Source organism: Kribbella sp. NPDC043289 (assembly GCF_056436705.1).
The window spans coordinates 790,774-846,718 of sequence record NZ_JBWKCB010000003.1 but is presented as its reverse complement, the minus strand read 5'-3'; the positions used below and the strand labels follow the sequence as shown (position 1 = coordinate 846,718).

At 69.3% G+C, this 55,945-nt stretch carries 54 protein-coding genes and 1 tRNA gene (2 of these 55 running past the window's edge); 27 read left to right on the top strand and 28 right to left on the bottom strand.

The window, feature by feature from the left end; translation table 11 throughout:
* Positions 1-363, top strand: partial view of an FMN-binding negative transcriptional regulator gene (locus AC0662_RS22400; RefSeq protein ID WP_478302926.1) — the 3' portion only. It extends 249 nt beyond the left edge of the window; the window shows 363 of its 612 coding nt (coding positions 250-612); the start codon falls outside the window, past its left edge; its stop codon occupies positions 361-363.
* A 77-nt stretch (positions 364-440) separates the two neighbouring features.
* A complete protein-coding gene (locus AC0662_RS22395) occupies positions 441-1,079 on the top strand; it encodes an SDR family NAD(P)-dependent oxidoreductase (RefSeq protein ID WP_478302924.1) in 639 nt (212 codons plus the stop codon).
* Between the two features lie 86 nt (positions 1,080-1,165).
* On the opposite strand, the gene AC0662_RS22390 is transcribed toward AC0662_RS22395, so the two are convergent.
* Genes AC0662_RS22390 through AC0662_RS22380 form a run of 3 tightly spaced genes read right to left on the bottom strand, consistent with a single transcriptional unit; the run spans position 1,166 to position 3,421 of the window.
* Entirely contained in the window at positions 1,166-1,795 is a 630-nt protein-coding gene (locus AC0662_RS22390) for a response regulator (protein WP_452196378.1), read from the bottom strand.
* Positions 1,792-3,009 carry a sensor histidine kinase gene (locus tag AC0662_RS22385; protein WP_478302922.1) on the bottom strand — a complete coding sequence of 406 codons (1,218 nt, stop codon included), beginning with the start codon at positions 3,007-3,009 and terminating at the stop codon, positions 1,792-1,794. The genes AC0662_RS22390 and AC0662_RS22385 overlap by 4 nt, the downstream gene beginning before the upstream one ends.
* A gap of 1 nt (position 3,010) precedes the next feature.
* The gene (locus AC0662_RS22380; RefSeq protein WP_452196380.1) at positions 3,011-3,421 is read right to left on the bottom strand and encodes a hypothetical protein; all 411 of its coding nucleotides are present in this window, start codon (positions 3,419-3,421) and stop codon (positions 3,011-3,013) included.
* A gap of 331 nt (positions 3,422-3,752) precedes the next feature.
* On the opposite strand from AC0662_RS22380, the gene AC0662_RS22375 reads away from it, so the two are divergent.
* Positions 3,753-4,412: a VanZ family protein gene (locus tag AC0662_RS22375; protein ID WP_478302920.1), complete on the top strand. Its 660-nt coding sequence runs from the start codon at positions 3,753-3,755 to the stop codon at positions 4,410-4,412.
* Positions 4,413-4,474: 62 nt separating this feature from the next.
* Here AC0662_RS22375 and AC0662_RS22370 read toward each other — a convergent pair whose 3' ends face one another.
* Positions 4,475-5,074, bottom strand: coding sequence for a pentapeptide repeat-containing protein (locus tag AC0662_RS22370; RefSeq protein WP_452196382.1), 600 nt, complete (start codon positions 5,072-5,074; stop codon positions 4,475-4,477).
* 95 nt (positions 5,075-5,169) lie between these two features.
* Between AC0662_RS22370 and AC0662_RS22365 the strand changes: the two genes are divergently transcribed.
* Both AC0662_RS22365 and AC0662_RS22360 read left to right on the top strand, forming a co-directional pair.
* Positions 5,170-6,066: an NAD-dependent epimerase/dehydratase family protein gene (locus tag AC0662_RS22365; RefSeq protein ID WP_452196383.1), complete on the top strand. Its 897-nt coding sequence runs from the start codon at positions 5,170-5,172 to the stop codon at positions 6,064-6,066.
* Positions 6,067-6,070: 4 nt separating this feature from the next.
* On the top strand, positions 6,071-6,826 hold the full coding sequence (locus AC0662_RS22360; protein WP_478302917.1) for a protein phosphatase 2C domain-containing protein: 756 nt from the start codon (positions 6,071-6,073) through the stop codon (positions 6,824-6,826).
* Here the strand turns inward: AC0662_RS22360 and AC0662_RS22355 are convergent.
* The 3 genes from AC0662_RS22355 to AC0662_RS22345 are packed head-to-tail and all read right to left on the bottom strand — an operon-like array spanning position 6,814 to position 9,925.
* Complete coding sequence (locus AC0662_RS22355) at positions 6,814-7,734, bottom strand: DUF4328 domain-containing protein (protein WP_452196385.1); 921 nt, start codon at positions 7,732-7,734, stop codon at positions 6,814-6,816. The genes AC0662_RS22360 and AC0662_RS22355 overlap by 13 nt on opposite strands.
* Positions 7,735-7,775: 41 nt before the next feature.
* Complete coding sequence (locus AC0662_RS22350; RefSeq protein WP_478302914.1) at positions 7,776-9,308, bottom strand: glycerol-3-phosphate dehydrogenase/oxidase; 1,533 nt, start codon at positions 9,306-9,308, stop codon at positions 7,776-7,778.
* Entirely contained in the window at positions 9,305-9,925 is a 621-nt protein-coding gene (locus AC0662_RS22345; protein ID WP_452196387.1) for a TetR/AcrR family transcriptional regulator, read from the bottom strand. Before AC0662_RS22345 ends, AC0662_RS22350 begins: the two co-directional genes overlap by 4 nt.
* 139 nt (positions 9,926-10,064) lie before the next feature.
* Between AC0662_RS22345 and AC0662_RS22340 the strand changes: the two genes are divergently transcribed.
* Complete coding sequence (locus AC0662_RS22340) at positions 10,065-11,624, top strand: FAD-binding oxidoreductase (protein WP_478302912.1); 1,560 nt, start codon at positions 10,065-10,067, stop codon at positions 11,622-11,624.
* 18 nt (positions 11,625-11,642) lie between these two features.
* On the opposite strand, the gene AC0662_RS22335 is transcribed toward AC0662_RS22340, so the two are convergent.
* On the bottom strand, positions 11,643-11,888 hold the full coding sequence (locus AC0662_RS22335) for a hypothetical protein (RefSeq protein WP_452196389.1): 246 nt from the start codon (positions 11,886-11,888) through the stop codon (positions 11,643-11,645).
* A 124-nt stretch (positions 11,889-12,012) separates the two neighbouring features.
* Here AC0662_RS22335 and AC0662_RS22330 point away from each other — a divergent pair, with 124 nt between their 5' ends.
* Together AC0662_RS22330 and AC0662_RS22325 are read left to right on the top strand one after the other, a co-directional pair.
* Positions 12,013-12,732 carry an SDR family NAD(P)-dependent oxidoreductase gene (locus AC0662_RS22330; protein ID WP_478302909.1) on the top strand — a complete coding sequence of 240 codons (720 nt, stop codon included), beginning with the start codon at positions 12,013-12,015 and terminating at the stop codon, positions 12,730-12,732.
* 86 nt (positions 12,733-12,818) lie between these two features.
* On the top strand, positions 12,819-13,751 hold the full coding sequence (locus AC0662_RS22325; protein WP_478302907.1) for an S-adenosylmethionine:tRNA ribosyltransferase-isomerase: 933 nt from the start codon (positions 12,819-12,821) through the stop codon (positions 13,749-13,751).
* Here the strand turns inward: AC0662_RS22325 and AC0662_RS22320 are convergent.
* Positions 13,738-14,598 (bottom strand): SDR family NAD(P)-dependent oxidoreductase, encoded by an 861-nt coding sequence (locus AC0662_RS22320; protein WP_478302905.1) that lies wholly within the window; start codon positions 14,596-14,598, stop codon positions 13,738-13,740. The genes AC0662_RS22325 and AC0662_RS22320 overlap by 14 nt on opposite strands.
* 74 nt (positions 14,599-14,672) lie before the next feature.
* Here AC0662_RS22320 and AC0662_RS22315 point away from each other — a divergent pair, with 74 nt between their 5' ends.
* Positions 14,673-15,254: a TetR/AcrR family transcriptional regulator gene (locus AC0662_RS22315; RefSeq protein ID WP_478302902.1), complete on the top strand. Its 582-nt coding sequence runs from the start codon at positions 14,673-14,675 to the stop codon at positions 15,252-15,254.
* Positions 15,255-15,644: 390 nt separating this feature from the next.
* Here the strand turns inward: AC0662_RS22315 and AC0662_RS22310 are convergent, their stop codons facing one another.
* Entirely contained in the window at positions 15,645-16,388 is a 744-nt protein-coding gene (locus AC0662_RS22310; protein WP_478302900.1) for a rhomboid family intramembrane serine protease, read from the bottom strand.
* Positions 16,389-16,447: 59 nt separating this feature from the next.
* Positions 16,448-16,990: a peptidylprolyl isomerase gene (locus AC0662_RS22305; protein WP_452196395.1), complete on the bottom strand. Its 543-nt coding sequence runs from the start codon at positions 16,988-16,990 to the stop codon at positions 16,448-16,450.
* Between the two features lie 283 nt (positions 16,991-17,273).
* On the opposite strand from AC0662_RS22305, the gene AC0662_RS22300 reads away from it, so the two are divergent.
* Positions 17,274-18,158: a hypothetical protein gene (locus tag AC0662_RS22300; protein WP_452196396.1), complete on the top strand. Its 885-nt coding sequence runs from the start codon at positions 17,274-17,276 to the stop codon at positions 18,156-18,158.
* 99 nt (positions 18,159-18,257) lie between these two features.
* Here AC0662_RS22300 and AC0662_RS22295 read toward each other — a convergent pair whose 3' ends face one another.
* Both AC0662_RS22295 and AC0662_RS22290 read right to left on the bottom strand, forming a co-directional pair.
* Positions 18,258-18,560 (bottom strand): hypothetical protein, encoded by a 303-nt coding sequence (locus AC0662_RS22295; RefSeq protein ID WP_452196397.1) that lies wholly within the window; start codon positions 18,558-18,560, stop codon positions 18,258-18,260.
* Positions 18,561-18,744: 184 nt separating this feature from the next.
* Positions 18,745-19,218, bottom strand: coding sequence for a methylated-DNA--[protein]-cysteine S-methyltransferase (locus AC0662_RS22290; protein ID WP_478302897.1), 474 nt, complete (start codon positions 19,216-19,218; stop codon positions 18,745-18,747).
* A gap of 109 nt (positions 19,219-19,327) precedes the next feature.
* Between AC0662_RS22290 and AC0662_RS22285 the strand changes: the two genes are divergently transcribed.
* The 3 genes from AC0662_RS22285 (at position 19,328) to AC0662_RS22275 (ending at position 23,300) form a co-directional block, all read left to right on the top strand.
* A complete protein-coding gene (locus tag AC0662_RS22285; RefSeq protein WP_452196399.1) occupies positions 19,328-20,056 on the top strand; it encodes a DUF4328 domain-containing protein in 729 nt (242 codons plus the stop codon).
* Between the two features lie 229 nt (positions 20,057-20,285).
* Positions 20,286-22,505 carry a DUF4328 domain-containing protein gene (locus AC0662_RS22280; RefSeq protein ID WP_478302895.1) on the top strand — a complete coding sequence of 740 codons (2,220 nt, stop codon included), beginning with the start codon at positions 20,286-20,288 and terminating at the stop codon, positions 22,503-22,505.
* A 12-nt stretch (positions 22,506-22,517) separates the two neighbouring features.
* A complete protein-coding gene (locus tag AC0662_RS22275; protein ID WP_478302893.1) occupies positions 22,518-23,300 on the top strand; it encodes a sugar phosphate isomerase/epimerase family protein in 783 nt (260 codons plus the stop codon).
* On the opposite strand, the gene AC0662_RS22270 is transcribed toward AC0662_RS22275, so the two are convergent.
* Positions 23,267-23,827, bottom strand: a complete 561-nt coding sequence (locus AC0662_RS22270) for a TetR/AcrR family transcriptional regulator (protein ID WP_452196402.1) — start codon at positions 23,825-23,827, stop codon at positions 23,267-23,269. The two genes, AC0662_RS22275 and AC0662_RS22270, sit on opposite strands and share 34 nt — an antisense overlap.
* Before the next feature lie 97 nt (positions 23,828-23,924).
* Between AC0662_RS22270 and AC0662_RS22265 the strand changes: the two genes are divergently transcribed.
* Positions 23,925-25,067 (top strand): FAD-dependent oxidoreductase, encoded by a 1,143-nt coding sequence (locus AC0662_RS22265; protein WP_478302891.1) that lies wholly within the window; start codon positions 23,925-23,927, stop codon positions 25,065-25,067.
* On the opposite strand, the gene AC0662_RS22260 is transcribed toward AC0662_RS22265, so the two are convergent.
* Positions 25,064-26,062 carry a LacI family DNA-binding transcriptional regulator gene (locus AC0662_RS22260; protein WP_478302889.1) on the bottom strand — a complete coding sequence of 333 codons (999 nt, stop codon included), beginning with the start codon at positions 26,060-26,062 and terminating at the stop codon, positions 25,064-25,066. The two genes, AC0662_RS22265 and AC0662_RS22260, sit on opposite strands and share 4 nt — an antisense overlap.
* Positions 26,063-26,179: 117 nt before the next feature.
* On the opposite strand from AC0662_RS22260, the gene arfA reads away from it, so the two are divergent.
* Genes arfA through AC0662_RS22240 form a run of 4 tightly spaced genes read left to right on the top strand, consistent with a single transcriptional unit; the run spans position 26,180 to position 31,761 of the window.
* A complete protein-coding gene (arfA, locus tag AC0662_RS22255) occupies positions 26,180-27,667 on the top strand; it encodes an arabinosylfuranosidase ArfA (protein ID WP_478302887.1) in 1,488 nt (495 codons plus the stop codon).
* A gap of 19 nt (positions 27,668-27,686) precedes the next feature.
* Complete coding sequence (locus AC0662_RS22250) at positions 27,687-29,903, top strand: family 43 glycosylhydrolase (RefSeq protein ID WP_478302885.1); 2,217 nt, start codon at positions 27,687-27,689, stop codon at positions 29,901-29,903.
* A gap of 8 nt (positions 29,904-29,911) precedes the next feature.
* On the top strand, positions 29,912-30,802 hold the full coding sequence (locus tag AC0662_RS22245; protein WP_478302883.1) for a glycoside hydrolase family 43 protein: 891 nt from the start codon (positions 29,912-29,914) through the stop codon (positions 30,800-30,802).
* Between the two features lie 56 nt (positions 30,803-30,858).
* Positions 30,859-31,761 (top strand): hypothetical protein, encoded by a 903-nt coding sequence (locus tag AC0662_RS22240; RefSeq protein ID WP_478302881.1) that lies wholly within the window; start codon positions 30,859-30,861, stop codon positions 31,759-31,761.
* Here AC0662_RS22240 and pdxR read toward each other — a convergent pair.
* Positions 31,748-33,115: a MocR-like pyridoxine biosynthesis transcription factor PdxR gene (pdxR, locus tag AC0662_RS22235; RefSeq protein WP_478302879.1), complete on the bottom strand. Its 1,368-nt coding sequence runs from the start codon at positions 33,113-33,115 to the stop codon at positions 31,748-31,750. The two genes, AC0662_RS22240 and pdxR, sit on opposite strands and share 14 nt — an antisense overlap.
* 17 nt (positions 33,116-33,132) lie before the next feature.
* On the opposite strand from pdxR, the gene sigJ reads away from it, so the two are divergent.
* The 3 genes from sigJ to AC0662_RS22220 all read left to right on the top strand — a co-directional run bounded on the left by sigJ (position 33,133) and on the right by AC0662_RS22220 (position 36,076).
* Positions 33,133-34,077: an RNA polymerase sigma factor SigJ gene (gene sigJ, locus AC0662_RS22230; protein WP_452196410.1), complete on the top strand. Its 945-nt coding sequence runs from the start codon at positions 33,133-33,135 to the stop codon at positions 34,075-34,077.
* An 82-nt stretch (positions 34,078-34,159) separates the two neighbouring features.
* Positions 34,160-35,341: an NAD(P)/FAD-dependent oxidoreductase gene (locus AC0662_RS22225; protein ID WP_478302876.1), complete on the top strand. Its 1,182-nt coding sequence runs from the start codon at positions 34,160-34,162 to the stop codon at positions 35,339-35,341.
* A 54-nt stretch (positions 35,342-35,395) separates the two neighbouring features.
* Positions 35,396-36,076 (top strand): pyridoxamine 5'-phosphate oxidase family protein, encoded by a 681-nt coding sequence (locus tag AC0662_RS22220; protein WP_452196412.1) that lies wholly within the window; start codon positions 35,396-35,398, stop codon positions 36,074-36,076.
* Here AC0662_RS22220 and AC0662_RS22215 read toward each other — a convergent pair.
* From AC0662_RS22215 to AC0662_RS22195, 5 genes are all read right to left on the bottom strand, one after another.
* Positions 36,073-36,858, bottom strand: coding sequence for an ABC transporter permease (locus AC0662_RS22215; RefSeq protein ID WP_478302873.1), 786 nt, complete (start codon positions 36,856-36,858; stop codon positions 36,073-36,075). The genes AC0662_RS22220 and AC0662_RS22215 overlap by 4 nt on opposite strands.
* Positions 36,855-37,799: an ATP-binding cassette domain-containing protein gene (locus tag AC0662_RS22210; protein WP_452196414.1), complete on the bottom strand. Its 945-nt coding sequence runs from the start codon at positions 37,797-37,799 to the stop codon at positions 36,855-36,857. The genes AC0662_RS22215 and AC0662_RS22210 overlap by 4 nt, the downstream gene beginning before the upstream one ends.
* A 157-nt stretch (positions 37,800-37,956) precedes the next feature.
* Complete coding sequence (locus AC0662_RS22205; RefSeq protein WP_452196415.1) at positions 37,957-38,481, bottom strand: EXLDI protein; 525 nt, start codon at positions 38,479-38,481, stop codon at positions 37,957-37,959.
* Between the two features lie 136 nt (positions 38,482-38,617).
* A complete protein-coding gene (locus AC0662_RS22200) occupies positions 38,618-39,226 on the bottom strand; it encodes a hypothetical protein (protein ID WP_452196416.1) in 609 nt (202 codons plus the stop codon).
* Positions 39,227-39,458: 232 nt separating this feature from the next.
* Entirely contained in the window at positions 39,459-39,719 is a 261-nt protein-coding gene (locus AC0662_RS22195; protein ID WP_452196417.1) for a cell division protein CrgA, read from the bottom strand.
* A 99-nt stretch (positions 39,720-39,818) separates the two neighbouring features.
* Between AC0662_RS22195 and AC0662_RS22190 the strand changes: the two genes are divergently transcribed.
* Together AC0662_RS22190 and AC0662_RS22185 are read left to right on the top strand one after the other, a co-directional pair.
* Positions 39,819-40,589, top strand: a complete 771-nt coding sequence (locus tag AC0662_RS22190) for a DUF881 domain-containing protein (RefSeq protein WP_478302870.1) — start codon at positions 39,819-39,821, stop codon at positions 40,587-40,589.
* Positions 40,590-40,597: 8 nt separating this feature from the next.
* Positions 40,598-41,215: an aminodeoxychorismate/anthranilate synthase component II gene (locus AC0662_RS22185; protein ID WP_478302868.1), complete on the top strand. Its 618-nt coding sequence runs from the start codon at positions 40,598-40,600 to the stop codon at positions 41,213-41,215.
* Between the two features lie 74 nt (positions 41,216-41,289).
* Here AC0662_RS22185 and pknB read toward each other — a convergent pair whose 3' ends face one another.
* From pknB to AC0662_RS22155, 6 genes are all read right to left on the bottom strand, one after another.
* The gene (pknB, locus tag AC0662_RS22180; RefSeq protein ID WP_452196420.1) at positions 41,290-43,119 is read right to left on the bottom strand and encodes a Stk1 family PASTA domain-containing Ser/Thr kinase; all 1,830 of its coding nucleotides are present in this window, start codon (positions 43,117-43,119) and stop codon (positions 41,290-41,292) included.
* 109 nt (positions 43,120-43,228) lie between these two features.
* Complete coding sequence (locus AC0662_RS22175; protein ID WP_452196421.1) at positions 43,229-44,683, bottom strand: peptidoglycan D,D-transpeptidase FtsI family protein; 1,455 nt, start codon at positions 44,681-44,683, stop codon at positions 43,229-43,231.
* Positions 44,680-46,077 (bottom strand): FtsW/RodA/SpoVE family cell cycle protein, encoded by a 1,398-nt coding sequence (locus tag AC0662_RS22170; protein WP_452196422.1) that lies wholly within the window; start codon positions 46,075-46,077, stop codon positions 44,680-44,682. The genes AC0662_RS22175 and AC0662_RS22170 overlap by 4 nt, the downstream gene beginning before the upstream one ends.
* A 76-nt stretch (positions 46,078-46,153) precedes the next feature.
* Positions 46,154-47,560 carry a PP2C family protein-serine/threonine phosphatase gene (locus AC0662_RS22165; protein WP_478302867.1) on the bottom strand — a complete coding sequence of 469 codons (1,407 nt, stop codon included), beginning with the start codon at positions 47,558-47,560 and terminating at the stop codon, positions 46,154-46,156.
* A gap of 10 nt (positions 47,561-47,570) precedes the next feature.
* On the bottom strand, positions 47,571-48,053 hold the full coding sequence (locus AC0662_RS22160; protein WP_452196424.1) for an FHA domain-containing protein FhaB/FipA: 483 nt from the start codon (positions 48,051-48,053) through the stop codon (positions 47,571-47,573).
* 10 nt (positions 48,054-48,063) lie between these two features.
* Positions 48,064-48,927, bottom strand: coding sequence for an FhaA domain-containing protein (locus AC0662_RS22155; protein ID WP_452196425.1), 864 nt, complete (start codon positions 48,925-48,927; stop codon positions 48,064-48,066).
* A 170-nt stretch (positions 48,928-49,097) separates the two neighbouring features.
* Between AC0662_RS22155 and AC0662_RS22150 the strand changes: the two genes are divergently transcribed.
* From AC0662_RS22150 to AC0662_RS22135, 4 genes are all read left to right on the top strand, one after another.
* Positions 49,098-49,181 (top strand) — tRNA-Leu (locus AC0662_RS22150).
* Positions 49,182-49,408: 227 nt separating this feature from the next.
* Positions 49,409-50,164: an ABC transporter ATP-binding protein gene (locus tag AC0662_RS22145; RefSeq protein WP_478302863.1), complete on the top strand. Its 756-nt coding sequence runs from the start codon at positions 49,409-49,411 to the stop codon at positions 50,162-50,164.
* Positions 50,149-51,990 (top strand): hypothetical protein, encoded by a 1,842-nt coding sequence (locus tag AC0662_RS22140; protein WP_478302861.1) that lies wholly within the window; start codon positions 50,149-50,151, stop codon positions 51,988-51,990. Before AC0662_RS22145 ends, AC0662_RS22140 begins: the two co-directional genes overlap by 16 nt.
* Positions 51,991-52,293: 303 nt before the next feature.
* On the top strand, positions 52,294-53,268 hold the full coding sequence (locus AC0662_RS22135; protein WP_478302859.1) for a helix-turn-helix domain-containing protein: 975 nt from the start codon (positions 52,294-52,296) through the stop codon (positions 53,266-53,268).
* A 65-nt stretch (positions 53,269-53,333) separates the two neighbouring features.
* Here AC0662_RS22135 and AC0662_RS22130 read toward each other — a convergent pair whose 3' ends face one another.
* Positions 53,334-55,945, bottom strand: partial view of a S8 family peptidase gene (locus tag AC0662_RS22130; protein ID WP_478302857.1) — the 3' portion only. It continues 985 nt past the right edge of the window; the window shows 2,612 of its 3,597 coding nt (coding positions 986-3,597); its start codon lies beyond the right edge, outside the window; it ends in the stop codon at positions 53,334-53,336.

Genomic DNA, 55,945 nt, shown 5'->3' with positions numbered 1-55,945 from the left:
TGGTACGCGTCCAAGCAGGAGCACGGTCGCGTGGTGCCGACGTGGAACTACATCACCGCACACGTCCACGGCACCCTCAGCGTGCACGACGATCCCGCCTGGGTCGAGAACGTCGTACGGCGGCTCTCGGACCTGCACGAGGCGGGGCGGGCGGAACCGTGGTCGGTGGACGACGCGCCGGCGAAGTACGTGAGTGGGCAGCTCCGGGCGATCGTCGGGGTGGAGCTCGCGATCACGCGGATCGAGGCCAAGTTCAAGCTCAGCCAGAACCGGCCGGAGGCTGACATCGACGGCGTGATCGACGGCCTCCGCACCGCCGGCGAGGAGCAGGTCGCGCAGGCGGTCGCCGACTTCCGCCGCTGATCAGGCGTTCAGATGCGTATCTGGATCCCGGTGCTGACTTGACCTTGACCTTCGGGGCAAGGTTTATGCTCTGCGGCGTGTCTGGGGTCGTGGTGGTGGGAGTGGGGCCGGGTGTCGGCGTTGCGGTGGCACGGCGGTTCGTGCGGGAGGGGATGAGCGCTGGGCTGATCGCGCGCTCGTCGGCGACGGTGCAGGCCGCAGCCAAGGAGCTCGAGACCGCCGACGTACTGCCGGTGACCGCGGACGTGACCGACGAGGGTGGGCTCCGGTCCGCGCTCGATCGGGTGGTCGACGCGTACGGCGTACCTGATGCGGTCGTGTACAACGCCGCGGTCGTTCAGGCGGACCGGGTCGGTGAGCTCACCGCGCAGCGGCACCTCGATGCGTGGGCGGTGAACGTGGTCGGAGCGATCACCACGGCGGCCCACGTTGCGTCTGCGATGGCTGAGCGTGGCACAGGGTCGTTCCTCATCACCGGTGGGATGCCGCTGCCGAAGCCGGAGTACGTCAGCCTCTCGCTGGGCAAAGCCGGCGTACGCACGCTCGTGACGCTCTTGGACCAGCAGTACGGCGCGGCGGGGGTGCACGCCGCGAGCGTGACGATCAGCGGTGGAGTCGCCCCGGGAGGCGGCTGGGACCCGGACGAGATCGCCACCCACTACTGGCGACTGCACGCCCAGAGCCCCGCCGATTGGGTCCACGAACTCGTGATCTGAGCGGCTGACCCAGCGGCCGATCTGGGGAGGATTGCTACCCCGATTTCACAACCCCGATTTCCGTGCGAAATCCTCCCCAACCTGCATCAGGACGGCTTGAGCAGTCCACGTTTGAAGGCCTCGGCGACGGCGGACGCGCGGTCCGGGGCGTTGAGCTTGGCGTAGATGTTCAGGAGGTGGGTCTTCACCGTCGCCTCGCTGATGAACAGGTGCGCGGCGATCTCCCGGTTGGTGTTGCCGGCGGCGACCCACTCGATGACCTCGAGCTCGCGCGGACTCAGGATGTCCGGCGCGGGCGGCGTCCGGACATGGTTCATCAACGTGTTCGCCACCGACGGCGCGAGCACCGACTTCCCCTCGGCGGCCGCCCGGACCGCCCGCAGCAGCTCGTCCCGCGGCGCGTCCTTGAGCAGGTACCCCGTCGCGCCCGCCTCGATCGCGGGTACGACGTACCCGTCGGTGTCGTACGTCGTCAGCACGAGCACCCGCGAGGTCACGCCGCGATCGGTGAGTTCGCCGATCGCGGCGAGGCCGTTCGTCCCGGGCATCTGGAGGTCCATCAGGATCACGTCCGGCCGCAGCGCCTCGGCCAGCCGGATCGCCTCGGCGCCGTCGCTCGCCTGGCCGACCACCTCGAACTCGGGCTCGGACGCGAACATCCCGCTCAGCCCGTCCCGCACCACCGGGTGGTCGTCGGCGATCACCAGCCGGATCACGCGGACGCTCCCCGGGTCGGGACGGTCGCGGAGATCGCCGTACCGAGGCCGGGCTCGGACTCGACCTCGAGGATCCCGCTCAACGCCTCGACCCGCTGCCGCATCGCGACCAGCCCGAACCCGCCGGCCTCCGACGGCGCGGTCCGGGACGGGTCGAACCCGACACCGTCGTCACGTACGTCCACCGCGACCTCCTTCTCCATGTAGGACAGCGTCACGCCCACCCGGCTCGCCTGCGCGTACTTCGCCACGTTCGCCAGCGCCTCCTGGGTCGCTCGCAGCAGCGTCGACTCGGTCTCGGGAGTCATCACCCGCGGTGTGCCGGTCGTGGTCAGCCGCGCGTCGATCCCGTGCACCGCCGACCACCGCCGTACGACGTCGGCGATCGCCGCGCTCAGCGTGGCCGACTGGAGGGGCAACGGGCGGAGTGCGTGCACCGAGCGGCGCGCCTCGGTCAGGCTGTCGCGAGCCAGCCCGACCGCGGTCGTCACGTGCCGGCGCCAGTCCGCGGCGGTTTCGGCGGCCTGGAGCTGCGTGACGATCCCGGTCAGTCCTTGCGCGATGGTGTCGTGGATCTCGCGGGCCATCCGCTGCCGCTCGTCGATCACGCCCGCCTCACGGGCCTGGGTCAACAGCTGTTCGTGCAGTTCCGCGTTCTCGGCCAGGGTCGCCTCGAGCCGGCGGTTGGTCTCGGTCAGCGCGTCGACCGCTTCCTTCCGCTGCTCGCTGAGGACCTCGCCGCGGCGGCCGAGCCACGACGCGAGACACATCCCGACGACGTTCACTGCGATCACCGCGGTGCAGCCGAGCAGACCGAGCAAGTTCGTCTTCGGGATGTCGTACGACTGCGCGATGCCGGCGAGCACCGCGACGGCGCTGATGCCGACCAGCTCGCCCGGCCACTGCAGCAGGCCGAACGTGTAGAAGTAGCCGACCGGGGTGAGGAACCCGAACCACGGGTCCCGCACCACCAGGACGGCGAGCACCAGCACGAACCCGACGATGAAGATCGTGATCCAGCGGGTGTCGGTACGCCGGGCCGGGCGGAGGGTGAACATGCCGAGCATCCACAGCCCGAGCAGCGCGCAGAGCACCAGGTCGACGGTGAGCGACCGGGGCTCGTCGCGCTTGATCAGGACGGTGGTCGCGGTGACGGCGGCGAGCAGCACATACGGGACCACCGTCAGCCGTAGCGGCCAGACCTGCTCACTCATGTCACTTAGTGAACACCGAGCGGAGGTGCTTGCCGTTCACCAGCAGTGTGACCCCGAGCAGCAGCAGTCCACAGACGGCCTGCTCGCCCTTCAGCCAGAGCGGGAACGTGCCCGGCAGCGCGATGATCACCACGATCGCGATCAGCATCACCGCCGAGACGATCCGGAGCCGGAGGTACCCCCTCCGGGATCCGCGCGCCGAGCTCCGGGCGAACAGGAACGTCAGCGCGGAGCTGGCGACGACGATCGTGCCGCGGACCCAGACCGCGTCGGTGACGATCGCCGGGTGGTTGCGGAGGGCAATGATGGCGACCAGCGTCAGCACACTGATCGCGAGGTAGCCGGCCGCCAGCAGCTGCACGCTCCGCAACGCGGCGGCGCTCCGCGGGTGTCCGACGTCGACGGTGGCCATGGTGGAGGTCCTTTCAGAGGCGTTCTCGGTACTACGACTCTCGCGTTCGCACCCTGGTCGGCACATCGCCCGGCCGGCCCCACTCGCCTCCACCGATCGGTTGATCCGCCGCCTCCGCCACGCATACGAGCGTTGCCCCGAGCACCTTCCTTCCGTGTCAATTTGTGCACGGACTGTCACGAACTGTCACGGACTGTTTGCGGCTGCGTGCAGATGTCCGGACAGGCCTGGCGGCAGTGGGAGCGCGCGGTCGATCGTCATGTCAGGAAAAAGCGAGTCGAGAAAGAGTTCCGAGGCAAGCCGGTCGACCACACGGGAGGGTCCGGTACGCGTGCTCGAGACCTATCGCGGTATTCCACACCTGTTCGACACTTGGCTCGTGCTCACCGGCATGACGCTGCCGGTCGCGCTTTCGGCGCTGCGTCGCCCCGGTGACCTGATCCCGCGGTTCGCGGCGTTCTGCGTACCGGCGGCGTTCGCGCTGGTGATCGCGGCGACGCTCAGCCCGACCGCGCACCGCCTCGGCCAGATCGGCCAGTGCGGCACGCACCTGACCACCACCGGCGGACTGACCTCGCTCCAGGGTCTGCTGAACGTCCTGCTGTTCGTCCCGGCCGCGGGCATGCTCACGCTGGCCAGCGGCCGGCCGGGTGACGGCATCGCCGCCGGGATCGGGATGTCGGCCGCGGTCGAGGCGGTCCAGGCGCTGATTCCACAGCTCGGCCGCTCGTGCCAGCTGCACGACCTGATCGCGAACTCGCTCGGCACGTTCTGCGGCGTCGGCCTTGCCGCCGGTCTCCAGGCGCTGAACCGGAGCATGGCGCTGCGGCCGCGATACCTGGTGGTCACCCCGTCCGTCGTCGAGCACGCTGCGCTGCTCGTCGTACGGGTGCCGCGCCCTCCGGCTCGTCATCGGCGCGGGACGCTGGTGCCGCCGAGCCGGCCGGGAGCCGTCAGATATCACAGAACGAATACACAGTTATCCGGATAGTTATCCACAGGCTGTGGATAGAACCGTGGATGGCCGCGTGACTCCCTGGGGATATCCACAGGTCAGGGTCGGACGTCGAGTCCCAATGATGTTGCGACGACCATCGCCTGGGTCATGTCGATCCGGGCGTCCCGCAGTGTCACGGTCAGCGGGTCGAGGGTGGACAGGTCCGAGCCGCGCAGGTCGGCGCCGGTGAAGTCGGCTCGCTGGAGTGCCGCGCCCGACAGGTCGAGGTCCCGGAGCGTGGCCTTGGCGGCCCGGATCCCGGTCAGCTCGGCCTCCCGCAGCTTCACCCCGGTGAACTCGGTGCCCTTCAGGTCCGCGCCGGGCAGCGCGGTGAAAGACCAGTCCCCGCCGCTCACCTTGAGCAGGTTGAAGCTGCAGTCGTCGAAGAAGCTGCCGACGAACTTGCACCGGGTGAACGTCGTGTCGAACAGCGAGCAGCGGACGAACGTGCAGTTCACGAACGCGGCGTCGGTGTGGGTGGACGCGTTGAACCGGACCCCGCGGAACGTGCACTCCTCGAACACCCCGCCGCGGTTGTCCACCTCGGTCAGGTCGGAATCGACGAACAACACCCGCTGGTACGTCTGACCGGACGGGTCCGCGTCGTCCCAGTCCCGGATCGTCGACTCGGTCGGCACTCCCACACGGCTAGCCATGTCCCCACCTTGCCATCCCAGGCCGACAAACAGTTGTGATGGTGCCGCCGGAGAACGGTAGGGCGACCGACAACTACGGCCCCCACGATGGAGGAGTGACCGGAACCGAGAGGGTGATGGTGTTCGGCGCGGGAGGTTTCCTCGGCGCCAGGATCTGCGCGCTGCTCGCCGACCGCGGGATCGAGTACCGCGGCCTGAGCCGGACCCGCAGCGAGCCGTACCGGCGCTGCGACCTGACCGCGATGCATCCGTACGCGCTGGACACCCAGATCGGGATGTACAAACCCACCGTGATCATCAACGCGGTCGGCGCCACGCTCGGTGAGCCGGCCGAGCTGGTCCGGGCGAACGTGATCGCTGTCGAGGCGCTGCTCGCCTCGGTCCGCGACCACGCGAACCACGCCCGGTTCGTGCACCTCGGGTCCGCGGCGGAGTACGGCGGCGCGCCGCACGGCACCAGCCTCGACGAGGCGGCCCCGCCCCGGCCGATCGGTCCGTACGGACTCAGCAAACTGGCCGGCTCCGAGCTCGTCCTCCGGGCGCAGCGGGCCGGCGCGGATGCCGTCGTACTGCGGATCTTCGACGTGATCGGGCCGGGAGCTCCGGAGAGTACGTTGACCGGCCGGGTGATCCGGGACCTGCGGTCGCGGCAGCTGATCGAGGTCGGGTCCCTGGACGTGTGGCGCGACTTCGTCGACGTCCGGGACGTGGCCGAGGCGGTCCTCGCGGTCGCGCTCGCGGACGCCGTGGTGCCGCCGGTGCTGAACATCGGGACCGGCCGCGCGACGCTGGCGCGGGATGTCGCCGGGCAGCTGTTCGAGCTGAGCAGTCAGCCGGCGACGGTGGTGGACGACGCCGTGCAGGAGACCGCGCTCGGCGCGCCGTGGCAGCAGGCCGACATCACACTGATCGGCAAGCACCTCGGCTGGTCGCCCAAGATCGCCCTCGACCAGTCCCTCGCGGACAGTTGGGCCACGCCTTCGAGAGACTAGGTCCGTGGAGATCCGCTCGATCTGTCAGGCCGCGCCGGACCGGCGACCCCCTGCGGTGAACGAGGACCTGGTGCTGACCGGCCCCGATTTCGCCCTTTTGCTCGACGGAGCCAGCGCTCCGCGGGTCCACGTCGACTCCGGTTGCCGGCACACGGTCGCCTGGCTGGTCATGCAGTTGGCGACTCAGCTCGCGACCCCGCTGCTCACCCGCTCGTCCGCCCCGCTCACCGACCTGCTCGCCGACGCGATCACCGCGGTCCGCGCCTCGCACGCCGACACCTGCGACGTCACCAACCCCGACAGTCCCTCATCCACAGTCACGATGGTGCGCCTCCACCCGGACCACGTGGAGCACCTGGTCCTGGCCGACTCACCCATCGTGATGCGATCACCCGACGGCCGGATCACCGTCCACAGCGACGACCGCATCGACCTCCTTCCCGAGCGAAACCTCGAGTTCGTCCGCCGGTCGCGCAATCAGCCCGGCGGCTTCTGGGTGGCGAGCACCGAGCCCAAAGCGGCGTACGAGTCGGTGACCGGGACGACGGACCTCGACGACGTCGACGCGATCGCGCTCCTCAGCGACGGCGCTTCGCGCTACACCGAGCGCTACGGGCACTCGTGGGACGACCTGCTCGACGTCCTCACCACGGCAGGTCCACGCGAGCTGATCGACCGAGTCCGAGCCCACGACGCCACGTTCACCGGCGGCGGCAAGCAGTACGACGATGCGAGCGTCGTACTGCTTCAGCGTCCGTAAGTCGGGAAGCCCTGTCCCGGGTACCGCGGCGCGTACTGCGGAGGCTCCAGCGGCCGTACGACGTCCTGGACCGGCCTCGGCGTAGCGCGCGTGTGCTGCCAGTCGCTGACCTGCAGCATCATCAGCGACGCCCCGACCGCGGACACGATCAGCAGTACGGTCGCGACCGTGAACCCGATGTCGACACCCAGTGCGACCCGGACCATGAAGTCCTGCATGTCGTAGAGGTCGGCGTACGGCCTGTCCGTGTTGTCGGTCACCTGGATCAGGCGGACGAACCAGATGATGAAGCCGATCACCGCGAGCGACCCACCGCCGACGACGATCACCCAGAAGCCGATCCACGCCGACCACCACCCGTACAACAGGGTGCGCATCCGACCGGTCCGGGCCACTCCGGGCTGCTCCGGCGGCTCGCTGGCCCGGGCGACGTCCTCGACGATCTGGAGCGGGTACCAGAACTGCACGACCGGGCAGAACCAGGCTCCGACGACCCAGCCGTTCGACCGCCGCTGTAGACCACGCATCGGGTCCACCGGTCGCGGCGCAGCGGGTGAGTGCAGGAAGTCGAGGTTCTCGCGGGCCTGCCAGAGCCAGATCAGGAACGCGATCCCGGTGCCCATCAGCAGGTAGCTGACCAGGTCCAGCAGCGGGCCGGAGCCGGAGACCGACTCGATGCCGCGGTCGAGTTCGTCCTCGGAGAGCAGTCCGTACACGAAGCGCTTCACTTCGTCGTACGAGCGCCAGAGCAGCACCGACTGGATCACCGCCGCCACGCAGGTCAGCCCCATCAGCACGATGCTCACGATCGCCACCTTGCGTAGCGGCCGGTAGCGCGGCAGCGGCTGATGCGACAGCGGCTGGAACGGACCTGATCCCTGATACGGCCACGGATACGGCTGCGTCACCCTTCCACCTCCCCGCAGCCAAAGTTAGCCCACGGCCGGATTCAGACTGCGGCGAACGTCTCCCGCACCGCGGGCGCGGCCAGCTCCCGATCGGCCGCCGACAGCCCGATCCGCGTCCGCCGATCCAGTACGTCGTCCTCGGTCAGCGCCCCTTCGTGCCGGACGGCGAACCGCAGCTCGGCGTACGTCGTCCGCAGCCCCGGCGCGATCGGGTCCTGCAACTCCGGCGGACCGGCGATCACCTGCGGCGCCTCGACGCCGTACCGCTGCACGAACCGCGCCGGCGCCTTCACCGCTGCCAACCGGACCCGGTCCGCCGCGCCGACGAGCGGGATGCGGTGCGTCTCGCAGGGGCGTCGTACGTCGAGACTCGACTGCGCGAGCGCCGTGTCGAGGGCGTCCTGCGCCATCCGGCGGTACGTGGTGAGCTTGCCGCCGACGATCGTCACCACGCCGTCCGGGCTGGTGACCACCGCGTGCCGCCGGGAGATGTCGGCCGTCTTGTCCTCACCCTTGTGATGACCGGTGTCGAGCAGCGGGCGCAGTCCGGCGTACGTCCCGAGGAGGTCCGCGCGGGTCACGGGCTGCTGGACGGCCGCGCTGATCGTGTTCAGCAGGAAGTCGATCTCCGCGTCGGTCGCGTGCGATACGTCGCTCACCGGGCCCGGCGCCTCCTCGTCGGTGAGGCCGACGTACACCCGGTCGTCGGGAGCCGGGATCGCCATCACGACGCGGCGCAGCTCGCCCGGGACCGGCACGGTGAGGATCGCGGAGAGGCCGCCGAAGACGGACTGCGGGAGCACCAGGTGGGTGCCGCGGCTCGGCCGGAGCTTGATGCCGGAGGCAACCTGATCGGCCCAGATCCCGGCCGCGTTGATCACGATCCGCGCGTCCACCGGGATCCGGTCGCCGGTCAACTGGTCGACCAGCACGGCCCCACGGCCGGTGACGTCGGTCGCCGCGACCCGGGTCAGGATGCGGGCGCCGTACTGCGCCGCGGTCCGGGCGATCGCGACGACCAGGCGCGCGTCGTCGTACAACTGTCCGTCCCAGGTCAGGAAGCCGCCGCGCAGTCCCTCCGGGCGCAGCGTCGGCGCGTAGCGGAGCAGCTCGGCCGAACTCACGCGGCGGGAGTGCGGCAGGTAGTCGTCGCTGGTCCGGGCGAAGGTGCGGAGGATGTCGCCACCGAGGAACGCCGACCGCAGCATCGCCGCCTGCGCGAAACTTGCCTGTGGCAACCACGGCGCGATCTGCGGGATCGGGTGCACCAGGTGCGGCGCGGTCGTCTTCATCAGGATGCCGCGCTCGACCGCGCTCTCGTAGGCGATCCCGAGGTGCCCGGAGGCGATGTACCGCAGGCCGCCGTGCACGAGCTTCGAGCTCCACCGGCTGGTCCCGAACGCGAGGTCGGTCTTCTCCACCAGGGCAACGGACAGACCGCGCGCGGCCGCGTCCAGAGCGACGCCGGCGCCGGTCACCCCACCGCCGATCACGAGCACGTCGACCTCGGTCAGCGACGCGAGCTCACGGGAACGCCGGGCCGCGTTCAGGCTGGCGTTCCCGAGGCTGATCATGGCCGGAGGTACCGATCGACCATCACGCGCAGCTCCTCGTCGAGCTTCGGGTACTCGTCCTTCTCGGCCATCACCGGCCCGGACACCGCCGACGCGAGCGCGATCAGGATGACCTGCCGCGCCAGCCAGACCGGATCGCCCTCGCGGATCGAGTCGTCGGCCTGTCCCTGCCGGATGCCCTCCTCGAGCAGCGCCAGGTGCGCGACAGTGCTGCTGCCGCGGCGCTCCAGCAGGTACGGCGTGAGGAACTCGGGGTCGAGCTCGATGATCTTCCGCATCAACGGGTGCACCCGGGTCTTCGCGACCACCTCGACGACGCCCTCGACCAGCCGGGCCCGGCCGTCGGCGGCGTCCGGCTGGAAGGCCGACACCAGCGCGATCGTCCACTCCCGGGTCATCAGCGCCGCGACCACGGCCTGCACGTTCGGCCAGCGCCGGTACAGGGTCGCGCGCGAGACCTCGGCGTGCCGGGCGATATCGGCCATCGTCATCCGGCGCATCCCGATCGCGAGCAGCAGCTCGTAGGCCGCGTCCAGGATCCGCTCCTCGCCGATCGCATTCGCGGGCGCGGGACGGGAGCTGGTCTCTTGATCCGAGTCGCTGCTACGCTGAGACATCACATGCCAAAGTGTATCAGCGCCTTCGGTTTCCCGGAACTGTGCATCGGCATCCTGGAACTGTCCAGGGGAGGTGGGAGCCAGGGGGTTCCACCTCCCCTGGACGCTACCTCGCGGAACCGCCGAAAGGGAGTCAGCGATGACGGAATCCGACCTCCCGGTGGTGCAACTCACGCCCGGCCGCTGGGGTGACCCGGCGCACCCGGTCGAGCTCCCGTCCGCGGCCGTCGACGCCCTCAAGCACCTGGGGGTACGTCGCCCCGCCGGCGGAACCGTCGCTCCGGCGGACCGCCCCGGGCTCACGGCTGAGCAATTGACCTTCCTGACCGGCATCGTCGGGACCGACCACGTGGCGACCGACCTCGACTCGCGCTGGGCGCACACCCGCGGCTATTCGACCACCGACCTGCTCCGGGACCGCGCCGGCGACACCTCCGACATGCCGGACGCCGTCGTCTACCCGGCGTCCCACGACGAGGTCGCCACTCTGCTCGCCGGATGCGCCGCCGCCGGGCTCGCGGTGGTCCCGTACTCCGGAGGCACCTCCGTCGTCGGCGGCCTCGCCCCCGGGCGGTGCTTCGTCACCGTCGACCTGCGCCGGCTCGACCGCCTCCTCGAGCTCGACGAGATCTCCCGCACGGCCACGCTGCAGGCCGGCGTCCGCGGAACGGCCGCCGAGGCGCTGCTCGCCGAGCGCGGCTACACCCTCGGACACTTCCCGCAGTCCTACGAGGGCGCGTCCATCGGCGGGTACGCCGCCGCGCGGTCGAGCGGCCAGTCGTCCGCCGGATACGGCCGGTTCGACCAGATGGTGGTCGGGCTGACGCTCGCGACCCCGCGCGGCACGGTCGAGCTCGGTCGGGCTCCGATGTCCGCGGCCGGTCCCGACCTGCGCCAGCTCGTGCTCGGGTCCGAGGGTGCGTTCGGGATCATCACGTCGGTCGTCGTACGCATCCGACCGCGACCGGTCGAGCGGCATTTCGAGGGCTGGCGGTTCGGTTCCTTCGACGCCGGGCTGACCGCCGTCCGGCGGCTCGCGCAGGACGGGCCGTTGCCGACCGTGCTCCGGCTGTCGGACGAGGCCGAGACCGCGGTGAACCTGGCCGACCCGGATGTGCTCGGCGGCGGGTCCGGCGGGGTGCTCGCGATCATCGGCTTCGACGGTCCGTACAACCAGGCGACCGCCGACGTCCTGACGGCGGCGGGCGGCGAGAACCTCGGCGAAGGTCCGGGCGAGACGTGGCGAGTCGGCCGGTACCGCGCGCCGTATCTGCGTGATCCGCTGCTCGACGAGGGCGCGCTGGTGGAGACCCTTGAGACAGCGGCGTTCTGGTCGCGCATTCCGGCGCTCAAGGCCGCCGTCACCGAGGCGCTCGTCGGTGCGCTGAGCGCGACACCGCCGCTGGTGCTCTGCCACATCTCCCACGTGTACGAGACCGGTGCCTCGCTCTACTTCACCGTGATCTGCGCCCAGGCCGACGATCCGGTCGCGCAATGGCGCTCAGCGAAGGCGGCGGCCAACCAGGCGATCGCCGCCGCCGGCGGCACGATCTCCCACCACCACGGCGTCGGCACCGACCACCGCGACGCCTACGAAGCCGAGATCGGCCCGCTGGCGCTCGAAGCCCTTCAAGCGGTCAAACACACACTCGACCCCGACACAGTCCTGAACCCAGGCATCCTGCTACCCCAGAGCTAACGGCTGCCTCCCGCCGGCTCAGCCGCGCTCTTTGCCTTTCCCACCCAGGGCGTCGCCGATCCGGCGGCCCGTCTGCTTCTTCTCGCCCTTCCCTTGGTCAGCGCCCTTGCCCAGCGCCTGGTCGGGGTCCGCAAGCCACCCGCTCTTGATCTTGGTGCCGTTCGGGTCGCTCTGCGTGCCACCCAGCCCGGCCTGGAACTGCTTCTCGTCGAAACGGGAGCGGCCGTCGTCGCCGCTCTCGTGGACGTTCCTGCCCTCCGCCATGTCCTTCTCCCCGGTGTTGTCGTCGGAACTCGCAGCGTAGGCACGCGGCGGGGTCAGCGTGTGCAAGTTCGATGCTGATGGCAACGCTTGACTTCAAGCTTGCTTGAGGTACGACGGTTGCCGCATGAGTCCTGAACTGTCTGATCGTCCTGTTGCGCTGATCACCGGTGCGTCGGCCGGGCTCGGCCTGGCGTTGGCGCACGGGCTGGCCGATCGTGGCTGGGCGCTGGTGATCGACGCTCGTGGCGCCGAGGCGCTCAAAGACGCGGCCGACGCGCTGGCCGACCGAACCGACGTCGTACCGCTGGCCGGGGACGTGACTGATCCGGAGCATCGGGGTGACCTGGTGGACGCGATCACCGAGCTCGGCCGGCTCGACCTGCTGATCAACAACGCCAGCTATCTCGGACCGAGTCCGCTGCAAGCGCTCGCAGCCGCGGACCTCGACGAGCTGCGCCGGGTTTACGAGGTCGACGTACTCGCGCCGATCGCATTGACCCGGGCGCTGCTTCCCGCACTGACCGCAGCCTCCGGTGTGCTGATCAACATCAGCTCCGACGCTGCAGTCGAGGCCTACGAGACGTGGGGCGGATATGGGTCCGCCAAGGCCGCACTGGACCACGCGACCCGAGTCCTGGCAGCTGAGCATCCTGCACTGGCCGTGTACGCCGTCGACCCGGGTGATCTGCGGACCGCGATGCACCAGGCCGCCTTCCCCGGTGAGGACATCTCGGACCGGCCGGAGCCCGCGACCGTCGTACCGGCGTTCCTGCAGTTGCTCGACAGCCGGCCGGACAGCGGTAGGTACCGAGCAGCTGAGTTCGCGTCGGCGGTGACGACGTGACAGTAAATCCACACACTGGGCACCCGCACACCAGGTTCGACCTGCCGGACTCACTGAACGCTCATGAACCACCGGAGGCTCGCGGCTTGTCGCGGGACCAGGTGAAGCTGCTGGTCGCGGAGGGGTCGACCGTCACGCACACCCGCTTCGACCGGATCGGTGAGCACCTGCGCCCCGGCGACCTGTTGCTGGTCAACACGTCCGGCACCCTGCCCGCGGCCGTCGACGGCTCATCGCTCACCGTGCACTTCTCCACACCGCTCGACGACGGCACGTGGGTCGTGGAGCTGCGTCGTGACGGCGGTCCGATGTTCGACGGCGCCGTTGGTGACCGGGTGGAACTCCCGGAGGGTGCGCTGACGCTACTGGCGCCGTACCAGGCGGAGTCGAACCGCCTGTGGATCGCGAAGCCGCCGGTGGCCGACGTGCTCGGTTACCTGCAGCGGAACGGGCGGCCGATCACCTACAACTACGTTGGCAAGCAGTGGCCGCTCGCGTCGTACCAGACCGTGTTCGCGCGGGAGCCGGGCAGCGCCGAGGTGCCCAGTGCGGCACGGCCGTTCAGTTTCGAGCTTGTCAGCCATCTGGCGTCACAAGGCGTCCTGATCGCACCGATCCTCCTGCACTGCGGCGTCTCCTCGCAGGAGAGTCACGAACCACCCACACCCGAGCGGTACGACGTACCCGCGCACACGGCCCGCCTCGTGAACTGGGTGAAGGCCAACGGCGGCCGGGTGATCGCGGTGGGTACCACCGCGGTCCGGGCCATCGAGTCACCGATCGGAGCAGACGGCACCGTCACGCCGGCCCACGGCTGGACCGATCTCGTCCTCGGCCCCGACAGGCAGCCGCAGATCGTCGACGGCCTCATCACCGGCTGGCATGCCCCCGAGGCGTCACATCTCATGCTCCTCGAGTCAGTCGTCGGCGCCGAACAGGTGCAGCACGTGTACGACGCCGCCGTACAAGAGCACTACCTCTGGCACGAGTTCGGCGACGCCTGCCTCATGCTGCGGTGACCATCTGGTTGCAGAGCTCCCATACGGCCGCACGATTGCGTGCGTCGAGAACGCTGTCCGGCCAGGTGGTCTCGGCGGCGTTCGTGTCGAAGTACTTCGCGGTGACGCCTTCCACCTGAGGGCTCGAGGCCAGGTGGATGCTTGATCGAGCGGCCTTCGCGATGTCCTTCAACAGCACCGGGCCGACGACTCGTAGCGCCGGCACGACTGGGCGGTAGGCCCACGGGAACGCGCGCATCGGCATCGCGCGATTCCCCGGCGTCGACGCGTGGCCCGGGTAGGCGACGTTCACGGTGATGCCGTCCGTGGTGCGTGCGAACTCGTAGCTCATCGCCATCAACGCGGTCTTGCAGTGGTTGTACTGGCTGAAGGTCCAGCCGAGGAATCGCCGCTCTGCCTGCAGATTCGTGACGTCGAGCGGACCGTTCGGCAGGCCGCCGGTGAGGTTGACGACCCGCCCCGCGCCGGCCGTGAGCTGCGGCAGTAACAGCCGGGTGAGCAGGTACGGCGTGAGCACGTTCGCGGCGAACGTCAGCTCGACACCGTCGGACGTGAGCTGACGCGCGGGTGGCGCGTAGCCGAAGTTGTTCACCAGGACGTGCAGCGACTGGTGGCGCTGGGCAACGATCTCGGCGAGCGCGTGGACGCCGTCCTGGCGGGTGAGGTCGGCGGCGATCGCTTCCGCCGTACCCGAGGTCTGTTGCTGGACCCGCTCGGCCGCGGCTGTCGCGCGCTCGGGGTCCCGGCCGACCAGGATCACGTGCGCGCCGCGGGCAGCGAGCCCGCGCGCGGTCTCCCAGCCGATTCCGCCGGTGCTCCCGGTGATCAGCGCCGTCTTTCCGTGCACCAATGCCTCCTGATGTCGAAACTGTCACTCGGTGACAGAATAGGCAACAGGAGTAGTTAAGTACACTCGGGGTCGTGACAGGACTTCGGGCCCGGACCCGCGACGCGGTCCGGGCGCAGCTGTCGGCGCTGTCCATCGAGCTGTTCCTCGAGCGCGGGTACGACGCGACGACGGTGGACGACATCGCGGCAGCGGCCGGGATGTCGAAACGGAGCTTCTTCCGGTACTTCGGGACGAAGGACGACGTGGTGTTCCACGGCGCCGACGACGTCGCGGAGCGCATCGCGCGCGAGCTCGAGCTCGCCGAGGGCGACGACTGGGCCTGCCTGCAGACGGTGCTGACCGCCTGGCAGGACCAGATCTACACGTCCGGCCGGGTGGTCGAACTCGTGGAGTCCGCTCCCGCGCTACGGGCGCGGATGGTGGACAAGCGCGACGAACTCCGCCGGCTGATCAGCGCGGCGCTGCTCGCCCGGCCTGGTTCCACGCTGGACGCGTTCGGCGCGGATCTCCTGACCGCGGCGGCCGGCGCCGTACTGGATGCTGCTGCGCAGGAATGGTTGCGCAACGGCGGCGACCGCGCGGCGCTGATCGCCCGTGGCTTCGCCGAACTCAGGAAGCCTTGGCCGCCGGCTTCGGCTGCGAGATCCGATTGACGGTGTGCTCGGCGGCCTCGAGGACGGTGACTGCGCTGGGAGTTTCCGGTGTGGGTGATTTGGCCGGATGGCGCTCGTTGCCGGGCCGGGCCCGTTTGTCCACTGCGCGTGGGCTCATGACGATGTCCTTACCAAGTGTGGTCCCCCGTCGGGACGTCACCTGATTAGACAAGCGTCGACACCCACTTGTCACCGTCATTAATTCAACTGAAGGTAACTTGTGGCATAGGCCGCATCCGGCGGCTCCGCGCCTACTGCGCGGCACTCGGCACGGCACCTCGCTGCACGGGTGCAAAGGCCACGATGCTCCGCATCGAGACCTTCGCCCCCGCGCACCGATGCACCGCACCGAGCACCTGCTCGCTACGGCGCGGAGCCGCCGAATACGGCCTAGGCCGCTTGTTTGTTGCGGCGTTTGTGTTTGGAGAGTTGGAGGAAGATCCAGGCGACCGCCGCGCCGACGACGAAGCCGCCGAGGTGGCCTTCCCACGAGACGTTCGGGATGGCGAAGGACAGGACCGCGGTGACGGCGACGTACATCAGGATCCAGGTGATGTCCAAGCCGCGGGCCCGGCTGATCACCAGCAGGGCGCCGACCAGGCCGAGGACCGCGCCGGACGCGCCGAGGGTCGCGCCGCCGGGCGCGGAAAGGATCCAGACCGCGATGCTGCCGCCGATCGCGGACAGCAGGTACAGGATCAGGAACCGGACCCGGCCGAGCATCTGCTCCAGCGGCGGACCGAGCTGCCAGAGCATGAACAGGTTCGAGAAGATGTGGAAGATCTGCCAGTGCGTGAACGTCGAGGTGACCAGTCGCCACGGCTCGGTGTCCACGAGCGCCGGCACCATCACCAGGTCGTTGAGGATCTGTGGGCTACCGAGGTGCACGAGGATGAAGACGAGCACGTTGAGGGCCAGCAGCGTCGACGTCACGAGCTGCGGGTTGCCGCGCTGCAGTCCGCCGAGTGAGGTCCGCTTCTTGGGGACCGAGCGAACGCCCTCGTTGAAGCAGTTCGGGCACTGGAAGCCGACGGAAGCGCTGTTCATGCACGACGGGCAGATCGGCCGGTCGCAGCGCTGGCAGCGCACCCCGGCGGGCCGATCCGGGTGCCGGTAGCAGACGGTCTCGGTCACGCGGGTGTGTCCCTCTCTGGGAACCCGGGGCCGGTGGCGTGCCGGCCCCGCAGGTCAATTCAGGCGTTCTTGCGCTCGACGACGACCTTGTTGATGACGATCGGCTCGAGCGGCCGGTCGCCAGGAGCGGTCGGCGCGGTCGCGATCGCGTCCACGACCTTCTTCGACTCGTCGTCGACGACCTCACCGAAGATCGTGTGCTTGCGGTTCAGGTGCGACGTCGGGACCACGGTGACGAAGAACTGCGACCCGTTGGTGCCGCGGCCGTACTGGATGCCGGCGTTCGCCATCGCGAGCAGGTACGGACGGTCGAACTGGAGCTCCGGGTGGATCTCGTCGTCGAACTGGTACCCCGGCGTGCCGGTGCCGGTGCCGAGCGGGCAGCCGCCCTGGATCATGAACCCGTCGATGACCCGGTGGAAGCCGAGGCCGTCGTAGAACGGCCGGGTGACCTGCTGGCCGGTCTCCGGGTCGGTCCACTCCTTCGTGCCCTCGGCCAGACCGACGAAGTTGCTCACCGTCTTCGGCGCCTGGTTGGGGAACAACCTGATGACGACGTCGCCCTTGCTCGTCTGCAGGGTTGCGTACAGCTCTTCGGCCACGGGAGTCACTCCTAGTCGGTTACTACAGGTACGCCTCGATCCTGTCATGCCACTCCAAGAAAATGAGCAACAACCCACCCCGTGGTCGCTCTGTGCCCCTCTGTACGGCGCGGCGGTGGGCAGATGTGTGGAAAAGGCCGGGTGGGGGCACCAGGTGAATGGCTCGCGACGTCGTACGATGCAGATGAAGCCGGATTTGTCCAGAGTCGTAACCAGAACGAGCCCATGACGCCGATGGGCGGGAGAGCTGCCTGCCGGGGCAGGCGGCATCGAGGAGGGAACCGTGGGTTTGAGGAAGTCCAAGGGCAGGGTCGAGACCGCCAAGGACCGGGTCCGGCCGCTCGCCGAGTCGGCGAGCGAGAAGCTCGGACCGGCCGTCGGCCAGGTTCGTGATCACCTCGGTCCGGCCGTGGGCACCGCACGGGAGAAGGTGTCGCCGTACGCGGAGAAGGCTGTCGAGCGGGGCGCGCACCTCGCGCACCAGGCGGTCGAGAAGGCCGGACCGGTGCTCGACGACGCGCTCGCCAGGGTCGGCCCGGCCACCGAGCAGGCCGCCGAGAAGGCGCGCGGCCGGCTGAACGACGACGTCCTGCCGAAGGTGACCGCCGCGCTGGTGACCCTCGCGGCCGCCGCCGAGCCGGTCGTCGAGGAGACCAGCCGCCGGGGCAAGGCCACCAAGGCCGCGCTCAAGGGTGAGATCGACGTGCCGAAGAAGAAGAGCCACAAGCTCCGCAACGTGGCCCTGTTCCTGGGTCTCGGCGCACTGGCCGCGGCAGCGGTGAAGAAGCTGCTGACCCCGCCGGAGCCGGCCTGGCAGTCCACCCCGACCAGCGGCCGCGACTACAGCTCCGCCCCGGCCGGTACGACGTCCCGCCCGACCGACACCACATCCGGTGCGGCCACCTCGGCGTCGTCCGGATCGTCGTCGGCCACGTCCGCGAACGGCAAGAGCGACGCCAAGCCGGACGCTCCGAAGGCGGACGCCGCCAAGGGTGACGGTGCGAAGCCCGCCGCGCCCAAGGCCGACGCTCCGAAGGCTGAGGCCCCGAAGGCGGAGAGCGCCGAGGCCAAGGCCGACGAGGTGAACGCCGCGTCGAACGGCACCGCGAAGAAGGCCACCACCAGGAAGTCGACGGGTTCCGGCGACAGCCGGCCCAGCGACTCCTGATACCACCGCAACGGCTGACACCACCGCAACGGCGAAGGTCCCGGACCCTGCAGGGTCCGGGACCTTCGTCTGTTCGCACGTCGCCTTGCGCGAGCGACGTCAGTTGACCTGCGGTTCCTTCGCGATCGTGTAGCGACCGGCGGACAGCAGTTGGGTGGCGTACCGGTGCGTGATGCACGGGTAGGTGCCGCCGCAGCTCAGGCAGACCGCGTCGTTGCGGTGCAGCCAGGGAACGACCTTGAACCGCCGGATCCAGGTCATTGGCTCCCGGTCCGGGGCGTGCATCCGGAGCGCCGCGCGCGCGGCGTCCTGGATCTCGGGGGCCGACCAGTCCTCGGCGCTCTTGTCCATCAGCGCGCTGAGATCAGGGTGGTGGTGGTCAGTGGTGCGGTCTTTGTTCATTTAGTTGTCTTCCAAGGCAGGTGGGAGGACGCCTGATCGGGTGGTGGGGTGGGTTTGCGAACCACACTGAATCACTCGCTTCAAACGTTAGTGCCCCGGCCAGATCAGCGCGCCCCGATAGACCGCGTTCGAGTGTCAGATCTTCGTCAGGTCTGTCGGGCCGAGCCGGTCAGGTCTGGGTCCGTCAGGTCCAGAGCGTCTCGAGCGTCACCCGGGCCTCGAGCTCGAGCAGGTGCCGCTTGGTCGGGATGCCACCACCGAAGCCGACCATTTTGCCGCCGGCGCCGACCACCCGGTGGCAGGGCATCACGATCGCGATCGGGTTCCGGTTGCAGGCCGTCCCGACCGCGCGGGCCGCGCCGATGTCGCCGACGATCTTCGCGACGTCGCCGTACGTCTGCATCTCGCCGTACGGGATCTTGGTGAGCTGGGTCCAGACCGCGCGCTCGAACTCGGAGCCGCCGCGGACGGACAGCGGCAGCGTGAACTCCTGGAGCTCACCGGCGAAGTACGCCTTCAGCTGGTCGGCGGCCTCGGTGAGCAGCGGGTCGGGGTCGAGCGGTCTGTCGGTGCCGCCGAAGTGCAGCCGGCAGAGCCCGGTCTCGTCGACCGCGAGCGTGAGGTCGCCGATCGGCGAATCGATCACGGACCAGCGCATATCGCCATCCTTGCGCAGGGCACCGACAGTTTCTCGCGGAATTGCGCCATGGACCGATGGCGACGTGTTGTCCTCGCCCGGTCACGCCGTGTTGTGCTATGTCTGATCCATGCCGAGCCGGGCGTCACAGGTACCGCTGGACCGGTGGTTCAGTTCCGAGCGGGCAATGGGCGTCGCGGCGTCGATCCTGATCGGGCTGGTCACGGTCACCGCGTGGGCCACCGCATGGTCCGACTGGTTCTCCTACCGCACCCTCAAGGTGTACGGCGCTGACGCCGCCGCCCGGCTGGACGAAGCGGACCTGATCTCCGGATCGCTCGGTATCGTCTCGGCGCTCGCGCTGCTCGGTGCCGCGGCGGTGTTCATCATCTGGCTGTGGCGGGTCCGGTGGAACGCGGAGATGTTCTGCCGCGGCGAGCACCGGTTCACCCGCGGCTGGGTGCTGGGCTGCTGGCTCGTCCCGGTGGTGAACCTCTGGTACCCGAAGCAGGTCGTCGACGACATCGTCGCGGCCAGCGATCCGCGCACCGATCCGCTGACGCCGAACCTGAAGGTTGTCCCCGGCACCCAATTGGTCTGGGCCTGGTGGCTGACCTGGGTGACCGGACTGGTGTCCGGGAACATCGTGCAAAGAGGTGTTCTCGCCGGCGCGTCGCAGCTCGGAGATCTGCGCACGAACGTCATACTGTCCTCCGTCTCGGCGCTGTCCACCACTGGCGCGGCGGTGCTCGCGGTGATCCTGATCCAGCGGATCGACGAGCTCCAGACCCAGCGTGAATGGGTGCCCTGGTGGGCGGTCGGGACACCGCACAGCGGCTTCCAACCTCCTGCGTTGTAAACCAAACCGTCACGCGCCGTCCAATGCCTCGTTACCACTGGTGATGGGCGTACGAAAAGAACACGTTAAGTCGACACCCTCCGCATTGGGGCCGACTGCCCTGGCATACCTACTTCGTGGTATCAATGTGGCTCGGTCACGCGGGGGCAGGGCCGGTCCGAAGCGCCGGACAGACGACGGAGTTCCAGCAACGCGAGGGACGCGAGACGTGAGCCACCCGCAGCCAACGATGACCCCTGTCGAGGACGAGGAAGCATGGCAGCCGCACGCGGCTGAGGAGTTCCAGCAGATCGGGACGGTCGGCAAGATCGCCATCGGACTGCTGGGCGCGTCGACAGTGACGCATCTGCTCTCCACCTGGTCCGACTGGAACACGTACTCCGTGGTGCACCGCTATCTCGGCGGCATGCCGAACGTCGACGACGCGGACCTGAACCGCGCCGACGCGATCGCCAAGGTCACCGCGATTCCGAACGTGATCGTCTCGGTCGCCGCCGCGGTCGTCTTCGTTGTGTGGCTCTGGCGGGTCCGGGTCAACTCCGAGGTCTTCTGTCAGGCCGACCATCGTCGCAGCCATGGCTGGGTACTCGCCAGCTGGTTCGTGCCGGGTCCGAACCTCTGGTACCCGAAACAGATCGTCGACGACGTCTGGCTCGCCAGCGATCCGAAGACCCCCGTCTACACCGACGACCTGCGCCGGTTCAGGACTCCCTCCCTCACGTCCGTGTGGTGGGTCGCCTGGATCGGCGCTCTCGCGTTCGACGTGGTGGTCCGCCGGTTCCTGATGTGGATGGAAGCCACCGTCGGCTCGCTGCGCGGCATCGCCCTGGCGGGTACGGCGTCCCTGCTGCTGACCGCGGTCTCCGCGGTGGGCGCGACGCTCGTGATCCGCAAGATCAACCACATGCAGACCACCCGCACGTGGGTGCCCTGGTGGGACCAGGCGCCGAAGCTGAGCGCCGTCCCGTCGTACGAGACCGGCGGCGTGCCGTCGTACGCGAACGACGACACCGACGAGCAGCCGGCGATCGCCGAGCCGATCGCGACCGCGCCCTCGCTGGGTCTGGTCCGCGAGCCGCAGCTGCAGATGGCCGGTGCGCCGCAGGCGCCGGCGGGCAACAACCCGTTCGCCCCGGCCGCCCAGGCCCCGGCTCCGTACGCACCGGCGCCGCAGCAGGCCGGCCCGCAGCAGGCCGGCCCGCAGCAGGCCGGCCCGCAGCAGTCGGCGCCGCAGCAGCCCGCACCGCAGGCTCCGGCCGCGAGCCCGTTCGCGCCGGCTCCGGCCGCGCAGGACTTCCCGGGTGACGGCGCCGCCGCGCCGGCCGCGTTCGCCGGTGACCCGGCGGTCGACGAGGGCGCGAAGTGGAGCCCGTTCGCCCCGGTCGTGGACGGCTGGCGGGACGACGAGAGTGGCCCGGCGACCGAGCAGTTCAGCCCGATCGAGTCCTGGCGGGACGAGAAGCCGGCCGCGGAGACGACGTACGAGGCGCCGCGGCAGAGCTGGGACGACTACCGGAGCGAGGACGCGCTCGGGGCGACGACGACGGGCAGCTGGCTCGACGAGGTCGCGCCGATGACGGTCGTGCAGCAGCCCGACCCGTACGCGCACCAGCCCCAGCCCGAGCAGCGCCAGCCGTATCAGCAGCAGCCGTACCAGTCGCAGCCTTACCAGCCGCAGCAGTACGAGCCCCAGCAGCAGCCGCAGCAGCCGGCCGAGGAGCACTGGGCGGCGCAGTACTCCGAGCCGTACTCCTACGAATCGGACTACCTCACCTCAACGTCCTCCCCCGCGGAGGCGCAGACCGCACCCGAGCCTGAGCCCGCGCCTGTTGCGCGCGCCGGTCGCCGGGCGGCTCGGGTCGCGGTCGACAGCCCGTCGGCGATCCAGCCGGCGGTCGAGGACCACTCGACGTACACGTCGCACTCGAACGAACCGACGCAGTCGGCGTACCCGGACCACAGCGTCTACGGCCGGTCCGAGCACACCCAGCCGTCGTACCCGTCGGCCTCCTCCGGGTACTACGAGCCCGCGCCGGCGCCGAGCCACCAGGAGCAGGACGACTTCCTGACGCCGTCGAAGCCGCTGCCGCCGATCCCGTCGTACGGGCCCGAGCCGGGTCAGCAGTCCGGTGGTTCGGACTACAACGGCTACGAGGCGTCGTACACGTCGGAGTACAACTCGGACTACTCGAACTACAGCTCCGAGTACGACAACACGTACAACAACGGCGGCAACAACGGCAGCTCGCAGTACGGCGGCGGCCAGCAGTCCTACGAGACCTACAACCCGAACTACGCGTCGGAGTCGTACGGCTCGCAGTACTCGCAGGAGCCGGACCAGACCGACTACCAGCAGCAGACGCCGTACTCGTACGAGCAGCAGCAGCCCACCGACGACGACGAGCAGACCGCTCCGCGGACCACTCCGCGGCGTGGCCGCTGGGTCTGACAGATTGGCCTCATGCGTTTAGGTTTCGCCACCCTCGGTTGTCCGGGAGCACCACTCGACGACGTCCTGGCACTTGCTCAGGGCAACAACTTCACCGGTCTGGAACTGCGGACCGCGCCGGACGAGTTCACCCACACGGGTCTGAGCGCGGCCGAGCGGCGGGAGCTGCGGACCCGGATCGAGGACGCCGGCCTGCAGATCTTCGCGATCAGCAGCTACGTGAAGTTGTGCGCGGTCGAGGAGCAGCCGCTCGAGGCGCACCTCGAACTGGCGAACGACCTGGGCGCCCTCGGTGTCCGCGTCTTCCCGGGCGACGACCCCGATGACGGTACGACGGAAGGCCCGAGCGCCGGTGAGATTCGCGCGCTCGACCGCGTGACGTCGGCGCCGCGCGACGTACCGATCCTGCTGGAGACGCACGACTCGCACTCGACGGCTCGTCAGGTCGCGGCGTTCTGCGCGGTGCTCGACACCGACGTACCGGGGCACAACGTGAAGGCGCTCTGGGACAGCTCGCACACCTGGTCGCACGGCGAGACACTGGCCGAGTCGTTCGCGCTGCTGCGGCCCTGGCTCGAGGTCGTGCAGTTCAAGCAGGCGGACTCGCAGCAGGACTACCGTCCGGTCGCGATCGACGCCGGCGACTTCCCGATCCAGGATCTGCTGAAGGTCCTCGACGGCACGGACTACCCGCTCTCGCTCGAGTGGGAGCTCAAGTGGCACCCGCAGCTGCCGTCACTCGCGGAGACGCTGCCCGCCGTTCACACCTGGCTGGGCGACGGCGCCGTCAAGTAGCGCGTGATCGTCGGACCCAGCCACGCGACGGCCTCGTCCGTGGTCAGGGTCGCGATCGGCGCGAACTCCAGGATGTAACGGCACAGCGCGAATCCGAGCGCCTGCGTCGCGATCAGTCCCGCCCGTACCGCGGGCTGGTCGACGGCTGCCCGCTGGAACACCGGCGTGAGCTGCCCGACGAACACCTCTCGCATGCGCTCGGCGGCGGTCTCGTTCGTGACCGCCGTCCGTAGCAGCACCCGGAGTGTGTCGTCCTCCTCCCAGCGCTCGACGAGATGCCGTACGAGCACCTCGCCGGCCTGCTCCCGCGGTACGTCGCTCAGATCCGGCAGTCGTACGTCGAACTCGGCCGCCGCCGCGAAGAGCTTCTCCTTGCTGCCGTAGTACCGCATCACCATCGCCGGGTCGATCGCCGCGTCGGCCGCGATCGCGCGGATCGTGGCCCGCTCGTACCCGTCCGCGCCGAACCGCTCCCGGGCCGCCGCCAGGATCGCCGCCCGGGTCCGGTCGGACTTCTTCTCCGCCATACGCACAGCATATGCCAACACTTGTTGACTTTTGCCAGTAGCAGGCCTAGCGTAAAAGTCAACAAGCGTTGATAAATGCTGAGAAGGAGGAGCGACGATGACTCCGCGGAGCGCACAGGTCGTAGTGGTGGGAGCGGGTCCGGTCGGGCTCGCAGTGGCGGTCGGACTGCGACTGCACGGGCATGACGTCGTAGTGGTCGACCAGCAGGCCGAGGGCACCAACACCTCTCGCGCCTGCGTCATCCACCCGCGAACGCTGGAGGTCCTGGAGCAGCTCGGTGTCACCAAGCGGCTGATCGACCTCGGGCTGGAGCTGCAGGACTTCGCGATCCGGTCCGGCGACCGCAAGCTGATCCCGGTCGGCTTCGCGGACCTGCCGACGGCGTACCCGTTCGTCACGATGATCCCGCAACCGGTCACCGAGCAGGTCCTGCTCGAGCGGCTGGAGGAGCTCGGCGGGACAGTGCTCCGCCCGTACGCCGCGACCGGCCTGACCCAGTTCGCGGACGGGGCCGAGGTCACCCTGGACAACGGCGACGTGATCAAGGCGCAGTACGTCGTGGCCGCCGACGGCATGAACAGCACGATCCGGGAACTCGCCGGACTGCGGATGCCCGGCAACACCCTGCAGCTCTCCTGCAGCCTGGTCGACGTCCGCGTCGAGAGCGGCCTACCCGTCGACGAGGTCGCCCTGTACTTCGCCTCCGCCGGCCTGCTCGTGGTGGCACCGCTGCCGGACGGGAGCTTCCGGTTGGTGGCCGAAGTCCACGATGCGCCGGAGCACCCCGACCTGGCGTACGCACAGCAACTGCTCGCCGCTCGGGGTCCGCGGAAGGCGCACCCGAAGATCACCGAGGTGGTCTGGGGTTCGCGGTTCCGGATCCACGAGCGGGTCGCCGACGCCTACCGGTCAGGTCGCGTGCTGCTGGCCGGCGACGCGGCCCACACGCACAGCCCGGCCGGCGGTCAGGGCATGAACCTCGGACTCCGCGACGCGGTCAGCCTGGCGGACGCGTTGTCGATCGCCATCGCCGGTGACGAGTCGGGCCTCGACACGTACGCCACGAACAGCCGCGCGGAAGCGGTCCGCGTGATCGCGCTGGCCCACCGCCTGACCCGCCTGGCGAACGTCCCGCCGGCGATCCGCCCGCTGCGCAACGCCGTACTGACGCTGGTGGGCAAGGTCGGCAAGACCCAGCAGGGCCTCGCCAAACAACTCGCGGGCTTCCCTGAGCGCTAGCCGACGGTCGACTCGCGGATCTGCAACGTGTACGGGACGGTGAGGTCCTGGTGGTTGGCTCCACCGTTGCCGGCGATGCGGTCGAGGAGCAGGGCGACCGCGTTGTCGGCCAGCCACTCCTTGTCCGGGGAGATCGAGGTCAGCGTCGGTGAGTGGTACCGGCCGTCCTCGATGTCGTCGAAGCCCACCACCGCGACGTCCTCGGGCACCCGCAGACCGGCGTCCGCGAGGGTCCGCAGCGCGCCGAGCGCCAAGAGGTCGTTGAAGCAGAACACCGCGTCAGGCGGCTTCGGCAGCGCGAGCAGTTCGCGCATCGACGCCGCGCCGTCCAGCCGGTGGTACCCGGTGCCGGCCAGTTCGAGGGCCGGGTCGTGCGGCAGCCCGGCCGCCTTCAGTGCCTTCCGGTACCCCTTCCGGCGGACCGCGCCGGTACTGGTGCCGCCGACACCGATCGCCGCGATCCGGGTCCGCCCGAGCGAGATCAGATGCGAGGTGGCGTCGTACGACGCCTGCACAGAGTCGACCGCGACGCGGTCGAACTGACCGCCGGCCGGGCGCTCGCCGAGCAGCACCAGCGGCTTGCCGGTGTCGGCGGACGTCACCTTGGCCGGAGCGGTCGCGAGCGGGGAGAAGATGATGCCGTCGATCAGTTGCCCGCGCATCCCTTCCAGTACCAGCCGTTCGGCCGCCGCCTCACCTTCGGTCTGGTCGATCAGCACGGTGATCCCGCGGCGTTTCGCGGCCCGGCTGATCTCCGCCCCGAGCTCGGCGAAGTACGGCGAACCCATCTCCGGGATGGCCAGCGCGATGAAGTCCGAGCGGCCCTTGCGCAGCGATCGGGCGCTGACGTTCGGCCGGTAGTCGAGCGCGGCGATCGCGGCCTCGACCTTGGCGCGGGTCTGCGCAGTGATGTGTGGATAGTCGTTGATCACGTTCGAGACGGTCTTCACCGATACCCCGGCCCTCGCGGCCACATCACTGAGCCTGGTCGCCATCCGAACCTCCTGTTCCCGGCTTGTCGCCCGAGTGTGCCACCGCCCAGCTCTTTACACCGATTGTCAATCGTTGTAGACATCCACGTTAAACGTTGTAGACGACTCTGGGGAGGCCTCGTGGCCCGGCTTGTGGTTGACCCGGCGTTCGCCGTCGGTGCGCTCGACCGACGGTTGTTCGGTTCGTTCGTCGAACACATGGGTCGGTGTGTGTACACCGGGATCTACGAACCGGGTCATCCGAGCGCCGACGCGGACGGTTTCCGGCAGGACGTGCTGGAACTGGTCCGCGAGCTCGGCGTCACCGCGATCCGCTATCCCGGCGGCAACTTCGTCTCGAACTACAACTGGGAGGACGGCGTCGGCCCGAAGGACCAGCGGCCGCGGCGCCTCGACCTGGCCTGGCGGGCGATCGAGCCGAACCAGTTCGGCACCGACGAGTTCGTCGCCTGGTCCCGCAAGGCCCGCGTCCAGCCGATCTGGGCGGTCAACCTCGGCACCCGCGGGATCCGCGAGGCGGTCGACCTGCTCGAGTACTGCAACCTCCCGGCCGGCACCGAGCACGGCGACCGCCGGGTCGCCAACGGCAGCCCGGAGCCGCACGACATCAAGGTCTGGTGCCTGGGCAACGAGATGGACGGCCCGTGGCAGATCGGCCACAAGACCGCCGAGGAGTACGCCCGGCTCGCGGAGGAGACCGCGAACGCGATGCGCCGCGTCGAGCCCGGCCTCGAACTGGTCGCCTGCGGTTCCAGCAACGCCGGGATGCCGACCTTCGGCGAGTGGGAGCGGGTCGTCCTCGAGCGCACCTACGACCTGGTCGACCACATCAGCCTGCACGCGTACTACGAACCTCGCGACGGCGACCAGGTGAGTTTCCTGGCCGCCGCCGAGGAGATGGACCGGATGATCTCGTCGGTGATCGCGACCGCCGATCACGTGAAGGCGCTGAAGCGCAGCGACAAGGAGCTGACGCTCTCCTTCGACGAGTGGAACGTCTGGTACCAGCAGCACTTCCCGGGCGAGCTCGGCCTCGGCATCCGCGAGGTCAGCCCGCTGATCGAGGACACCTATAGCGTCGACGACGCGGTCGTCGTCGGCAGCCTGTTGATCACGCTGCTCCGGCACGCCGACCGGGTGAAGATCGCTTGCCTGGCGCAACTGGTGAACGTGATCGGCCCGATCCGTACCGAGCCTGGCGGCCGCGCCTGGCGGCAGACGATCTTCTACCCGTTCGCCCTGACCGCGCAGTACGCCGGTCCGACGGTGCTGCAGACCGCGATCAGCGGCGGACCGGACATCGACACCAACGCCTTCGGGCGCGTACCGGCGCTGTGGAGTACGGCGACGTACGACGAGAACACCGGGGAGACCGCGATCTTCGTGGTGAACCGGAGTGAGACCGACAAGATCGATTTGGAGATTCCGGTGACCGGACAGGTGGTCCGGCATCTCGCGCTCTATGACGAGGACCGCTCCGCCGTGAACACGGCGGACGATCCGGACCGGGTTCAGCCCCGGGCCGTCGACACCACCGAGGTCGTCGACGGTGTTTGTCGTGCCACGTTGCCCCCTGCGTCGTGGCATGTGATCCAGCTCAGCAGTTGATTCGAGAGGGGACCCGCCCGTGCCTTCGAAACGACTACTCGCCGCCGTCCTGACGGTCACCGCGGTGGCCGCCGGTACGACGGCTGCCACCGCGGCACCACCGCCCGCGGTGACGACCACCAACGCGATCTCGTCGAGCTTCGCGGACACCTTCGCCGACCCGTCGATCATCCAGGGCCGCGACGGCTACTGGTACGCGTACGCGACCTCCGACCCGCTCGTCGCGAACGGCCCGTTCGGCCTGATGCACATGGCCCGCACCAAGGACTTCAGCTCCTGGGAGTACCTCGGCACGGTCTTCAACGACCAGACCAAGCCGGCCTGGGCCGCGCCGGGCTCGTTCTTCTGGGCTCCGGACATCCGCTACTTCGACGGTCACTACGTCATGTACTTCACCGTCACCGACACGAACGCCAACCCCGGCGGCGATCCCGCGATCGGGGTCGCGACCGCCCCGACGGCGGCCGGTCCGTGGACCGCCACCGGCGGGCCGGTCGTCGCACCGCGGCCCGACGGCAACGGCGGTTACCTCGGCACCATCGACCCGGCGATGCTGACCGCCGCCGACGGCAAGCGGTACCTGTACTACGGCGGCTTCTACGGCGGCATCCAGGTCACCGAGCTCTCCCCCGACGGCATGCACGCGGTCGGCACACCGACGCAGGTCACGATCGGCGACCGTTACGAGGGCTCGTACGTCGTCTACCGCGACGGCTGGTACTACTTCATGGGCTCGTCGATGAACTGCTGCGCCGGCCCGACCACCGGGTACTCCGTCTTCGCCGGCCGGTCCCGCTCGCCTCGCGGCCCGTTCCTCGACGCCGACGGTGCCGCGCTGACCGACTCACGAGTCGGCGGTACGACGGTCATCACGCAGAACGGCAACAAGTGGATCGGTCCGGGGCACCACGCGTTCATCACCGACGCGGCCGGTCAGGACCACATCGTCTACCACGCGATCGACCGCGGTACGCCGTGGCTGACCAACCCGTTCGGCATCAACCGGCGGCCGATGCTGATCGACAAGATCGACTGGATCAACGGCTGGCCGCGCACCAACGCGGGTGCCGGTCCGTCCGAGGGTCCGGTGCCCGCGCCGGCGACGGGTTCGGGATCCGGTATCGACTCGACCGACCCGGCGAGCGGCCTGGTCGGCGCCACCCGGCGACCTGGCGACTCGCTCGGTGGACCGACGGCCTCGATCAATGGGTCCGCGCAGACCCGCAAGGCGGCACCTGGTGGTTCGCTCCGCGTCGAGGCCGACGTCAAGCTCGGCGACTCCTTCACCACCGTTCTGGGCAACCAGGTCGTCGCGGCGGTGACGAAGGACAAGGTGACTCTGGCGGTCGGTGGGCGGACGACCTCGGCCGCGTTGCCGGCTGACTTCGACCGCTCGCAGTGGAACAAGCTCAGCGTCCAGGTATCCGGGTCGACCGTGAGCGCACGGTTGAACGACGCCGGTCTCGGCGACGTGTACGCCGAGGCGCAACTCGACGTACCGGGGCTGCGGCTGGGTGAGGCTCCGGTGCGGTGGCTCGGGTCGGCCGAAGTGGACAACCTGACGGTGCGTCAGGTGGCGAAGCCGGTCACCAAGCCGGCCGACGTACCGCGGACCGGGAAGCTGCTCGCCGGGGACGACTTCAACGGTGCGCTCGGTGCGGACTGGTCGTGGGTGCGGAAGGACGACAAGGCGACGGTCGCCGACGGTCAGTTGTCGTGGCCGTTGGAGAACGCGGACATGACCGGTTCGTCCAACAACGCCGGGCTGCTGCTGCACAACACGCCGGCGGGTGACAGTTGGATCGCCGAGACCAAGCTGCACCTCGACACCGGGCAGGGCGACGTCCGCAACTACCAGCAGGCCGGGATGATCGCGTACCTGAACGACAACGACTTCGCACGGCTCGGCAACGTGGCGATCTGGAAGACCCGCCAGACGGAGTACGGGCGTGAGCTCGTGGCCCGGCCGTCGGACGGCGCCACGTCGTACGGCGCGGCCGCGATCGGTCGCTCGGCGCCGACCTTGTGGATGCGTCTCGCGTACCACAAGAACGCTGCCGGTGAGCACGTCTACCGCGCGGCCACGTCGGTCGACGGCACGAACTGGACCTGGGGCGCATCCTGGGTGCTCCCCGCCGCGGCGAAGATCGGCCTCTACGCCCACGGTGAGTTCACCGGCGCCAACCCACCGCCGGTCGCCACCTTCGACTACCTGAAGTTCTACGAGAGCAAGTAAGGAACCCCATGGGATTCTCCAACCCGGTGTACGACGGCAGCTTTGCCGATCCGCAAGTGATTGCGGTGGGCAACGAGTACTACGCGTTCGCGACCAATGGGCCGCTGGGCAACGTGCAGACGTTGACGTCCAGTGACCTGGTGGCGTGGACGCCGGTCGGTGACGCGTTGCCGGTGGTGCCGGGTTGGACCTCCCCGGGACGGGTGTGGGCGCCGGAGGTCGCGGTGCACGCGGCCGACCGGTACGTCATGTACTACACGTCCCGCGACACCGCCGCCGATCGGCAGGCGGTCGGTGTCGCGGTGGCGTCCACCCCCGCGGGTCCATATGTCGACATATCTATGAAGCCGCTGATCAGTCAGGCCGACGAGGGCGGCTCGATCGACGCCTCTCCGTTCCAGGACTCGACCGGCCGGCGCTGGCTGTACTGGAAGAACGACGGCAACGCGATCGGTGTGGACACCTGGATCTACGTGTCCGAGCTGTCCGCCGACGGACTCACGCTCACCGGTCCCGTGCACCGCTTGATCAAGCAGGATCTGCCGTGGGAGGGCAACCTGGTCGAGGCGCCGTACATGGTCGAGCGGGACGGCAAGTTCCACCTCTTCTACTCGGCCAACGCCTTCGACAAGGCGGAGTACGCCGTCGGTCACGCGGTCTGCGACTCGCCGATCGGTCCGTGTACGAAGTCGGGCGATCCCATCCTCAAGTCGTCGCCCGACGCTGCCGGTCCGGGGCACAACATGGTCCTCGGTGACTGGTTCGTCTACCACGCATGGAATCCGGACGCCGTCGGAACCGACCCGAAGGGCCGCACGATGTGGCTCTCGAAGCTGACCTGGGACGGCGACACCCCGGTCGTCCAACCGCCGCTCACCGAGAATCCGCTGCAGCCGTAACCTTTCCGTCCCCGCCCGCATCAAGGTCTGTGCAAGCTCCAGACCGGGGAGGGGACATGAAGCAGTTGCTCTTCATCGTCGCCGGCGCGACCCTGCTCGCCGCGACGTTCACCGCACCAACTGCGCACGCGGCGACCACCGCCAGCACCGCCGCGTGCTCGCTCCAGCCGGGCTCCGTGCTGGACAGCGGCGCGCACAACAACCTGGGGATCACGGTCGGGTACCCGCCGCGGAACGTCGGTCAGCCCGGCGTCATCTTCGGGGTCTTCCCGGCGGGCGCGGTTCGGCTGAGCACGACGTTCACGAGCGACACCTACAGCTGGGGTGCCACCAACGAGGGCTGGGTGGTGCAGGGCGATTCGCTCTACTACCGCTCGTACTCGGTCGACGTCATGAACGACATCGACAACGGCCAACCGAACGAGACGCAACGGGTGGGTGGCGGCTGGTCGAAGTACACCGCGGTGGAGGTCTCGCAGGGGGCGCGCGACCAGACGACGGCGTACGGACTGCGGAGTGACGGCACGCTGTTCCGGTGGAGTGTCGACCGGTGGCTGTGGAAGCCGACCGGTTCCGCGACCGGGTTCGCCGCGGTGAAGTCGATGGCGCTGATCAGCAAGACGCCGACGTACGACACGTTCCTCGCGAACACGCGGGGCGGGGCGCTCTACACCATTCACATCCCCACCACGTCGACGCTGAAGCCGGTGGTGAAACCGGTTCGCACGAAAACCTGGCAGGGCTTCGAGAAACTCCTCGCGAGCAAGTGCGGCAACTACGGCACACTCCTCGTCGGAATCGACAAGGACACGAAGACAGCCCACTGGTACGCCGTTGGGCGCGCCAACGGTACCGCGACGGTGATCAACCACCTCAGCGCCTCCGGCCCGAAGTTCAACGACCCCGCCTACTTCCGCTGGGGAGCCAACGGCGTCCCCGACCCGCTCAACGGTGAGTGAGTACTTCGGTCAGGATCGTGAGGGCCTTGTGGAGGTCGGCGGTTGAAGGTGTGGCGTAGCCGATGACGAGGCCGGGTGGGCCGGGGACGCTGCGGCGGTACTCGGACAGCGGTGCGACGACGACGCCGGCCTTGCGGGCCGCGGCTGCGATCCGGAGGTCGTCGGCGTCGTCAGGGAGCAACAGGGTGATGTGTAGCCCGGCGTCCTGCCCGACCACCTGGCCGTACGGCGACAGCACCGCGCAGGTGTGGGTACGGCGGTCCGCGTACAGCCGGCGTCCGCGACGGACCGCCTGGTCGAGGTAGCCGTCGCGGAGCATCGCGAGGAGCGCGGCCTGCATCGGCCAGGCGGGCCAGTCGCCGGAGTCGGCGCGGAACGTGGCGAGCCGGTCGATCATCGGCTCGGACGCGACCAGCCACCCGAGGCGGAGCGCGGGGCTCAGCGTCTTCGACAGCGTGCCGAGATGGACGACGCGCTCGAGGTCCAGCTGCGCGAGGGCGGGCAGCGGCGCGACGTCGTACCGGAACTCGCTGTCGTAGTCGTCCTCGATCAGCAGCGCGCCGGTGCGGCGCGCCCAGCGAACCAGTTCGTTGCGTCGGGCAACGGGAAGCCGGCCGCCGAGCGGGTACTGGTGTGACGGCGTGACGTAGACGGCCGGCAGGTCGTCGGAGAGGGCGCCGACCTGGAGGCCGTCCTCGTCGACCGGGACGTCGACGATCTCGAGCCGGTGGTCGCGGGCGGCGACGACCGCGTTCAGGTAGCCGGGGTCCTCGATCGCGATCCGGTCGCCGGGTTCGCGGGTGACGGTGAGCAGCAGGCGGAGCCCGTGCACGGTGCCGTTGGTGACGAGCACGTTCTCCGGTCCGCAGGCGATCCCGCGCACGCGCCGTACGTGATCCGCCAGGGCGGCGCGGAGCGCGGGGAGGCCGGCCGCGTCGTCGTACCCGCGGGGTGGTGACTGCGTCGACACCTCGCGCCACGCCCGCCGCCAGCCCGGGTCGGGCGTCGGTGCGATGAACGGGATACCGGGGCGCAGCGTGAGCAGCTCGGGGCCGGCGTCAGGTGGGTGCGGCGTGTGCCGTCGTACGGCGGGCTGCAGCGGCGTGACGTCCGTGACGAATGTCCCGGCGCCGGTGCGGCCCTCGATCCAGCCCTCGGCATGCAGTTGGTCGTACGCCGCCTGCGTCACGGACCGCGAGACAGACAGCTCCCGAGCCAGGTCCCGCGTGGACGGCAGCCGATGACCCGCCGCGAGCCGCCCGTCGAGCACGGCCGTCCGGAACTGCTCCGCCAACTGCAGATGCAGCGGCAGGCCGGAAGCGCGGTCGATCGTCAGCGGCAGCGAACTCTGCACCTCGATAGGATCGCAGCATGGCCCTGACCGCGGCGGACGTGTCTCACTTCGAGCGCTCCAGACGCCGTCTCGAGGCGATCGCCTACCGGTTGCTCGGCTCCGCCGCCGAGGCAGAGGACGCGGTCCAGGAGACGTACCTGCGCTGGCAGGCCGCGGAGACCGAACGCATCGAGGTCCCCGAGGCCTGGCTGACGAAGGTCCTCACCAACCTCTGCCTGAACCAGCTCTCGTCCGCCCGGGCGCGGCGCGAGACCTACGTCGGGCAGTGGCTGCCCGAACCGCTGCTCGCCGGCGACCCGATGCTCGGCCCGGCCGACACCGTGGAACAGCGGGAGTCGGTGTCGTACGCCGTACTCACCCTGATGGAACGTCTCACGCCGAACGAGCGAGCGGTCTACGTCCTGCGGGAGGCGTTCGACTACTCACACCGGGAGATCGCGGAGATCCTCGACCTGAGCGAGGCGTCCAGCCAGCAGATCTTCCATCGGGCCAAGAAGCACATCGCGGACGGCAAGGCCCGGACCGAGGTCGACGCGGCGGCCGCCCAGCGGATCGTCGAGGAATTCCTCGCGGCGGCCACCAGTGGTCAGGCCGACTCGCTGGTCCGGCTGCTCACCGCCGACGCCGTCTCGATCGGTGACGGCGGTGGCAAGGTGCCGGCCCGGACCAGTGCAACCGAGGGGGCCCGCGCGGTCGCGCGGTTCTTCCAGCACCTGTTCATCCCGACCACGGCGAAGCGCCGGTACGTCGGCGGCGCCGCGAAGGCCTACGCCTGGACCGCGAACGGCGACCCGGCGCTAGTGGTGGTCGTCGACGACGCGGTGATCGGCATCATCTGCATCGAGGTCACCGACGCCGGGCTGACCGGGTTCCGCACCCAGGCCAACCCGGACAAGCTGGCCCGGGCGACCGAGCTCTTCACCGCCGCCGACCACGGGGAACCGCTGCTGACCATCACGTGACCTGCTTCACACGGCGTACCTGTCAGGAATCGCCGGGCTGTCCGGTTCAGGGGTCGACACCGCATCGGACAGGAGCCCGAATATGAGCAGCAAGCACCGCATCGTCGTCCTCGGCGCCGGGTACGCCGGAGCTGTCGCCGCCGGCCGTCTCGCCAAGCGACTGCGCCCCGAGGACGTGACGATCACCCTGGTCAACGCCGAACCCGACTTCGTGGAGCGGGTCCGGATGCACCAGGTGGCGACCGGCCAGGACCTGACGCCGCGCCCGTTCAGCGAGATGTTCGCGGGCACCGGCGTCGTCCTGAAGGTCGCGAAGGTGACCGAGGTGGACGTCGACCGCAAGACCGTCACGCTCGGCACCGAGGAACTGGAGTACGACACCCTCGTCTACGCGCTCGGAAGCCGCTGGAACCCACAGGGTGTCCCCGGTACCGCCGAGCACGCGTACGAGATCGCGAGCCGCCCCGGTGCCCGGCGACTGCGTCAGCGGCTGGAGTCGTTGACGACCGGGCAGGCGGTGACGGTCGTCGGTGGCGGTCTCACCGGCCTGGAGTTCGTGACCGAGCTGGCCGAGGCGCGGCCGGATCTCGACGTCGCCCTCCTGGTCCGCGGCGAGCTCGGCGACTGGCTCTCGCCCAAGGGCCGCCGGCATGTCCGGAAGGTCATGGACCGGCTCGGCATCACCGTCCACGAGAACGTGTCGGTGACGAGCGTCGAGGCGGACCACGTCACCACGGCCGCCGGTACGACGGTCCCGGCCGCCGTCACGGTGTGGACGGCCGGTTTCGCCGTACACCCGATCGTGCAGGCGACCACGCTCGAGGTCGTCGACACCGGCCGGATCGTCGTCGACGCCACCATGCGCTCGGTCTCGCACCCGGACGTGTACGCCATCGGCGACGCGGCGTACGCGATGGGCTCGAAGAACAAGCCGCTGCGGATGTCGTGCGCGTCGGGGCAGCCGATGGCCTGGCAGGCCGCCGACTCGATCGCGGCCCGGCTGACCGGCGGGAAGCTCCCGCACGCGCCGCTGGCCTACTTCAACCAGTGCATCTCGCTGGGCCGGAAGGACGGGCTGATCCAGTACGTCACCAGCGACGACCGCGCCGTCAACGCCGCCCTGACCGGACGGATCGCCGCCCACTACAAGGAGTTGATCTGCAAGGGCGCGGCGTGGGGCACCGCCAACCCGACGATGGGTCTGCCGACGCGGAAGCACCGCGTCGTCGCCCAGGAGGTCCCGCTGCGCGAATGGACTAGGTGATTGGTGACGGAATGGACCGTGCCAGGAGACCACTCCCCGGCCGAACCTGGTTGCATGACCACCACCCCGCTCCAGCCCACCGCCCGTACGTCGCTTCGCCGGTCGAAGGAACGTGCGGCTACCGAGCGGCATGCGCTGACCGACGTACTCATGGACGGCATGTTCTGTCACCTGGGTGTCGTGGTCGACGGCGATCCGCTCGTGCTGCCGACGGCGTACGGCGTGGACCTGGAGCGCGGACCGGACGGGACAATGTACCTGCACGGTTCGGTCGCGGCCCGGAGCGTGGTCGCGGCGCCGGAGCAGACGGTCTGCGTCACTGTCACGCACACCGACGGTCTGGTGCTCGCGCGCTCGGCGTTCCATCACTCGGTGAACTACCGGTCCGCCGTCGTCCTCGGCGTACCGCGGCTGGTCACCGACCCGGACGAGAAACTCCACGGTCTGAACCGGATCGTCGACCACCTCGTCCCGGGCCGGTCGACAGCGGTCCGGCCGCCGAACCGCAAGGAGTTGGCGAAGACCTCGGTGCTCGCGCTTTCGCTCACCGAGGCCTCGGTGAAGATCCGCACCGGGCCGGCCAGCGACGACGAGCAGGACCTCGACCTGCCCTACTGGGCCGGCGTGATCCCGCTCCACACCGTCGCCGGCGAGCCGGAGGACAACCCGGACTGCGACCTGCTGGTCCCCGCCCACGTCCGCACTCGGGCGAGCATCCTCGGCGCTCCCTCTTAAGCAACCGTTCCCTTGTTGTAGTTCTTCTGGGCCCAGAAGTAGCCGACGATCGCGATCGCCACACACCAGGCCGCGGCGAGCCAGCCGCTGCCGCTGGTCATCGGCGTGCCGAGCAACAAGTGCCGCAGGGTGTCGATGATCGGGGTGAACGGCTGGTACTCGGCGAACCAGCGGATGCCACTCGGCATCGCTTCCAGCGGGATGAACGTGTTGCTCAGGAACGGCAGCAACAGGCTGATCGGCAGGACGATGTTGCTCGCGCCCTCCGGCGTCTTGCTGGTCAGCCCCAGCGCGATCGCGAACCAGGTCAGGCCGACGGTCACCGCGATCAGCAGCGCGGCCGCCAGCAGCCAGTCGACGACCGACGCGTTCGGGCGGAACCCGATCAGCACCGCGAACCCGATCACCAGCGCCAGGCTGACGACGGTCAGGATCACGTTGCCCAGCACGTGCCCGGTGAGGACGGCCGGCCGGAAGATCGCCATCGACCGGAACCTGGTCACGATGCCCTCGGTCATGTCCATGCAGACCGCGACCGCGGGCGACATCGTGCCGGAGGCGATCGACATCAGCAGGATTCCCGGGGTCAGGAAGTCGATGTAGCCGCCGCGGCCGCCCCCTCCGCCGAGACCGGCCGCGAACGTGTCGCCGAAGACCAGGCCGAACAGCAGGATCATGATCACCGGCATCCCGAGGGCGCCGAGCGAGAGGCCGGGGTACCGCTGGGCGTGCCGCAGGTTCCGCCGCAGCATCGTCGAGGTGTCTTGGAGTGCGTAGCTCATTTCGTCGTCACTTCCTCGTGCGTGGGCTGACCGGTGACGGCGAAGAACACGTCGTCCAGGTCTGGGGTGTGGACCGTCAGTTCGTCGACCTCGAGCGAGGCGTCGTCGATCCGGGCGATCAGGTCGCGCAGTGCGTGCACGCTGCCGTCGTTCGGCACCTGCAGCACCAGCGCTTCGTGGTCCGGTGCGGCGGTCGGCAGCACCTGACCGGCGAGCGTGAACTCCTCCGGCGAGGTGAAGCGGAGCCGGATGTGTCCACCAGGCGCGAGCCGCTTGAGTTCGTCGGCCGTCCCTTGAGCGACCAGCCGTCCGTGGTCCAGGACGGCGATCCGGTCGGCCAGTTGGTCGGCTTCTTCCAGGTACTGCGTGGTGAGCAGCACCGTGACGCCGCCGGCGACCAGTTCGCGGATCAGCGTCCACATGCTGTGCCGGCTGCGCGGGTCGAGTCCGGTGGTCGGCTCGTCCAGGAAGATGATCCGCGGGCGGCCGACCAGCGTCATGGCCAGGTCGAGCCGGCGCTTCATGCCGCCGGAGTACGTCATCGCCAGCTTCTTGCCGGCGTCGACCAGTTCGAACTGCTCGAGCAGCTCGTCCGCCCGGCGGCGGGCCTCCTGCTTGCCGAGGTGGTACAGGTCGGCCATCAGGATCAGGTTCTCCCGGCCGGTCATCAGACCGTCGACCGCGGAGAACTGGCCGGTGACGCCGATCGCGGCCCGGACCGCCTCGGGGTCGGTGTGCAGGTCGTGACCGGCCACCCGGATCTCGCCGGCGTCGGCGGCGGTCAGCGTGGACAGGATCTGTACCGCGGTGGTCTTGCCGGCACCGTTCGGGCCGAGCAGGGAAAAGATGGTGCCTTCGGCAACGGTCAGGTCGATGCCGTCGAGCACGAGTTTCTCGCCGTAGGACTTGCGCAGTCCACGGACGTCGATCGCTGAAGACATGAGAGATCCTTGGTTTTCGGGCAGGGCGAACCTGACCCAGGTGGTTGACGGGTCTGTGGAGGAGGAGGATTTTGGGCGTGCTCGCCCGACCCGCCGGCCCGCGTCCGGGGCGCCGGTGGTCAGCTGTTGTGGATCAGTTAGATGTCGAGGTCTTCGACTAGATGTCCAGGTCTTCGACGGCGGGCTGGTGCGCGGCTTCCTCGACCAGTTCGTAGAGGTCCGGCGGGATCAGGTCGCGGAGCTCCTCGACGGTCTCGACGATGTCGAGGGTGGCTTCGCCCTGGGCCATGCTCCAGGACTGGTCCGCGCTCCAGTTGCCGATCCAGGAGCGCCAGCCGGACAGGTAGCGCTCGTCGTCACCGCTGACGGTGAACTGGTTGCGGCGGTCCGCGTGCAGGACGTACTTCCCGGTCCGGCTCCGGTACACCTTGAAGGCCTCGTAGCCGGTGCTGCTCGACCGGCCGCCTTCCGCGAGCAGTACGCCGGAGAACCGTTGCTTGCGGCCGGTGCCCCGGCCCACGCGGACGGTGATCTCGTCGTACCCCTCGAGGCGTCCTTCTTCCATCTCGACGTACCTGCGCAGTGCGATCGAGATCGCCGAGGACAGGTTGCCGCCGAGTTCCTGCGCCTTCTTGTACAGCGGCAGGTCGTCGTCGGACACGTAGATCGTCTTGTTGGGCATCGCTTGTCTCCTCCTACGTAGAACTATACGCAGACGGGTACGCAGGCGTCTACATATATCTCTACGTAGACGCGGAACCGCCCGCGACGGGATCCGTCGCGGGCGGTCCGAGCGGCCCAGTTCGAGCTGCCTCGTTCTAGCTCGGTGAGTACAGCCAGGGCTGCTTGAGGTCGAAGAACGCCGGTGGGCCGGCGGCGAGGCTGTTCATCTCGTCCATGTCCGCCTGCAGGTCCGCTGGGACCTTCTTCTGCTCGCCGGCGCGGGCGTCGGCCTCGGTGGTGAAGAACATCGCCATCGTGTAGTCGCCGTCGTCGTACATGGCGACCTCGCTGGCGAGGATCTCGGGCCGGAACGCGGTCCACTCGTCACGGTGCTGACCCATCAGCTCCCGCGCACGGTCCGGGTTGTTCCCGGCGCCCTGCATCACCTGGACGAAGCCGGCGGCGTCCGGGTCACCGGAGGTGTCGAGGACGACGTCCTCGGTGTCGTGGAAGGTGGCCTGGCCGGTGAGTACCGACGTGAACTCGTGCCACCACTTGTCCTGCGCGGGTGACTCGCTGTTCCGGCGCGCCGCGGCGGCGGAGTCGAAACGAGCCAGCGCGATGAACCGTCCGTCCGTGGTCACTCCGGCCGTCGTCCCCAGCCAGCCGGACGCCTCGGGCGCCAGTTCTTCCATCCACCGATCCATCGCGGCATGTGCCTGCTCGGCGTCGGTGACCTGTCCCTGAATGACCTGAACGAACATGAGACCCTCCCCTGTCTCCCCAGGTCGCTACGGATACTTCGACCGTACGCCGCCCGCCGCGCCCGGGCGGAGCCGTGTGGACATCCGAGAGGCTCAAACCTGAGTTATCCACAGATTTGAGCCGATTTCGACCACTTTCGGTGGAGAAGTAAGGGTCAGGCTGGGGATAACTCCCGCGAAACGGTGTGCACAATTGGGGACACCGCTGTGGATAACTCTGCGGAGCCGGAGATCAGACCCACTGGGTGGAGACGACGAAACCGACCGCGATCAGGCCCATGCCGATCAGCAGGTTCCAGTTGCCCAGGTCGTTCATCACCGGGATGTCCTGGCCGGCGACGTAGAAGACGACCAGCCAGGCGAGTCCGAGCAGCCAGCAGAACAGCATCAGCGGCGCGACCCACACGCGTGACTGGGTACGCGGCTTCTTCGGCGTCTTCTCGGCCTTGACCTTCTCGGTCTTCTTCTTGTTACGACTGCTCGACTCGGGCACGTCTGAACTCCTTGTAAGGACGCATAAGCTAACCGCTGAGGACCGTGCGGGTCCCGGTCCCGGGTTAGCGTAGTGCAGAGAGCAATATGGAGATCACGGGTGCGTAGGTTGAGGCGGATTTCGCTGTGGCGCGTAGGCGCGCCGCTGGCGCTGCTGTGCGCCGGGCTGCTGTTCGCCACCAGCGCCACCAACGCTCGCGGCACCGACCTGCGCCCCAGTCGCAACACTACGCTCGCGGGCCTGGTGGAGGAACAGAGTCGCCGGAGCGCGACCCTGGTCCGGCAGCACGCCGCGCTCACCCAGGACATCGAGAAGCTGCAGGCGCAGCAGGGCTCGATCGACCCGGCGCTGGCCAAGCAGCTCAAGGACCTGTCCGACGACGTCGGCACCACCCCGGTCACCGGGCCTGGACTGACCGTCACGCTCAAGGACGCGCCGTCCGAGGTCGTCAAGGAGAACCCGGACGTCGACGCCGACTGGCTGGTGATCCACCAGCAGGACATCCAGGCGGTCGTGAACGCGCTCTGGGCCGGCGGCGCCGACGCGATCTCGATCCAGAACCACCGGGTCATCTCCACCACCGGGATCAAGTGCGTCGGCAACTCCGTGGTCCTGCACGGTGTGCCGTACCTGCCGCCGTACAAGATCACCGCGATCGGGGATCGCCGGAAACTGCAGAAGGCGCTCGACGACTCGCAGTACATCGAGAACCTGCAGGACTACGTGGTGAAGTTCCAGCTCGGGTACGACGTGAAGAGCGAGTCGTCGATCGCGATGCCGGCGTACGAGGGCACTCTTGACCTGCAGAGCGCGACCGTTCCCGGGTTCGAGCGGACACCGTCGACCAGCCCGTCCGTGACCGGGCGATAATGGTCCGCATGCCGCGGATCCTTGTCGTCGACAACTACGACTCCTTCGTCTACAACCTGGTGCAGTACCTGCAGCAACTGCAGGCCGACACCACGGTGCTGCGCAACGACGAGGTGACCCCCGACCAAGCCGGTGAGTACGACGGCGTCCTGCTGTCACCCGGTCCCGGTACGCCGGAAGAAGCTGGCGCCTGCGTCGACATCGTCCGCGAGAAGGGCGGCGAGGTCCCGATCTTCGGCGTCTGCCTCGGCCTGCAGGCGATCGGCGTCGCGTACGGCGGAGTCGTCGGCCGCGCGGACGAGTTGCTGCACGGGAAGACGAGCCAGGTGTTCCACGAGGGAGCCGGCGTACTCTCCGGGCTCCCGTCGCCGTTCACCGCTACTCGCTACCACTCGTTGGCGATCGCGCAGGACAGCGTGCCGCACGAACTACAGGTCACCGCGCGGACCGAGGCAGGCGTGATCATGGCGGCCCGGCACCGCGATCTCCCGGTCGAGGGCGTGCAGTTCCACCCGGAGTCGGTGCTGACCGAGGGCGGTCACCGGATGCTCGCCAACTGGCTGACGATCTGCGGCGACCCCGAGGCGGTCGCCCGCTCCGCAGGTCTCGCACCCGTCGTCGGCTGACCCACCGCGCAGAAAAGAACCCCCGGAGCGATGATCGCTCCGGGGGTTCTCGCGTTCTCAGCCGCCGATCGTTCTCAGCCGCCGATGGTGATGCCCGGCGTGTTGGGCGTCGACGGCGGTGGTGTCTCGCTCGACGGCGGCGGCGTGTTCGGCTGCTCGATCCGGTTCACCGTCAGCGTGATCGTCGAACCCTTCGGCTTCTTCGTACCGCCCGGGACGCTCTGCGCGAGCACGGTGGCGTCCGGCGAGCTCGGGTCGTTGCCGTACTTGTAGCCGACCACGAACCCGAGTTCCTTCAGCTGCTTCGCCGCGTCATCGGCCGGGACCGTGACGACATCCGGTACGTCGACCTGCGTCTTGCCGCTGGAGATCGTCAGGGTGAACTCCTGACCCGACGGGTACTGCCCGTTCGGGTCCGGGCTGACCGCGAGCACGGTGCCCTTCTTCTCGTCGCTGTCCCGCTCGACCGCCGTGTCCTTGACCGTGAACTGGCCCTTGGCGTCCTCCAGCGTGTTCCGCGCCTTCGACTCCGACATCCCGATCACGTCCGGCACCGAGAACGCGCTCTGACCGGAGGAGATCACCACGCTGACGGTCGACCCCTGCTCCGCCTCGGTGTTGCCCTTCGGCGTCTGGCGGATGATCGCGCCGCGGCCGACCGTGTCGCTCTTCTCCGACGTCGACGAGATCTTCAGGCCCTGACCGGCCAGGATCGAGGTCGCCTCGGTCAGCGACTTGCCGGACAGGTCCGGCACCGTGACCTTGGCCGGTGCGGACGTGGTCGGCGGAGTGCCGCCGGCGTTGTCCTTGTTCATCTTGGTGAACAGCGCGTACGCGCCGACCGCGACCGCGACGATCGCCAGGCCGAGCAGGAAGTACGCCAGCCCGCGGTTGCGGCGGGAGCGGCCGTCCTCTTCGTCCAGTTCGTCGTCACCCGGCGGCAGGACGTCGTTGCCGCCGGTCTGCCGGAACGCCTGGGTCGCGGCCGGCGCGACCGCCGTCGGGGCCATCGCCCGGGTCTCGGCGACCGCGGCCATCGGCGCCGTCACCTGCTGACCGGCCAGCACCCGGTGGATGTCGGCGCGCATCTCGGACGCGCTCTGGTACCGCTCCTCGCGGTTCTTCGCCAGCGCCTTCAGGACGACCGCGTCGACCTCCGGCGGGATGTCCGGGTCGAACGAGGACGGCGGCAGCGGCTGCTCCCGCACGTGCTGGTAGGCCACCGACACCGGCGACTCGCCGACGAACGGCGGCCGTCCGGTGAGGAGTTCGTACAGCAGGCATCCGGTCGAGTAGAGGTCGGAGCGGGCGTCCACGGTCTCGCCGCGCGCCTGCTCCGGCGAGAGGTACTGCGCCGTACCGATGACTGCCGCGGTCTGGGTCATCGTGGAGGACGTGTCGGCGACCGCGCGGGCGATCCCGAAGTCCATCACCTTGACCTGGCCCTGCGGGGTCAGCATCACGTTCCCGGGCTTGATGTCGCGGTGCACGATGCCGGCCCGGTGGCTGTAGTCCAGCGCCTCGAGCACGCCGGAGGTGATCTCCAGGGCGCGCTCCGGCATGATCTTGCGGCCCTCGCGGATCAGGTCGCGCAGCGTCTTGCCGGTGACGAGCTCCATCACGATGTACGGGATCGTGACGCCGGAGCCGTTCGGGTCCGGCTCCTCGCCGGTGTCGTAGACCGAGACGATCGTCGGATGGTTCAGCGAGGCGGCCGACTGGGCCTCCCGCCGGAACCGGGCCTGGAAGGTGGCGTCACTGGCCAGGTCGACCCGCAGCCGCTTGATCGCGACGCTCCGGCCGAGCCGGTTGTCGACGCCTCTGCGGACCTCGGCCATGCCGCCGCGGCCGAGCGGTTCGCCTTCTTCGTACCGGCCGCCGACGAGACGTGCCTGCGATGTCATGACTCAGCCTTCCAAGCTGTCCGGAAACCACACTCAATTTGCCCACGGTAGCGGCCGCTACCGTGGGAACCCCGTCGGAAAGACCCACGGGAATCATTGCGTATCGCGCTCATTGGCCGAGCACCGCCTCCATCACCTGCTTGGCGATCGGAGCGGCCAGCTTGCCGCCGGCCACGTCGTCGCGGGCGACGTCGGCCTTCTCGATCAGCACCGCGACGGCGACCTTCGGGTCGTCGGCCGGCGCGAACGCGGTGAACCACGCGAACGGCGGGCGGTCCTTCGACGTCTGCGCCGTACCGGTCTTGCCGGCCACCTGGACGCCGTTGATCCGGCCCGGCTTGCCGGTGCCGTTGTTGACGACGTCGACCATCATCGCGGTCAGCTGGGACGCCACCTCCGGGGTGACGGCCTGGTGCAGCGACTCCGGCTTGGTCTCCGAGACCGTCTTCAGGTCCGGGGTCTTCACGCTCTGGACCAGGTACGGCTTCATCACCTCGCCCTTGTTCGCGATGCCGGCCGCCACCATCGCCATCTGCAGCGGCGTCGCCCGGACGTCGAACTGGCCGATCGCGGACTGCGCGGTCTGCGGCTCGTTCGGGTCACCCGGGAACTGGCTGGTGGCCACGCTCGGCAGCTCGCTCAGCGGGCGGGCACCGAAGCCGAACTTCGCGGCCTGCTCGCGCAGCGCGTCCGGACCGAGCGCCATCCCGACGGTGCCGAACGCGGTGTTGCAGGAGTACCGCAGCGCGACCGTCAGCGTCGCGGAGTTGCTGCCGCCACAGTTCTTGCCGTCCTCGTTCACCAGCGGAACGGTGGTCTGCGGGAGCGGCAGCTGGGCCGGCGAGTTCACCTTGCTCTCCGGCGTGTACTTGCCGCTGGACAGCGCGGCCGCCGCGGTCACCAGCTTGAACGTCGACCCCGGCGGGTAGAGCTCCTGCGCCGCCCGGTTCGACAGCGGCTTGCTCGCGTCGGCGTTCAGGATCTTCCAGGCCGCGCCGACCTTCTGGGCGTCGTGCGAGGCGAGCACGTTCGGGTCGTACGACGGCCGGCTGGCCATCGCGAGGATCTTCCCGGTCTTCGGCTCGATCGCCACCACCGCGCCGGTCTTCCCGGCCAGCCCGTTGTACGCCGCCTGCTGGGCCGCCGCGTTCAGCGTCAGCGTCACGCTGCCGCCCTGCTGCGGCCGGTTGCTGATCACGTCGATGATCCGGCGGAATGCCATCGACGGGTCCGAGCCGTTCAGCTCGGAGTTCATCGTCAGCTCGATCCCGGCGCGGCCGTACAGGTAGGAGTAGAACCCGGTCGCCGGAGCGTACACCGGGCCGGAGGCGTAGGTGCGCTGGTACTTGAACCGGTCGTTCGACGGTTTGCTCTGCGCGACCGGCGTACTGCCGATCAGGATCGGGCCGCGGTTCACCGAGAACTGCGAGTCGCGGACCCGGTTGTTGTCGTTGCGGCCGTTGATCTCGTTGGCCCGGAAGGCCTGCAGGTACGTCGAGTTCGCCATCAGCGCGAGCATCAGGATGATCGCCGCCACGGCCAGTCGTCGGATCGCCGAGTTCACTGCTTCTGCACCGCCATCGCGATCGTTTCGTCGGACACGGGAGCGGCCGGTGTCTGCGGCCGCCGGGCCTGGTCGCTGATCCGCAGCAGCAGCGCGATGATCGCCCAGTTCGCGACCAGCGACGTACCGCCCAGGGCCATGAAGGGGGTGGTCAGACCGGTCAGCGGGATCAGTGCGGTGACACCGCCGACGATCACGAACACCTGCAGCGCGAACGACATCGCCAGACCGGTCGCGATCAGCTTGCCGAAGATGTCCCGGCAGCCGAGCGCCGTGCGCAGGCCGCGCTCGATGATCAGCGTGTAGACCAGCAGGATCGCGATCAGGCCGGTCAGGCCGAGCTCCTCGGCGAACGACGAGATGATCATGTCGCTCTGCGCGAACAGCGTGGCCTCCGGGTGCCCCTGGCCCAGGCCGCGGCCGAGGACACCGCCCCACGTCTGGCCCATCAGGCCGAGTTTGATCTGCCCGCCGTCGATCGCCCACGGGTCCAGCCAGTCGGTGATCCGGCGATGGACGTGGCCGAACGTCGCGTACGCGAAGAAGGCGCCGCCGGCGAACAGCAGACCACCGATGATCAGCCAGCCGGCCCGCTCGGTGGACACGTACAGCAGGAACAGGAACAGGCCGAAGAACAGCAGCGACGAACCGAGGTCGCTCTCGAACACCAGCACGCCCAGGCTGACGCCCCAGGCGATCCCGATCGGGCCGAGGTCGCGGGCCCGCGGCAGGTCCAGCCCGAGGAAGCGGTGCCCGGCCAGGGTCAGGACGTCGCGTTTCACCACGAGATAGCCGGCGAAGAACACGACCAGGCAGATCTTCGCGAACTCACCGGGCTGAAACGACATGCCGGCCAGCCGGATCCAGATCCGGGCGCCGTTCAGGTTCACGCCGAGGCCGGGGACCAGCGGCAGCACCAGCAGCACCAGACCGGCCAGGCCGGCGGTGTAGGTGAGCGCCTGCAGCCGGCGGTGGTCGCGGACCACCAGGATCACGACCAGGAACAGTACGACGCCGACCGCGGTCCACGTGATCTGCTGTGGCGCGGCCGGTGACTTGGGTGCCAGGCCTTTGGCCTCGCGGAGCAGGGCCAGGCCGAGGTCGATCCGGTGGATCATCGCGACGCCGAGCCCGTTCAGCAGCACGGCGCACGGAAGCAGGACCGGATCGGCGTACGGCGCTCGGTACCGCAGCGCGAGGTGGGCGATCAGCGCGAGCAGCCCGATGCCGGCGGCGTAGTACCCGGTGCTGGCCGGGATCTTGTTCTGGACGGTCAGGCCGATGTTCACGTACGCGCCCACCGAGACGGCGACCGCGATCACGAGCAGCAGCAGCTCCACCCCGCGGCGGGTGCGCGGGATGATCTGGATGACAGACGTCGACGCGATGCTCATCGACGTCCTCGCTTCGCTCCGGGCGCCGATGAGGCACGAGCACGCTGTGTTGTCTTGATGCCCTCGCTCCGCTCGGTCATCGGACCCCGTCACAATCATCCGCGTCGACCCCGGCGCCGGGCGAGGGCGAGGTGCTCGGCGTTGTCGGCACGTTGGTGACCGGCGTGGTCTTCGGCGGCACGGTGACCGGAGGCTTCGACACCGGCGGCTTGGAGACCGGCGTACTCGGCTTCGGGGTCGGTGTGGGCTTCACCTTGGCGGCACAGGCCGCCGCGGTCTGCTGCAGCTCGGCCACGATCGACCGCGCGCCGGCCAGGTTGTCCGCCTGGATGTTGCCCTCCACCTGCTCCCGGCTGTACGTCGGGAGCTTGTCGACCTGTAGCGCCTGCCGCTCGTAGACCTTCGACAGCGCCAGACCGGGAAGATCCGCCTCGACGCCCTTGAAGATCGCCACGTAGTCGCCGTCCGTGCCGACGTAGTACTGCTTCTGGGTCCAGCTGTACGCGTACCAGGCGCCGCCCCCGATCAGACCGAGGATGACCACCAGTACGGCGAGCCGCCGCAGCCACGGGAACCGCTTCGGCGGCCGCGGCGCGTACCGCAGCTCCTCCGGGTCGACGCCCGGACCGTGCCCGCCGCCACCGCCCGGGCCGCTCTCGGCGCCGGTCCGGAGCGCGACCGTCGGCTCGCCGCGGCCGGTGCTGCCCTGGGCCAGCTCGGCGGCCGCGCCGACCAGTTGCGGTTGGGTGCCGCTCGCAGGCTCGGCCTCGACGACGTCCGCGACGACGCAGGTGACGTTGTCGTTCGAGCCCGCCTCGAGCGCGTGCGTGATCAGTTCGACGACGACCGAGTCCGGCGTACCGGAGGCCATCGACGCGGTGATCACCTCGTCACTCACGTAGTCCGGCAGGCCGTCGCTGCACAGCATCAGCCGGTCGCCGGCCTGGACGTCGAGGATCTGCAGGTCCGGGTCGGAGTCCGGACGGCCGTCGAGCACCCGGAGGATCAGGTTCCGGTGCGGGTGCGTGAAGGCCTCCTCCTGGGAGATCCGGCCCTCGTCGACGAGTGACTGCACGAAGGTGTGGTCGTGGCTCAGCTGGTACAGCTGGCCGTCCCGCATCCGGTACGCCCGGGAGTCGCCGAGGTGCGCCATCCCGAGCTGCTTGCCGTCGAACATCAGCGCGGTCACGGTCGAGCCCATGCCTTCGCGCTCCGGGTCCTCCTCGACCAGCTCGGAGAGCCGTTCGTTCGCCCGGTGTACGGCGCCGGCCAGCGCCTCGATCATGTCCTCGCCGCCGATCTCGGCGGTGTCGAGCCGCCGGATCACCTGGACCGCCGCCGCGCTGGCCACCTCACCGGCCGCGGCGCCGCCCATTCCGTCGGCGAGCAGCAGCAGATGCGGACCGGCGTACGCCGAATCCTCGTTGTTGCGGCGCACCCGTCCGACGTCGGACAGTGTGGCGTAGTCGAGCGACAGGGTCATCGAGGCAGGCCTACTTCGCGATGTTCAGCGTCGTCCGGCCGATCCGGATCGATCCGCCGATCTCGGCCGGAACCGGGCGGGTCACCCGGGCGCCGTCCAGGTACGTGCCGTTGGTGGAGCCGAGATCCTCGACCCACCACTGGCCCTCCGACTGGAAGACCCGGGCGTGCCGAGTGGAGGAGTAGTCGTCGTCCAGCCGGATCTGGCAGTCCGACCCGCGGCCGATGATCACGGCTTCCTCGGCCAGCGACGCACCGACCCCGGCCTGCGGACCGTCCGCGATCGTCACCGACCCGGGCAGGCCCTTGCGCTTCTTGGCCGGCTTGGCGGGCTTCGGCGTCCGGGACGCCTGCGGTACGGCGGGAGCCGCGATCCGGCTGTCCACCTTGGCACCGAACAGGTCGGACCTGATCACGGACAGCACCGCGAGGACGAACATCCACAACAGGGCCAGGAACCCCAGTTTGATCAGGGTGAGGGTCAGTTCCGACATGGACTTTCTGTCACCACCCGCTGCTCGGCGGCTGGGCCATCGGCTCGTCCGCGAGACGCAGCGTCATGGTCGTGTTGCCGATTCGGACGGTCGAGCCGTCCACCAACTCCGCCTCGGCGCTCCGGCGGCCGTTCACCAGCGTGCCGTTCGTGGAACCGAGGTCGACCAGCACCACCCGGATCCCGCCGGGGCCTTCCGGCATCAGCCGGATCTCCGCGTGCCGCCGGGAGACGCCCGGGTCGTTGATCTGGATGTCCGCGTCGGTCCCGCGGCCGAGCACCACGCCGGGCGGGTTGACCGGACGGCGCCGGCCGTTCACCTCGAGCATCACCTGCGGGTGGCCGCGACGCGGCGCCTGCTGCGGGGGCGGTTGCTGGGGTGCCTGCTGGGGCGGCATCGGCGGCTGCTGGTACGGCGGGGGGCTCTGCACGACCGGCTCGTTCGGCGGCACGTAGGGCTCCTGCTGGTAGGGCTGGGGCTCGTAGGCCGGCTTGCGTTGGGGCGTGCCGACCGTGGCGCTGACCACCCGGAACTTACCGGTCGGCAGCTCGTCGTGCTGGACCAGCTCGATGTCGATGGGCCCGGAGAACGTGTACCGCTGGATGTCCGCGTGGTCCCGCAGCTCGTTCGCGAGCTCGTGGTTGAGGGTCCGGCCGTAGGCGTTCAGCCGCTCGAAATCGTCCGGTCCCAGCTCGATGGTGAAGTGGTTCGGCACCAGCCGGCGGTCCCGGGACAGGATCCGCGCGGTGTTGTCGATCTCACGCTTGAGTGCCGCGGCCAGCTCGATCGGCTCGACATCACCCTTGAAAGCGCGCGCGAAGACACCGCTGACAATGCCTTCCAGGCGTCGCTCGAAGCGCTGTAGCGGTCGCACGCCTCCTCCTCCACAGTCGGTACGCCGAATCTGTCCACCGGTCGTGGCGGACACACCGGGTACGACGATCGATCGTATCGGGAGGTTCGACCGAACCCGCAATGTGAAGCTCCGGCACAACCCGTGCTACTGTTCCTTCTCGTCGCCAGGAGAGCAATCCAGGCGGCTGCGCGCGGGTGGCGGAATAGGCAGACGCGCACGGTTCAGGTCCGTGTGCCCGAAAGGGCGTGGGGGTTCAACTCCCCCCTCGCGCACAGACAAGGTCCCGGTCGATCACGACCGGGACCTTTCGCGTTCCCGCCCGGATTTCCTCCTTTCGGATGATCCTGCCGGAACGCTCCGTAAATTTCCGTTGTCCCGGGCTCTGAGGCGGACAGAAAGTTGCACCGGCCGGCAGGTGCTGATCCGCCCGGTAGGTGACGGGGTGGGTCCGTCGGGAGGGTGACGTCTGGGGGTGGGGTGGGGTGGGAAGGTGCTTCTCATGGAGGAAGCGCTGGAGCTTGACGGGCTTACCAAGGTTTTCGGGGAGCAGCGGGCGGTGGACGGGGTCAGCTTGAGCGTGCCGGCTGGGTCGTTCTTCGGGATGCTCGGGCCGAACGGGGCGGGGAAGACCACCTCGTTGTCGATGGCGGTCGGGTTGCTGCGGCCGGACGGGGGGACGGCGCGGATCTTCGGGGCCGACGTGTGGCGGGAGCCGGTGCGGGCCAAGGCGTTGGTCGGGGTGCTGCCGGACGGGCTGGGGATGCCGGAGCGGTTGACCGGGCGGGAGGTGCTGACGTACCTCGGTCTGCTGCGCGGACTGCCCGAGGACGAGGTCAAGCGGCGTGCGGCCGAGCTGCTGGAGGTGCTGGAGCTCGACCACGAGGACGAGAAGCAGGTGATCGGTTACTCGACCGGCATGCGGAAGAAGCTCGGGCTCGCGGTGGCGTTGCTGCACGCGCCGCGGCTGCTGGTGCTGGACGAGCCGTTCGAGGCGGTCGACCCGGTGTCGGCCGCGACCATCAAGACCATCCTGCACCGGTTCATCGCCGGTGGCGGTTCGGTGGTGATGTCGAGCCACGTGATGGCGCTGGTCGAGCAGCTGTGTGACCGGGTCGCGGTGATCGCGGACGGGAAGGTCGTTGCCTCGGGCACTGTTGCGGACGTGCGCGCCGGCGGCAGCCTGGAGGACGCGTTCGTGTCACTGGTCGGTGCGTCGACGCGCGGTGCGGAAGGCCTGACGTGGCTCTCGCACTGACGTACGGCACCTCGCGCACCCTGGTCCGCATGCGGTTGGCCGCGTTCCGGCATGCGCTGGACGACCAGTTCCGCCGGTCGTGGATCGTCACCGGTGGGTTCGTCGGGCTGGCGCTCGCGGGCGGGACGCTGTGGGTCGCTGCACGGGGCGATCAGGACGTACTGGTCGTCGTACTCGCGGTCTGGATGCTCGGCTGGGTGGTTGGGCCGTTGTTCGCCGGTGGTGGTGACGAGACGCTCAAGCCGGAGTACTTCACGATGACGCCGCTGCCGCCGCGGACGCTCTCCACCGGTCTACTGGTGGCTGCGCTCGCCGGAGTCGCGCCGGTCATCAGCCTGGTCGCTCTGCTGAGTCTCGTGGTCCTAGGCACCCAGCTGGGTGTCGCTTCGGCACTCGTCGCGGTGCCGGCGGTGTTGCTGCAGTTGTTCTGCTTCATCCTGGCGTCGCGGCTCGCTGTCGCGGTGTACGGCGTACTCCTGCAGGTCCGGGCCGGTGCGGTGATCGCAGCGCTCGTCAACGCGTTCATCCTGGCGTTCACGGCGCAAGGGTGGGCGCTGATCGTCGCGTTCGTGTCGACCGACGTACAGGGCACGATGGCGCAAGCGGCCCGGATCGCGCCGTCCGGGTGGGGACTGGCCGCTGTCGAGGCAGCCGGGCGTGGTGACTGGCTCAGAGTCCTCGCAGCGCTCGCGGGACTCGCTCTGCTCGCTGTCGTGATGCTGCTCGCCTGGTCCGCTCTTCTGGTACGCCGAACAACCGCAGCGCGCGCCGGCGGGAAGATCCGGCGTACCCTCAGCGCCCGGACTCCAGAAGGCGCTGCCGCCGCGAAGGAACTGCGCTCGTGGACCCGTGACCTGCTCTACGGTCACAAGGCGATCTTCGCGGTCGCGTACGGCGTGTTCTTCTGCCTGATGCCGCTGGCGATCGGACTGAAGTCGATGCTGCCGTGGGCGGGTTCGGCCGCCGTGGTGATGGCCGGCTCGATGAGCGCCAACCTGTACGGCGCGGACGGTACTGCGTTCTGGACCACGCTGATGACGCCTGGCTCGGCGCGGCCCGACGTACGGGCGCGGCAGCGGGCGTTCTTGCTGGCCTTCGGTCCGTTGACGCTGCTCATCACCGTCGTGCTCACCTGGTGGTCCGGAGTCTCCAGCGCGTGGCCGCTGGTGCTGAGCGTGTTGCCCGCGCTCCTCGGCGGTGCAGCCGGTCTGATCGTGGCGTGCTCGGTGTACGCCGCCGTACCGACGACCGATGCGCACAAGCGGGCCGGGAACCCGCTCAACTCGGGTGAGAACGAGGGCGAGACGATGGGCATCGTCTACGTGATGCTCGTGCTGGTCGCGACGACCTGTGCCCCGGCCCTGATCGTGGCGCTCTACACCGGCTGGTGGGGCGTGCCGGTCGGCCTACTGTCCGGCGTCCTGTCCTGGTGGTACTTCGGTCGCGTGGCAGCTCACCGTCTCGACACGCGCGGCCCGGAGCTCCTCACGTTGCTCAAGCACGGCCGATCGCCCGCGGAACAGGCCAAGAACACCGCGGGGTTCGATGCGCTCCCGAGGTGGCGGCGGACGCTCGCCGGGTTCTGCCTGGGATTCGGGGCGATCCCGTTGTTCCCGCAGGCCGTCGTACCGGCGATCTTCAAGCTGACCGGTAATCACGACACCAAGTCCTGGTTCCTGGCCCTCTACCAGGAGGGACCGTGGCAGTGGGTCGTGATCGGGCTGATGGCCGCGCTGGGGTTGTCGATGTACGCGTACGGCGGGCTCACCTACTACTACGCGAAGAAGCGCGCTCCGGGTGTGCCGGTCGCGGTAGTCGCAGGGTAGGGGCGCCGCGGTGCCGGGCGCTGGTGGTGTTGATGGTGCGGTGGTTGCGCAGCATCCAGATCGCCACGGCGGCCGCCGCGATCAGGCCGGCGATCCCGGCGTAGTCGGTCAAGCTCATCATCGATCTCTTCTCCAGGGCGGTGGGCTCGGCGGCGGCGAGTTCCGCTGGCTTCTGACCAGGAAGTGACGGGTGCTCAGTGTTTCCGTGATGGCGCAGACGTGTCATGGCTGATCCGTGCCAGAGGGAAAGCGCTCGCTTCCTGCTCAGGAACCCTGCTTAGGTGGTGCCCGGAGGTGGGGCGGATGCAGGACGGCTTGTTGCTCGACGCCCGCGAGGAGCAGACTTACCGGCTGCTGGTCGGCCTGACCGCGGCGCGGGCCGCGGAGCTCGCCGAGGTCGCCGAACTGCCGCCGGCGGAGACCGACGAAGTACTGCAGCGACTGCAGGCCAAAGGGCTGGTGACGGTGCAGCCGGCCGAGGACCCGGTGTTCCGGCCGCTGCCGCCGGACGTCGCGCTCGGCACCACGCTGCTGCGGCGCCAGGAGTCGCTCGAGGCGGCCCGGAAGACGGTGGCCGCGCTCAGCGAGGAGTTCCGGGCCAGTGCGAGCCGCCGGGACGCGCACCACCTGGTCGAGGTGATCGTCGGCGCCGGCACGCTCCGCGAACGGCTCGCCGACCTGCAGAACTCGGCCCGCGAGGAGATCCTCTGGTTCTGCCGCGCGAACCCGCTCGCGATGCAGGGCGCCGACAACACCGAGGAGTACGGCGCTCTCTCGCGCGGCGTACGGTACCGGGCCATCTACGAGCGCGCGCTGATCGAGACCCCGGGTGAACTCGACTCGATCGCCGAGGGAGTCAGCTGGGGCGAGGAAGCCCGGGTACTGCCGACGCTCCCGGTCCGGATCGCGATCGTCGACCGGTCGACCGCGATCTGCCCGCTGGTCCGCGACGACGAGAGCCTCGGTGAACCGTCCGCCGCGATCATCAGCCGCGGCCAGCTTCTCGACGCACTACTGGCGCTCTTCGAGAGCTACTGGGAGCTGGCGACCCCGGTGCGCCTCCAGGCCGACCAGGAACAGCAGTCCGAAGGGCTGGACGACGCAGAGCGCCTCCTCCTCTCCATGCTCGTCGCGGGCGTCCCCGACAAGTCCATCGCCAACCAGCTCGGTATCAGCCGCCGCACAGTCCAGCGCCGCCTGGACCGCCTGATGACCCTGGCCGGCGTAGACACCCGCACCGGCCTCGCCTTCCAGGCGGCCAAGCGCGACTGGCTGTAAAGTAGGCCGCTGGCGGGCTGTTGCGCCGATGCAGCGCTACAACCCGCCAGCGATCAAACAACCAGTCAGCGAACCCCGTACGCGCGGATGACCGTTTGGGTGACGGTGGAAGTGGTGCTGCGCGCCGTTACCTTCAGGGAGACGGTGTCGTGGGCGTTCGGGACCACCGCGAGGTAGTGGCCGGCGACGCCGATGACTGCGAGCTTCTGCCAGGTCTTGCCTTCGTCGAAGGACGCCGACGCCTGCAGTGAGGTCGCGCGGGGCGACTCGAAGCCGATGACGTGCGTCCGCGCACTCACCTTTCCGGTCAGGTCGACCGGGACCTTGTAGTCGACCTGCTGCAGTGCGAGCGGCGTGGCCTTGTCATCCGACTGCTTGGCCGAGCGGAACTCCCACGAGGTCGCCGTACGGGTGCCCCAGTTCCACTCGCCCTCGCTGTCGATCCGTTCGGTGGACAGGTCGAGCTTGTACGCCGCGTCCGCGCTGGAGGTGATGACATCGGCCCACGCGTTCGGCATCTCCGCGACGACCTTGCCGTCCCGTGACAACGTGGCTGACGCCTTGGTGGTCTCCTTGATCGTGTAGTGACCAGCAGCGTCCACGAACGAGGGGATGCGGAGCGACAGCCGGTCACCGGTCCGCGTGGACTGTACGCCGGGTGCTGCCGCCGGCCGGACCACCGGACCGAACCACGTCTCGTCCGACTGACCGGTCCGGTAGCTGCGCGGTACCGACGTCATACCGCCGGACAGCGGGTTCATGGTGTCCCACGTGTACAGGTGGTGCACCCGGTGCTGCCAGAGCGAGTCACCAGACGTCACCCACTCCTCCCGCACCTTCGGCGTCTCGACGAAGCGCTGGTAGTCGTTCCACGAGTACTCCTGCCACGGCCGCCATCCGAAGCGCTGCTCCTTGGCCCAGTTGAAGCCGCCGTTGTCGGCGTACCGCGTGGTGATCCGGGCGCTGTTCGCCGGCGTCACCTTGTAGTGGATCTTCGCCGGGATCGCCCCGGTCGAGACCTGCTGTACGTCGTACAGGTACGGGCTGGACGTGGTCAGGGTCAGGTCGATCGTCGCCTTCCCGCGCCGGACCCGGTCGACCAGCTTCTGGCCGTCCTTGAACGTGGTGACCATCGCCGGGATCGGCTCGCGGTCACCGGTCGGCCGCCAGACCGTCCACGCCGACCAGTCGGCCGGCCGGATCAGGATGACCGCCGCCGCGCCGGCCGCCGCGGCCGCCTTGATCTGCTCCTTCTCACCGTCGGAGTCCAGCACCACGAGCGCGCCCTTCGCCTGGTCGAGCGAGGTGACGATCGGGAACCGGCGCCGGCCCTCGTACGACGGCGACTGGTGCAGCAGGTTGATGTCGAGCGGACCGGAGACTCCGGGGATCGACGCCTGCACCATCGGCGCGACCAGCTGCCAGCGGGACGAGAACTCGAAGCTGCCGTCCTTGACCGGCTTGGTCGGCGTCACGTTCACCTGCTTGACCGTGCTGAAGTGCATCACGCCGTGGCTGATCGAGCGGCCGTTGCCGTACACGCGGTGCACGTAGTAGCTGAGCACCGCCTGCTGTTCCGACGGCTTCGGCGTCTCGATCGTGATCGGGACCGCCTTCCGCGCGTCGATGACGATCTCGGTGTCCTTGCTGACCACGACGTTCGGGTCGGTGAACAGACTCGCCTGCTCGTCCTGCGGGTTCGAGCTGTCGACCAGCGAGTGCAGCAGGTACGTGCCCTCCTCGACCTCGGCCGTGAACGTCTCGCCGTTCGGGATCCAGGCCAGTACGTCGGAGCGCGAGTTGTCGCCGTACAGCGAGATCACCGGGACGCCGGTGGGCTTGCCGTCCAGGTCGACCGCGCGGAGCGTGACCTTGTGCTTCGGGCCGGCCCGGAGCGCGCCGACCGCGGTGTGGGTGACGACGCCGTCGGGGCCGGTGGCAACGACCCAGCCGCTGTACTGGCCACGGCCGACCTTGGCCGGGTCGAGGTTCAGCGGTACGTCGGCGGTGCCGTTCGCGGGGACCGTGACGGTCGCCGGCAGGGTGAAGCCGGTCGCCGGCTGCTTGTCGTCCAGATTGGTGACCTGAGCGGCCAGCGTCAGCGTGACCGGTGCGTCGGAGTCGTTCCGGTAGGTGACAGTGCGCGTACCGGTCTCCAGACCGAAGTCGGCGACGCCGCTCGCGGTGACCTTCTGCGCGACGGCCCGAGTCAGGTCGACGCGGCCCGCGCCCTGCTGGTAGACGCTCTGCTCAGGCTGCGTCTTCGCGGTGCTGACCAGGGCGTTCTTCAGCTGGTCGGCTTTCCAGTCCGGGTGCTGCTGCGCCAGCAGAGCGGCCGCGCCGGCGACGTGCGGTGTCGCCATCGACGTACCGGAGGCGGCCGTGTAGAGCTCGTCGACCGGGTCGCCCATGACCGTGCCGGCCGCGCGGGCGGCGATGATGTCGACGCCCGGCGCGGTGATCTCCGGCTTGAGCCCGGAGTCGCCGAGTCGCGGTCCGCGGCTGGAGAACTCGGCCAACTGGTCGTTGCGGTCCACGGCGCCGACCGTCAGCGCCGAAGCTGCGGCGCCCGGCGTACCGACGGACTCGTCCTGGCCCTCGTTGCCGGCCGCGACCACGAACAGCGTGCCGGTCTGCGCGGTGATGTCGTTGACCGCCTGGCTGAGCGGGTCGGTGC

Excerpts from the sequence above, each read along its gene's own strand:
- AC0662_RS22385 (WP_478302922.1), bottom strand. The coding sequence starts at position 3,009 with ATGAGTGAGCAGGTCTGGCCGCTACGGCTGACGGTGGTCCCGTATGTG.
- AC0662_RS22380 (WP_452196380.1), bottom strand. The coding sequence starts at position 3,421 with ATGGCCACCGTCGACGTCGGACACCCGCGGAGCGCCGCCGCGTTGCGG.
- AC0662_RS22370 (WP_452196382.1), bottom strand. The coding sequence starts at position 5,074 with ATGGCTAGCCGTGTGGGAGTGCCGACCGAGTCGACGATCCGGGACTGG.
- AC0662_RS22350 (WP_478302914.1), bottom strand. The coding sequence starts at position 9,308 with ATGATCAGCCTCGGGAACGCCAGCCTGAACGCGGCCCGGCGTTCCCGT.
- AC0662_RS22345 (WP_452196387.1), bottom strand. The coding sequence starts at position 9,925 with ATGTCTCAGCGTAGCAGCGACTCGGATCAAGAGACCAGCTCCCGTCCC.
- AC0662_RS22340 (WP_478302912.1), top strand. The coding sequence starts at position 10,065 with ATGACGGAATCCGACCTCCCGGTGGTGCAACTCACGCCCGGCCGCTGG.
- AC0662_RS22335 (WP_452196389.1), bottom strand. The coding sequence starts at position 11,888 with ATGGCGGAGGGCAGGAACGTCCACGAGAGCGGCGACGACGGCCGCTCC.
- AC0662_RS22330 (WP_478302909.1), top strand. The coding sequence starts at position 12,013 with ATGAGTCCTGAACTGTCTGATCGTCCTGTTGCGCTGATCACCGGTGCG.
- AC0662_RS22295 (WP_452196397.1), bottom strand. The coding sequence starts at position 18,560 with ATGAACAAAGACCGCACCACTGACCACCACCACCCTGATCTCAGCGCG.
- AC0662_RS22290 (WP_478302897.1), bottom strand. The coding sequence starts at position 19,218 with ATGCGCTGGTCCGTGATCGATTCGCCGATCGGCGACCTCACGCTCGCG.
- AC0662_RS22285 (WP_452196399.1), top strand. The coding sequence starts at position 19,328 with ATGCCGAGCCGGGCGTCACAGGTACCGCTGGACCGGTGGTTCAGTTCC.
- AC0662_RS22280 (WP_478302895.1), top strand. The coding sequence starts at position 20,286 with ATGACCCCTGTCGAGGACGAGGAAGCATGGCAGCCGCACGCGGCTGAG.
- AC0662_RS22275 (WP_478302893.1), top strand. The coding sequence starts at position 22,518 with ATGCGTTTAGGTTTCGCCACCCTCGGTTGTCCGGGAGCACCACTCGAC.
- AC0662_RS22270 (WP_452196402.1), bottom strand. The coding sequence starts at position 23,827 with ATGGCGGAGAAGAAGTCCGACCGGACCCGGGCGGCGATCCTGGCGGCG.
- AC0662_RS22265 (WP_478302891.1), top strand. The coding sequence starts at position 23,925 with ATGACTCCGCGGAGCGCACAGGTCGTAGTGGTGGGAGCGGGTCCGGTC.
- AC0662_RS22260 (WP_478302889.1), bottom strand. The coding sequence starts at position 26,062 with ATGGCGACCAGGCTCAGTGATGTGGCCGCGAGGGCCGGGGTATCGGTG.
- AC0662_RS22245 (WP_478302883.1), top strand. The coding sequence starts at position 29,912 with ATGGGATTCTCCAACCCGGTGTACGACGGCAGCTTTGCCGATCCGCAA.
- AC0662_RS22240 (WP_478302881.1), top strand. The coding sequence starts at position 30,859 with ATGAAGCAGTTGCTCTTCATCGTCGCCGGCGCGACCCTGCTCGCCGCG.
- sigJ (WP_452196410.1), top strand. The coding sequence starts at position 33,133 with ATGGCCCTGACCGCGGCGGACGTGTCTCACTTCGAGCGCTCCAGACGC.
- AC0662_RS22225 (WP_478302876.1), top strand. The coding sequence starts at position 34,160 with ATGAGCAGCAAGCACCGCATCGTCGTCCTCGGCGCCGGGTACGCCGGA.
- AC0662_RS22220 (WP_452196412.1), top strand. The coding sequence starts at position 35,396 with ATGACCACCACCCCGCTCCAGCCCACCGCCCGTACGTCGCTTCGCCGG.
- AC0662_RS22215 (WP_478302873.1), bottom strand. The coding sequence starts at position 36,858 with ATGAGCTACGCACTCCAAGACACCTCGACGATGCTGCGGCGGAACCTG.
- AC0662_RS22210 (WP_452196414.1), bottom strand. The coding sequence starts at position 37,799 with ATGTCTTCAGCGATCGACGTCCGTGGACTGCGCAAGTCCTACGGCGAG.
- AC0662_RS22205 (WP_452196415.1), bottom strand. The coding sequence starts at position 38,481 with ATGCCCAACAAGACGATCTACGTGTCCGACGACGACCTGCCGCTGTAC.
- AC0662_RS22200 (WP_452196416.1), bottom strand. The coding sequence starts at position 39,226 with ATGTTCGTTCAGGTCATTCAGGGACAGGTCACCGACGCCGAGCAGGCA.
- AC0662_RS22185 (WP_478302868.1), top strand. The coding sequence starts at position 40,598 with ATGCCGCGGATCCTTGTCGTCGACAACTACGACTCCTTCGTCTACAAC.
- pknB (WP_452196420.1), bottom strand. The coding sequence starts at position 43,119 with ATGACATCGCAGGCACGTCTCGTCGGCGGCCGGTACGAAGAAGGCGAA.
- AC0662_RS22170 (WP_452196422.1), bottom strand. The coding sequence starts at position 46,077 with ATGAGCATCGCGTCGACGTCTGTCATCCAGATCATCCCGCGCACCCGC.
- AC0662_RS22165 (WP_478302867.1), bottom strand. The coding sequence starts at position 47,560 with ATGACCCTGTCGCTCGACTACGCCACACTGTCCGACGTCGGACGGGTG.
- AC0662_RS22160 (WP_452196424.1), bottom strand. The coding sequence starts at position 48,053 with ATGTCGGAACTGACCCTCACCCTGATCAAACTGGGGTTCCTGGCCCTG.
- AC0662_RS22145 (WP_478302863.1), top strand. The coding sequence starts at position 49,409 with ATGGAGGAAGCGCTGGAGCTTGACGGGCTTACCAAGGTTTTCGGGGAG.
- AC0662_RS22135 (WP_478302859.1), top strand. The coding sequence starts at position 52,294 with ATGCAGGACGGCTTGTTGCTCGACGCCCGCGAGGAGCAGACTTACCGG.